Annotated in this window: 53 protein-coding genes and 1 pseudogene (1 of these 54 only partly in view); 22 read left to right on the top strand and 32 right to left on the bottom strand. The window is 62.1% G+C overall.

What is annotated here, in order from left to right:
* Positions 1–725: the 3' portion of a heme o synthase gene (cyoE, locus tag BLS27_RS08110; RefSeq protein WP_090344082.1), read on the top strand. Its footprint begins 175 nt before the window's first position; only the last 725 of its 900 coding nucleotides appear in the window; its start codon lies off the left edge, out of view; its stop codon occupies positions 723–725.
* Positions 722–1354, top strand: coding sequence for an SCO family protein (locus BLS27_RS08105; protein ID WP_070575736.1), 633 nt, complete (start codon positions 722–724; stop codon positions 1352–1354). The genes cyoE and BLS27_RS08105 overlap by 4 nt, the downstream gene beginning before the upstream one ends.
* A gap of 118 nt (positions 1355–1472) precedes the next feature.
* On the opposite strand, the gene BLS27_RS08100 is transcribed toward BLS27_RS08105, so the two are convergent.
* The 3 genes from BLS27_RS08100 to BLS27_RS08090 all read right to left on the bottom strand — a co-directional run bounded on the left by BLS27_RS08100 (position 1473) and on the right by BLS27_RS08090 (position 3986).
* Positions 1473–2243 (bottom strand): MetQ/NlpA family ABC transporter substrate-binding protein, encoded by a 771-nt coding sequence (locus BLS27_RS08100; RefSeq protein WP_043207694.1) that lies wholly within the window; start codon positions 2241–2243, stop codon positions 1473–1475.
* Between the two features lie 64 nt (positions 2244–2307).
* A complete protein-coding gene (locus tag BLS27_RS08095; RefSeq protein WP_043207697.1) occupies positions 2308–2979 on the bottom strand; it encodes a methionine ABC transporter permease in 672 nt (223 codons plus the stop codon).
* Positions 2979–3986, bottom strand: a complete 1008-nt coding sequence (locus BLS27_RS08090; protein ID WP_043207700.1) for a methionine ABC transporter ATP-binding protein — start codon at positions 3984–3986, stop codon at positions 2979–2981. The genes BLS27_RS08095 and BLS27_RS08090 overlap by 1 nt, the downstream gene beginning before the upstream one ends.
* Before the next feature lie 206 nt (positions 3987–4192).
* Here BLS27_RS08090 and katE point away from each other — a divergent pair, with 206 nt between their 5' ends.
* Positions 4193–6352 (top strand): catalase HPII, encoded by a 2160-nt coding sequence (gene katE, locus BLS27_RS08085; RefSeq protein WP_090344080.1) that lies wholly within the window; start codon positions 4193–4195, stop codon positions 6350–6352.
* Between the two features lie 81 nt (positions 6353–6433).
* On the opposite strand, the gene BLS27_RS08080 is transcribed toward katE, so the two are convergent.
* The 4 genes from BLS27_RS08080 to zur all read right to left on the bottom strand — a co-directional run bounded on the left by BLS27_RS08080 (position 6434) and on the right by zur (position 9301).
* Entirely contained in the window at positions 6434–7141 is a 708-nt protein-coding gene (locus BLS27_RS08080; protein ID WP_043207705.1) for a PA5502 family lipoprotein, read from the bottom strand.
* A 129-nt stretch (positions 7142–7270) separates the two neighbouring features.
* Complete coding sequence (znuB, locus tag BLS27_RS08075; protein WP_043207707.1) at positions 7271–8053, bottom strand: zinc ABC transporter permease subunit ZnuB; 783 nt, start codon at positions 8051–8053, stop codon at positions 7271–7273.
* Positions 8046–8819 (bottom strand): zinc ABC transporter ATP-binding protein ZnuC, encoded by a 774-nt coding sequence (znuC, locus tag BLS27_RS08070; protein ID WP_043207710.1) that lies wholly within the window; start codon positions 8817–8819, stop codon positions 8046–8048. Before znuC ends, znuB begins: the two co-directional genes overlap by 8 nt.
* Positions 8816–9301 carry a zinc uptake transcriptional repressor Zur gene (gene zur / locus BLS27_RS08065; protein ID WP_043207713.1) on the bottom strand — a complete coding sequence of 162 codons (486 nt, stop codon included), beginning with the start codon at positions 9299–9301 and terminating at the stop codon, positions 8816–8818. The genes znuC and zur overlap by 4 nt, the downstream gene beginning before the upstream one ends.
* 66 nt (positions 9302–9367) lie before the next feature.
* Between zur and BLS27_RS08060 the strand changes: the two genes are divergently transcribed.
* Entirely contained in the window at positions 9368–10273 is a 906-nt protein-coding gene (locus BLS27_RS08060; protein ID WP_090344078.1) for a zinc ABC transporter substrate-binding protein, read from the top strand.
* Positions 10274–10385: 112 nt separating this feature from the next.
* On the opposite strand, the gene BLS27_RS08055 is transcribed toward BLS27_RS08060, so the two are convergent.
* Positions 10386–11336: a homoserine kinase gene (locus BLS27_RS08055; RefSeq protein WP_043207718.1), complete on the bottom strand. Its 951-nt coding sequence runs from the start codon at positions 11334–11336 to the stop codon at positions 10386–10388.
* Between the two features lie 69 nt (positions 11337–11405).
* Entirely contained in the window at positions 11406–11693 is a 288-nt protein-coding gene (locus BLS27_RS08050; protein WP_043207720.1) for a DUF2782 domain-containing protein, read from the bottom strand.
* A gap of 75 nt (positions 11694–11768) precedes the next feature.
* Between BLS27_RS08050 and polA the strand changes: the two genes are divergently transcribed.
* The gene (gene polA, locus BLS27_RS08045) at positions 11769–14534 is read left to right on the top strand and encodes a DNA polymerase I (protein WP_043207722.1); all 2766 of its coding nucleotides are present in this window, start codon (positions 11769–11771) and stop codon (positions 14532–14534) included.
* A gap of 378 nt (positions 14535–14912) precedes the next feature.
* On the opposite strand, the gene yihA is transcribed toward polA, so the two are convergent.
* Positions 14913–15542: a ribosome biogenesis GTP-binding protein YihA/YsxC gene (gene yihA, locus BLS27_RS08040; RefSeq protein WP_070575832.1), complete on the bottom strand. Its 630-nt coding sequence runs from the start codon at positions 15540–15542 to the stop codon at positions 14913–14915.
* Positions 15543–15750: 208 nt separating this feature from the next.
* Here yihA and BLS27_RS08035 point away from each other — a divergent pair, with 208 nt between their 5' ends.
* The 8 genes from BLS27_RS08035 to BLS27_RS08000 all read left to right on the top strand — a co-directional run bounded on the left by BLS27_RS08035 (position 15751) and on the right by BLS27_RS08000 (position 23440).
* Positions 15751–16053, top strand: a complete 303-nt coding sequence (locus tag BLS27_RS08035) for a c-type cytochrome (protein ID WP_043207724.1) — start codon at positions 15751–15753, stop codon at positions 16051–16053.
* A gap of 31 nt (positions 16054–16084) precedes the next feature.
* Positions 16085–16702, top strand: a complete 618-nt coding sequence (locus tag BLS27_RS08030) for a c-type cytochrome (protein WP_043207726.1) — start codon at positions 16085–16087, stop codon at positions 16700–16702.
* A gap of 186 nt (positions 16703–16888) precedes the next feature.
* Positions 16889–17521: a thiol:disulfide interchange protein DsbA gene (gene dsbA / locus BLS27_RS08025; RefSeq protein ID WP_043207728.1), complete on the top strand. Its 633-nt coding sequence runs from the start codon at positions 16889–16891 to the stop codon at positions 17519–17521.
* 12 nt (positions 17522–17533) lie between these two features.
* Positions 17534–18388, top strand: coding sequence for an endonuclease/exonuclease/phosphatase family protein (locus BLS27_RS08020; RefSeq protein WP_043207730.1), 855 nt, complete (start codon positions 17534–17536; stop codon positions 18386–18388).
* A 28-nt stretch (positions 18389–18416) separates the two neighbouring features.
* Positions 18417–20387, top strand: a complete 1971-nt coding sequence (locus tag BLS27_RS08015; protein ID WP_090344076.1) for a GGDEF domain-containing protein — start codon at positions 18417–18419, stop codon at positions 20385–20387.
* A 96-nt stretch (positions 20388–20483) separates the two neighbouring features.
* On the top strand, positions 20484–20879 hold the full coding sequence (locus BLS27_RS08010; protein ID WP_052352394.1) for a hypothetical protein: 396 nt from the start codon (positions 20484–20486) through the stop codon (positions 20877–20879).
* Between the two features lie 81 nt (positions 20880–20960).
* Complete coding sequence (locus tag BLS27_RS08005; RefSeq protein WP_090344074.1) at positions 20961–21737, top strand: N-acetylmuramoyl-L-alanine amidase; 777 nt, start codon at positions 20961–20963, stop codon at positions 21735–21737.
* 101 nt (positions 21738–21838) lie between these two features.
* Positions 21839–23440, top strand: a complete 1602-nt coding sequence (locus BLS27_RS08000) for an EAL domain-containing protein (RefSeq protein ID WP_043207735.1) — start codon at positions 21839–21841, stop codon at positions 23438–23440.
* A 116-nt stretch (positions 23441–23556) separates the two neighbouring features.
* On the opposite strand, the gene BLS27_RS07995 is transcribed toward BLS27_RS08000, so the two are convergent.
* Positions 23557–25335 (bottom strand): KinB sensor domain-containing domain, encoded by a 1779-nt coding sequence (locus BLS27_RS07995; RefSeq protein WP_043207737.1) that lies wholly within the window; start codon positions 25333–25335, stop codon positions 23557–23559.
* Positions 25332–26678 (bottom strand): sigma-54-dependent response regulator transcription factor AlgB, encoded by a 1347-nt coding sequence (algB, locus tag BLS27_RS07990; RefSeq protein WP_090344072.1) that lies wholly within the window; start codon positions 26676–26678, stop codon positions 25332–25334. Before algB ends, BLS27_RS07995 begins: the two co-directional genes overlap by 4 nt.
* Positions 26679–26891: 213 nt before the next feature.
* Here algB and BLS27_RS07985 point away from each other — a divergent pair, with 213 nt between their 5' ends.
* The 6 genes from BLS27_RS07985 to BLS27_RS07960 all read left to right on the top strand — a co-directional run bounded on the left by BLS27_RS07985 (position 26892) and on the right by BLS27_RS07960 (position 32334).
* The gene (locus BLS27_RS07985; protein ID WP_043207740.1) at positions 26892–27713 is read left to right on the top strand and encodes a BON domain-containing protein; all 822 of its coding nucleotides are present in this window, start codon (positions 26892–26894) and stop codon (positions 27711–27713) included.
* A gap of 173 nt (positions 27714–27886) precedes the next feature.
* Positions 27887–28171: a hypothetical protein gene (locus BLS27_RS07980; RefSeq protein ID WP_043207741.1), complete on the top strand. Its 285-nt coding sequence runs from the start codon at positions 27887–27889 to the stop codon at positions 28169–28171.
* 41 nt (positions 28172–28212) lie between these two features.
* Positions 28213–28374 (top strand): DUF1328 domain-containing protein, encoded by a 162-nt coding sequence (locus BLS27_RS07975; RefSeq protein WP_003252966.1) that lies wholly within the window; start codon positions 28213–28215, stop codon positions 28372–28374.
* Between the two features lie 2 nt (positions 28375–28376).
* Positions 28377–28847 carry an inhibitor of vertebrate lysozyme family protein gene (locus tag BLS27_RS07970; protein ID WP_043207743.1) on the top strand — a complete coding sequence of 157 codons (471 nt, stop codon included), beginning with the start codon at positions 28377–28379 and terminating at the stop codon, positions 28845–28847.
* A 731-nt stretch (positions 28848–29578) separates the two neighbouring features.
* Entirely contained in the window at positions 29579–30931 is a 1353-nt protein-coding gene (gltP, locus tag BLS27_RS07965; RefSeq protein WP_043207745.1) for a glutamate/aspartate:proton symporter GltP, read from the top strand.
* 173 nt (positions 30932–31104) lie between these two features.
* On the top strand, positions 31105–32334 hold the full coding sequence (locus BLS27_RS07960) for a nucleoside recognition domain-containing protein (protein WP_043207747.1): 1230 nt from the start codon (positions 31105–31107) through the stop codon (positions 32332–32334).
* On the opposite strand, the gene BLS27_RS07955 is transcribed toward BLS27_RS07960, so the two are convergent.
* The 9 genes from BLS27_RS07955 to BLS27_RS07915 all read right to left on the bottom strand — a co-directional run bounded on the left by BLS27_RS07955 (position 32316) and on the right by BLS27_RS07915 (position 42577).
* Complete coding sequence (locus BLS27_RS07955) at positions 32316–32939, bottom strand: ABC-type transport auxiliary lipoprotein family protein (protein WP_043207750.1); 624 nt, start codon at positions 32937–32939, stop codon at positions 32316–32318. The genes BLS27_RS07960 and BLS27_RS07955 overlap by 19 nt on opposite strands.
* The gene (locus tag BLS27_RS07950) at positions 32936–33874 is read right to left on the bottom strand and encodes an MlaD family protein (protein ID WP_043207751.1); all 939 of its coding nucleotides are present in this window, start codon (positions 33872–33874) and stop codon (positions 32936–32938) included. Before BLS27_RS07950 ends, BLS27_RS07955 begins: the two co-directional genes overlap by 4 nt.
* Positions 33875–33877: 3 nt before the next feature.
* Positions 33878–34672 carry an ABC transporter ATP-binding protein gene (locus BLS27_RS07945; RefSeq protein WP_090344070.1) on the bottom strand — a complete coding sequence of 265 codons (795 nt, stop codon included), beginning with the start codon at positions 34670–34672 and terminating at the stop codon, positions 33878–33880.
* Positions 34669–35802 (bottom strand): ABC transporter permease, encoded by a 1134-nt coding sequence (locus tag BLS27_RS07940; protein ID WP_043207755.1) that lies wholly within the window; start codon positions 35800–35802, stop codon positions 34669–34671. The genes BLS27_RS07945 and BLS27_RS07940 overlap by 4 nt, the downstream gene beginning before the upstream one ends.
* A gap of 148 nt (positions 35803–35950) precedes the next feature.
* On the bottom strand, positions 35951–36973 hold the full coding sequence (locus BLS27_RS07935) for a DUF5924 family protein (protein WP_043207757.1): 1023 nt from the start codon (positions 36971–36973) through the stop codon (positions 35951–35953).
* A gap of 104 nt (positions 36974–37077) precedes the next feature.
* Positions 37078–38484, bottom strand: coding sequence for a M16 family metallopeptidase (locus tag BLS27_RS07930; protein ID WP_090344068.1), 1407 nt, complete (start codon positions 38482–38484; stop codon positions 37078–37080).
* 33 nt (positions 38485–38517) lie between these two features.
* Positions 38518–40176 carry a Na/Pi cotransporter family protein gene (locus BLS27_RS07925; protein ID WP_043207760.1) on the bottom strand — a complete coding sequence of 553 codons (1659 nt, stop codon included), beginning with the start codon at positions 40174–40176 and terminating at the stop codon, positions 38518–38520.
* A 253-nt stretch (positions 40177–40429) separates the two neighbouring features.
* Complete coding sequence (locus BLS27_RS07920) at positions 40430–41200, bottom strand: TerC family protein (protein WP_043207762.1); 771 nt, start codon at positions 41198–41200, stop codon at positions 40430–40432.
* A 69-nt stretch (positions 41201–41269) separates the two neighbouring features.
* Positions 41270–42577, bottom strand: a complete 1308-nt coding sequence (locus BLS27_RS07915; protein ID WP_043207764.1) for a CitMHS family transporter — start codon at positions 42575–42577, stop codon at positions 41270–41272.
* Positions 42578–42846: 269 nt separating this feature from the next.
* Between BLS27_RS07915 and BLS27_RS07910 the strand changes: the two genes are divergently transcribed.
* Positions 42847–43248, top strand: coding sequence for a GFA family protein (locus BLS27_RS07910; protein ID WP_043207766.1), 402 nt, complete (start codon positions 42847–42849; stop codon positions 43246–43248).
* Positions 43249–43281: 33 nt separating this feature from the next.
* Here BLS27_RS07910 and BLS27_RS07905 read toward each other — a convergent pair whose 3' ends face one another.
* The 10 genes from BLS27_RS07905 to BLS27_RS07860 all read right to left on the bottom strand — a co-directional run bounded on the left by BLS27_RS07905 (position 43282) and on the right by BLS27_RS07860 (position 53180).
* Positions 43282–45240, bottom strand: coding sequence for a DUF7844 domain-containing protein (locus tag BLS27_RS07905; protein WP_090344066.1), 1959 nt, complete (start codon positions 45238–45240; stop codon positions 43282–43284).
* Positions 45237–45557, bottom strand: a complete 321-nt coding sequence (locus tag BLS27_RS07900; RefSeq protein WP_043207767.1) for a DUF2388 domain-containing protein — start codon at positions 45555–45557, stop codon at positions 45237–45239. Before BLS27_RS07900 ends, BLS27_RS07905 begins: the two co-directional genes overlap by 4 nt.
* 36 nt (positions 45558–45593) lie before the next feature.
* Positions 45594–45887, bottom strand: coding sequence for a DUF2388 domain-containing protein (locus BLS27_RS07895; protein WP_090344064.1), 294 nt, complete (start codon positions 45885–45887; stop codon positions 45594–45596).
* A gap of 168 nt (positions 45888–46055) precedes the next feature.
* A complete protein-coding gene (locus tag BLS27_RS07890; RefSeq protein WP_043207771.1) occupies positions 46056–46373 on the bottom strand; it encodes a DUF2388 domain-containing protein in 318 nt (105 codons plus the stop codon).
* Between the two features lie 294 nt (positions 46374–46667).
* A complete protein-coding gene (locus tag BLS27_RS07885; RefSeq protein WP_043207772.1) occupies positions 46668–46883 on the bottom strand; it encodes a DUF1127 domain-containing protein in 216 nt (71 codons plus the stop codon).
* Positions 46884–47258: 375 nt separating this feature from the next.
* The gene (locus BLS27_RS07880) at positions 47259–48752 is read right to left on the bottom strand and encodes an acetyl-CoA hydrolase/transferase family protein (RefSeq protein WP_043207773.1); all 1494 of its coding nucleotides are present in this window, start codon (positions 48750–48752) and stop codon (positions 47259–47261) included.
* A gap of 204 nt (positions 48753–48956) precedes the next feature.
* Complete coding sequence (locus BLS27_RS07875; protein ID WP_043207776.1) at positions 48957–50393, bottom strand: NAD(P)(+) transhydrogenase (Re/Si-specific) subunit beta; 1437 nt, start codon at positions 50391–50393, stop codon at positions 48957–48959.
* Between the two features lie 2 nt (positions 50394–50395).
* The gene (locus tag BLS27_RS07870; protein WP_023631272.1) at positions 50396–50710 is read right to left on the bottom strand and encodes an NAD(P) transhydrogenase subunit alpha part 2; all 315 of its coding nucleotides are present in this window, start codon (positions 50708–50710) and stop codon (positions 50396–50398) included.
* Positions 50711–50721: 11 nt separating this feature from the next.
* A complete protein-coding gene (locus BLS27_RS07865; RefSeq protein WP_043207780.1) occupies positions 50722–51843 on the bottom strand; it encodes a Re/Si-specific NAD(P)(+) transhydrogenase subunit alpha in 1122 nt (373 codons plus the stop codon).
* A gap of 419 nt (positions 51844–52262) precedes the next feature.
* Complete coding sequence (locus BLS27_RS07860) at positions 52263–53180, bottom strand: LysR family transcriptional regulator (protein WP_043207782.1); 918 nt, start codon at positions 53178–53180, stop codon at positions 52263–52265.
* A 162-nt stretch (positions 53181–53342) separates the two neighbouring features.
* Here BLS27_RS07860 and BLS27_RS07855 point away from each other — a divergent pair, with 162 nt between their 5' ends.
* Positions 53343–54524, top strand: coding sequence for an acyl-CoA dehydrogenase (locus tag BLS27_RS07855; protein WP_043207786.1), 1182 nt, complete (start codon positions 53343–53345; stop codon positions 54522–54524).
* 14 nt (positions 54525–54538) lie between these two features.
* Complete coding sequence (locus BLS27_RS07850) at positions 54539–55759, top strand: CaiB/BaiF CoA transferase family protein (protein WP_090344062.1); 1221 nt, start codon at positions 54539–54541, stop codon at positions 55757–55759.
* A 72-nt stretch (positions 55760–55831) separates the two neighbouring features.
* On the opposite strand, the pseudogene BLS27_RS23895 reads toward BLS27_RS07850, so the two are convergent.
* A pseudogene (locus BLS27_RS23895) lies at positions 55832–56196 on the bottom strand (hypothetical protein); the annotation flags it as partial.

Raw genomic sequence — 56196 nt, 5'->3', positions numbered from 1 at the left:
TCTGCGCCGGGGGCGCGGCGGTGGTCAACCATGTGGTGGACCGGCGCATCGATGCACTGATGGCCCGTACCCACAAGCGACCGCTGGCTGACGGCCGGGTCGCGCCCTTGCCGGCGCTGGGCTTCGCACTGGCCTTGTCGCTGGCGGGTATGGCCGTGCTGCTGGTCTTCACCAACGCCCTCACCGCCTGGCTCACCCTCGCCTCGTTGCTGGGCTATGCGGTGATTTATACCGGGTTTCTCAAGCGCGCCACGCCGCAGAATATCGTCATCGGTGGCCTGGCGGGTGCAACGCCGCCGTTGCTGGGCTGGGTGGCGGTCAGTGGGCATGTGAGCGCCGAGCCGTTGCTGCTGGTGCTGATCATTTTCGCCTGGACCCCGCCGCACTTCTGGGCCCTGGCCATCCACCGCAAGCAGGAGTACGCCAAGGCGGACATCCCCATGCTGCCGGTGACCCACGGCGAGCGCTACACCAAGCTGCACATTCTGCTCTATACCCTGGTGCTGCTGGCGGTGAGCCTGCTGCCATACGTCATCCACATGAGCGGCCCGCTCTACTTGATCTGTGCCTTGGCCCTGGGCCTGCGCTTTCTCCACTGGGCCTGGGTGTTGTACCGTGGCACCAGGCCGCACGCTGCGATCAAGACCTTCAAGTACTCTATCGGGTACTTGTTCCTGCTGTTCATCGCACTGCTTTTGGACCACTACCTGTTGCCGAACCTATGACCCGAACCCAGAAAACCGTCTTCATCCTCGTCGCCGTCGTCGCCTTGATCCTCGGCCTGACCGTCAACAAGGTGCTCAATGGTCGCAGCGAGGCGAACCCGGCCGAGCTGATCGACGCCGGCATCATTCTGCTACCCCAGAGCCGCACCGTGCCGGACGTGACCATGACCGACCAGGACGGCCGGCCCGTGGCGCTGGATCAGCTCAAGGGCAAGTGGTCGCTGCTGTTCTTCGGCTACACCTACTGCCCCGACATCTGCCCGACTACCCTGGCCCAGTTGCGTCAGGTCAAGAGCGAGTTGCCCAAGGAGGCGCTGGAGCGCTTGCAAGTGGTGTTGGTAAGCGTGGACCCGAACCGGGACACACCGAACCAGCTCAAGCAGTACCTGGGCTATTTCGACAAGGACTTCGTGGGGTTGACGGGGTCGATCGAAGATACCCAGGCGCTGGCCAATGGGCTGAGCATTCCGTTCATTCCGGCTGATACCAGCAAGCCTGGATATACGGTCGATCACAGCGGCAACCTGGCGGTGGTCGGCCCGGATGGTCGCCAGCGTGGTTTCATCCGTGCGCCGATGAACAACCAGAAGCTGGTGGCGCAGCTGCCAGGGTTGGTCAAGCGGGACTGAACCCGCGGCTGAAAAGCTTCGCGGGTAAACCCGCTCCCCCAGGTTCACCGCGGCGTTTTGGCCTGTGGCGTCTCTGTGGGAGCGGGTTTACCCGCGAAACATTCAGCGCGCAGACGGCTTAGAACGCCGGAATCACCGCACCTTTGTACTTCTCGGTGATGAACTGCTTCACCTCGGGCGAGTGCAGGGCGGCAGCCAGTTTCTTGATGGCGTCGGCGTCCTTGTTGTCCGGACGGGCAACCAGGATGTTCACGTAGGGCGAATCGCTGCCTTCGATGACCAGGGCGTCCTTCTCAGGGTTGAGTTTGGCCTCCAGCGCGTAGTTGGTGTTGATCAGCGCCAGGTCGACCTGGGTCAGCACGCGTGGGATGGTGGCCGCCTCCAGCTCGCGGAACTTCAGGCCCTTGTCGTTGCCGGTGATGTCCTTGACGGTCGAGAGGATGTTCTTGTTGTCCTTGAGCTTGATCACACCGGCCTTGTCCAGCAGCAACAGGGCGCGGCCACCGTTGGTGGCATCGTTGGGGATGACCACAGTGGCGCCGGACGGCAGTTCGTCGAGCTTCTTGAGCTTGCTCGAGTAGGCGCCCAGCGGCTCCAGGTGTACGCCGGCGACGCTGACCAGATTCGTGCCCTTGGCCTTGTTGAACTCATCCAGGTACGGCTGGTGCTGGAAGAAGTTGGCGTCCAGGCGCTTTTCGGCCACTTGCACGTTCGGCTGGATGTAGTCGGTGAATTCCTTCACCTTCAGCTCCACCCCTTCCTTGGCCAGTTGCGGCTTCACGAAGTTGAGGATCTCGGCATGCGGAACCGGGGTGGCCGCGACGGTGAGGGACTCGGCGTTGGCCGAGAAGGCCGCGACAGCGGCGACGACAGCAAGCAGCTTCTTCATTGATCACTCCTTGTGAGGGCCGCGACGGCCCCCGAACGGGTCGGCCAGGCCGACCCCATTGGGGTTACTTACGGGAAAAATGCACGACCAGTTTGTCGCCGACACTTTGCAGAACTTGAACCAGGATCAGCAGCAGGATCACGGTGACCACCATCACGTCGGTCTGGAAACGCTGGTAGCCGAAGCGGATGGCCAGGTCGCCCAGACCGCCGGCACCGACCACGCCGGCCATGGCGGTATAGGACACCAGGGTGATGGCAGTGACGGTGATGGCGGCGAAGATGCCTGGCCGGGCTTCGGGCAGCAGGGCATTGGTGATGATCTGGCGGGTGGTGGCGCCCATCGACTGGGTGGCCTCGATGATGCCGCGGTCTACTTCACGCAGGGCGGTTTCCACCAAGCGTGCGAAGAATGGCGTCGCACCCACCACCAGCGGCGGGATTGCACCGGCGACACCCAGCGAAGTGCCGGTGATCAGCACGGTGATCGGGATCATGACGATGAGCAGGATGATGAACGGCAGCGAGCGCAACACGTTGACCACCAGCGATAGCAGCGCATAAACGCCTTTTTGTTCGAACATCTGCCGCGGTCCGCAGAGGAACAGCAGCACGCCCAGGGGCAAGCCCAGCAGCACGGTGAAGAACAGCGAGCCGAACAACATGATCATGGTGTCGATGCTGGCCAGCCAGATTTCGGCCCAGTCGACGTTGGCGAAGAAATTAAGAGCGTCCATCAACGCAGTACCTCCATATGAACATCAGCAGCCTTGAAGCGGGCGAACGCCGCTTCCATGTCGCCGCCAGTGACGGCGAGCGTGAGCTGTCCATAGGGGACGTCCTTGATACGGTCGATACGTCCGGCCAGGATGCTGTAGTCAACGCCAGTCTCCCGGGCCACGGTGCCCAGAAGCGGTGCGTAGGTGGCATCGCCCTGGAAGGTCAGGCGCACGATACGCCCTGGTACGTGGGCGAAGTCATCGCGCTGCTCGCTTTCGTCCACCTGCTCATCTTCCTGGACGAAGCGCTTGGTGGTCGGGTGCTGCGGATGCAGGAACACATCGGCCACCGCGCCTTGCTCGACGATCTGCCCGGCATCCATCACTGCCACGCGGTCGCAGACCCGGCGGATCACGTCCATTTCGTGGGTGATCAGCACGATGGTCAGCTTCAGCTCACGGTTGATCTCGGCCAGCAACTGCAGCACCTGGGCCGTGGTTTGCGGATCCAGAGCGCTGGTGGCCTCGTCGCACAGGAGGATCTTGGGGTTGGTGGACAAGGCACGGGCGATACCCACGCGCTGCTTCTGGCCACCGGAAAGCTGGGCGGGGTACTTCTTGGCGTGGTCCGACAGCCCGACGCGAGCCAGCAGTTCGGTCACACGCTTGTCGATCTCGCTACGCGACAGCTCGCCAGCCAAGGTCAATGGCAGCGCGACGTTGTCGGCGACGGTCTTGGAGGCCAGCAGGTTGAAGTGCTGGAAGATCATCCCGACCTGCTGGCGGAAGCGGCGCAGCTGGTTGGCGTCGAAGGCGGTGACATCTTCACCGTCGACGATGATCTTGCCGCCGCTTGGGGCCTCCAGGCGGTTGATCAGGCGCAGCAAGGTGCTCTTGCCGGCGCCGGAATGCCCGATCAGGCCGAACACCTGGCCATTTTCAATGGTCAGGCTGGTCGGGTTCAGGGCGGGGATATCCCTACCGGCGACGCGGTAGGTCTTGTGGACATGTTGAAACTCGATCACTGAGCGAACCTTGTGGGGCGCATGGAATTTGGGTCAGCGGTTAGCCGGGGTCGCGCATTTTAGCCTTTTCCCATAGTTGTTCTTAGCATTTATTTCGTCATCAACCAATCCGCTGGGCATAACGCGACAACCGGTAATCCGATTGAACGCTCACGGGGCGCCTCCAGTCACTACAGGAACGAGCCCGAACGGGGCGCCTGAAAGCCATGACGAGGAGAACCGACATGCCAAAGACTCCGGATTCGCCCAGGGACAGCCAGCTGGCCGGAACCCACACGCCTGACCGGGCCAACACCAACGCCAAGGTGCAAAGCCTGGAAAGCGTGCGCAGCGATGCCACCGGCCAGGCCCTGCGCACCAATCAAGGTGTGAAGATTGCCGACAACCAGAACACCCTCAAGGCCGGCGTGCGTGGGCCTTCGCTGCTCGAAGACTTCATCATGCGCGAGAAGATCACTCACTTCGACCATGAGCGGATCCCCGAGCGCATCGTCCATGCCCGTGGCACCGGTGCTCATGGCTACTTCCAGAGCTATGGCTGCCACGAGCAGTTGACCAAGGCAGGCTTCCTGCAGGATCCGCAGAAAATCACGCCTGTGTTCGTGCGGTTTTCCACTGTGCAGGGCCCGCGCGGCTCGGGTGACACCGTGCGCGACGTGCGCGGCTTTGCCGTCAAGTTCTACACCGACGAGGGCAACTTCGACCTGGTGGGGAACAACATGCCGGTGTTCTTCATCCAGGATGCGATCAAGTTCCCGGATTTCGTCCATGCGGTGAAACCCGAACCGCACAACGAAGTTCCCACCGGGGCGTCGGCTCACGACACCTTCTGGGATTTCGTCTCACTGGTACCGGAATCGGCGCACATGGTCATGTGGGCGATGTCCGATCGGGCCATTCCGCGCAGCCTGCGCATGATGGAAGGCTTTGGCGTACACACCTTCCGCCTGATCAATGCCCAGGGCGAGGCCACATTCGTGAAGTTCCACTGGAAGCCGCGCCAGGGCGTGCACTCGGTGCTCTGGGACGAGGCGCAGAAACTTGGCGGCAAGGACCCGGACTTCCATCGCCGCGACCTGTGGGAGGCGATCGAGACCGGTGATTATCCCGAGTGGGAGCTGGGCGTGCAGATCGTGCCGGAGGCAGACGAGCACAATTTTGACTTCGACCTGCTCGACCCGACCAAGATCATTCCCGAAGAACTGGTGCCCGTGACGCCGCTGGGCAAGATGGTGCTCAACCGCAATCCGGACAACTTCTTCGCTGAAGTCGAGCAGATCGCCTTCTGTCCCGGGCATATCGTGCCGGGAATCGACTTCACCAACGACCCGTTGCTGCAGGGGCGTCTGTTCTCCTACACCGATACCCAGCTCAGCCGCCTGGGCGGGCCGAACTTCCATGAAATTCCGATCAACCGGCCGATCGTACCCAACCACAGCAGCCAGCGTGATGCCATGCACCGCATGACCATCGACAAGGGGCGTGCCTCCTATGAGCCCAATTCCATCGATGGCGGTTGGCCCAAGGAAACGCCGCCAGCACCCCATGGCGGTGGCTTCGAGAGTTATCAGGAGCGCATCGACGGGCACAAGATCCGTCAGCGTAGCGACTCTTTCAGCGACCATTTCTCCCAGGCGCGGTTGTTCTTCCAGAGCATGAGCCCGACCGAGCAGCAGCACATCATCAAGGCTTACAGCTTCGAGCTGGGCAAGGTCGAGCGCGAGGCGATCCGGGTGCGGGAGGTGAACGAGATCCTGGCCAACATCGACTTGGACCTCGCCGCAGCCGTGGCGACCAACCTCGGCTTGCCGGCGCCCAAGGCCGCAACGGTGCAGGTCAAGGGATCGACGCCAGCGCAATCACCGGCGCTGAGCCAGATGAACCACCCCGGCAGTGTGGGCATCAAGGGACGCAAGATTGCCTTGTTGGTGGCCGATGGGGTGGAAGGCGCCAGTGTCGATCGGCTGGTGAAGGCTTTCGAGGCCCAAAGCGCACGCGTGCTTGTTCTGGGGCCGACGTCGGCGCCGGTGACGACTGCCGAGGGCAAGGCGTTGGCTGTGGATGCCTCCATGGAGGGGATGCCATCGGTAATGATCGATGGATTGTGGGTGCCGGCCGGCAAGGCGGCGCTGGAGGCGCTGGGGAAAAGTGGTTTGGCCAAGCATTATCTGCTTGAGGCCTACAAGCACCTCAAGCCCATGGGAATGGCCAGCGAGGGCAAGGCATTGCTCAATGCCTTGGGCTTGAACGAGGATGCAGGCTTGCTGCTGGGGGATGATCAGCAGGCGGTAGATGCCTTCGTGAAAGCGCTGGAGCAACATCGGGTGTGGGCGCGGGAGGCGGTGGCCGAGGCAATCCCGGCGTAGGCCAGGCTGTGTTTAGCCAGTTCCCGCGCTGTGCGGGAGCTGGCCATGCCTGCGATTGGGGCGCAGCGCGCCCCGCAATGCTCAGGGCTGACGTGGGACCAGCACTACCTGCGCAGGCAGCGAGCGCTGGATTTCATGGCGCTGGTTCAGCTCGAAACCGCTATCGAGCTTGCGCACGCGCTTGTCGAGCAAGGTCTTGAGCCAGGGTGCATCGTCGGTGCGCGGCACCTGAAACACCACATCGCACTGGTAGTTCACCACATCGGCGGCGATATCATCGAGCTGGCGGCGCATGGCGCGGATGTCGGTGGTCTTGAGCGCCACCACGGTGCTCGGCGCACTGGGGTCGATGACGCGGGCCTTGGGCTTGGCCTCGGCGGCCTTGAGCGCGGCCTCGGCCTTTTCAAGTTCGGCCTTGCGCGCCTGGGCCACGGCGTCGCCCCCCGTGACTGCCGGGGCCTGGGGCATCAGCGCGCGGGCACGGGCCAGCGCGGTCGCGGCAGCATTGACGTCGCCCTTCTGCAGCACGATCTGGCTGCGCTGCAGGTAGGCTTCGGCCAGTTGGCGTTGGTACTGCTCAAGGCGTGCGTCGTCTGGCGATTGTGCCTGCAACGCGGCCAACTGGTCTTCAGCGGTGGCCAGCTCATTGCTGGCAATGCTTTGTTGCAGCGCTTGCCAGGCATCGGTCTGGGCAGGCGCGTTCGACTGTTCAGACGGAGTGCTGGAGCAGGCCGCCAAGAACAGGGAAAAAACGGCAACAAGCAGAAAACGGGAGGCGAACGGCTTCATTCCTGCGACTCTCTATTTGCGCAAAAAGCGAGCAAGTCTACACCCTGGTGCGCACGCTCGAAAATAAGTCTTACAGACCCTTTACCTGACAAAAGGTTGCAGGATGCACCTGCGCGCATCCTTAAATTTTCAGCGCTTGGGCAACGCCAGGCTCAGCAAGAATAGCACCGCGGCGCACACCACGATCGACGGGCCGGCCGGGGTGTCCTTGAACCATGACATCGCCAGCCCGCCACAGACGGCGACCACGCCTAACAGGCTGGCGCCCAGGGCCATCTGCTCCGGTGAGCGGGCGTGACGCTGTGCCGCAGCGGCGGGAATGATCAGCAGCGAGGTGATCAGCAGTACACCGACGATCTTCATGGCCACGGCGATGACCACGGCAATCAACAGCATCAAGGCCAGGCGCAGGCTCGCCACCGGCAAGCCTTCGACCATCGCCAGTTCCTCATGTACGGTCACGGCCAGCAGCGGACGCCACAAGGCCGCGAGCAACAGCAGGACCACGACGCTGCCGCCCAGGATCCAGGCCAAGTCGGTGGGGCTGATGGCCAACAGATCGCCAAACAGGTAGGCCATCAGGTCGATGCGCACGTCGTGCATGAAACTCAATGCCACCAGCCCCAGGGACAACGTACTCGGTGCCAGGATGCCAAGCAGGGTGTCGGAGGCCAGCGGCTGGCGTTGTTGCAGGGTGACCAGCAGGATCGCCAGCAATAGGCAGCCGACGGTCACCGCCAGGGCGGGGCTGACATCCAGCGCCAGGCCCAGGGCGACTCCAAGCAATGCCGCGTGGGACAGGGTATCGCCGAAATAAGCCATGCGCCGCCAGACGACGAACGATCCCAAGGGGCCGGCCACCAGGGCCAGGGACAAGCCTGCGAGCAGGGCGTAGAGAAGAAAATCAGCCATGCTTGCAGTGCTCTCCATGAACGTGGGCGCCAGGGGCGATCACCGAGCCGTGCAGGTCGTGGCGGTGATCGTGATGGTGATGGTAGATGGCCAGGCTCGGGGCGTTCTGGCCGAACAGTTCGACGAACGCCGGATCGCCGCTGACCTGCTCCGGATGCCCGGAACAACACACGTGGCGGTTCAGGCACACCACCTGGTCGGTGGTGCTCATGACCAGGTGCAGGTCGTGGGAGACCATCAGCACGCCGCAACCGTGGCGGTCGCGCAGGCGGGTTATCAAGCTGTACAGCTCGGCCTGGCCGGCCACATCCACGCCTTGCACGGGTTCATCGAGCACCAGCAACTCCGGTTCGCGTAGCAGCGCACGAGCCAGCAGCACACGCTGCATCTCGCCGCCGGAGATGGTCTGGATCGGGCTGTCGATCACCTGTTCGGCGCCGACTTCCTGCAAGGCCGCCAGCGCTGCGGCGCGGTCCACTCCCGGTACCAGGCGCAGGAAGCGCAGCACCGACAGCGGCAGGGTGGGGTCGACCTGGATCTTTTGCGGCATGTAGCCGATACGCAGCCGAGGCTTGCGCCAGACCTTGCCACGGTGCGGTTTGAGCAGGCCGAGCACGGCGCGCACCAGCGTGGTCTTGCCGGCGCCGTTGGGGCCGATGAGGGTGACAATCTGGCGAGGTGCCACCGACAGGTCGATGCTGTCGAGCACCGATTCGCCGGCAAAGGTGACGCCGACCTGTTCGAGGCGGATCAACGCGTCGCTCATGCCTGCCCCCGGCAGCTGCCGCACAGGCCGACCACTTCGACGGTCTGCGTTTCGACGGTGAAGCCTACGCCCTTGGCGCTGGTGATGATGGCCTCGCTGATGCTTTGCTGTTCGAGCTCGATGGCCACATGGCAGGCGCGGCAGATCAGGAACTGGCCCTGATGCACGTGCTCGGGGTGGCTGCAGCCGATGAAGGCATTGAGCGAGGCGATGCGGTGGACCAGGCCGTTTTCCAAAAGAAAATCCAAGGCGCGGTACACGGTCGGCGGCGCAGCGCGGCGGCCGTCCTGTTCGCTCAGCACGGCCAGGATGTCGTAGGCACCCAGCGGCTTGTGGCTCTGCCAGACCAGTTCCAGCACCCGGCGGCGCAAGGCGGTCAGGCGCAGGCCCTGGCGTGTGCACAGGGCGTCGGCCTCGGCCAGTGCACTGTGCACGCAGTGGGAATGATCATGAGGACGGTTGGCCAGCGGCGTGATGGACATGGGCGGCGACGGTTCTGGACAGAGACGTTATTATGTTACCTCTTTCTGGCCCGCCGAGTACTCACCGTGTCCCGATTGCTTGCCCTTTTTGTCGCTTTCATCGCCTTCTCGGCCCACGCCGAGGTGCGCGTGTTGACCAGTATCAAACCATTGCAGCAGATCGCCGCGGCGGTCCAGGACGGCGTTGGCAGCCCGGATGTGTTGTTGCCGCCGGGCGCTTCGCCGCATAACTATGCCTTGCGCCCTTCCGATGTGCGGCGCGTGGCCAATGCTGACCTTTTGTATTGGATCGGCCCGGACATGGAAAGCTTCCTGCCCCGGGTGATCAACGGCCGTACCAAGCCTAGCGTTGCGGTGCAGTCGCTCCAAGGCATGCACCTGCGCCATTTTGGCGAGGACAGCCATGCCCATGAGGATGACGGCGATGACCATGATCATGACCACCGCCCGGGCAGCCTGGATGCGCACTTGTGGCTGTCGTCGGCCAACGCGCGGGTGATCGCGGCGAAGATGGCCAGCGACCTGGCCGCCACCGATCCGACGAATGCCGCTCGTTACCAGGCCAACCTCAAGGCCTTCATCGACCGTCTGGATGCCTTGGACCTGCGCATCAAGGCCCGGGTAGCAGGTGTCGAAAGCAAGCCGTACTTCGTGTTCCATGAGGCTTTCGATTACTTCGAGGCGGCATATGGCCTCAAGCACACCGGTGTGTTCAATGTGGCCGCCGAGGTACAGCCGGGCGCGCAGCATGTCGCGGCCATGCGCAAACGCCTGCAGGAAGTGGGCAAGACCTGTGTGTTCAGTGAGCCGCCACTGCGCCCGCGCTTGGCCGAAACACTGACGGCTGGTCTGCCGGTGCGTCTGGCCGAGCTCGATGCCTTGGGAGGGAACGATCCTGTGGATGCCAAAGGCTATGAGCGGTTGCTGGAGAAGCTGGGCAATGAGCTGACGGGGTGCCTGGAGCAGCTGTGAATCGATGGAGGCGTTTTCGCGGGAAAACCCGCTCCTACAGGGATAGCGCCACCTTTCAAGGCTGGCGCTGATGCTGTTGGGAGCGGGCTAGCCCGCGAAGAAGCAGACGAGGTCAGAGGGCGAACGGCAGGCCCAGTGCCACTTGCTGACGGTGCGCCAGGCGCACCTCGAACTCGCTCGGGTCGTGGATCATCACGTCCATTCCGGCAAACGCCTGGGCCGCGATCAGGCGCGACAGCCAGAACCGCACGCATGCCACGCGCAGCATGACCGGCCACAACTCGGCTTCGGCAGCGGTGAACGGACGCAGTGCAGCATAGGCGGCCAGCAGCGCTTGGGCGCGTGGCACATCGATGCCTCCGGCTTCATCCAGGCACCAGTCGTTCACGGTGATGGCGATGTCATACAGCATCGGCCCCGAACAGGCGTTGTAGAAGTCGATCACGCCGGTCAGGTGTGTGCCTTCGAACATCACATTGTCGCGGAACAGGTCGGCGTGCAGGTTGGCCCGTGGCAAGGCCAGGATCTGCGCTTTGTGCGCGTCGATCTCGTTCAGCGCAGCCTGCAGCATCTGGCCCTGCCCGGTATCCAGGCCTGGCATCAGCTCGGCCCCGGCCTCGAGCATCCAGATCAGGCCGCGGTCGGTGCGACGCTCGATGATGTGCTCGCGGGTGGCCAGGTGGATATGCGCCAGCAACTCGCCGACCTGGGCGCAGTGCTGGTTGTTCGGCGCCTTGATGTGCTTGCCCGACAGCCGTGGCTGCAGCAGCGCGGGCTTGCCGCACAGTTCGCGCAGGGCATTGCCGTCGCGGTCGCGCAGGGCGTAGGGCACTGGCATGTCGGCATCGTGCAGCACATCGAGCAATTCGATGAAGAACGGCATGTCCTCGGCTGGCCCGCGCTCGATCAGCGTCAGGACGAATTCCCCCTGCTCCAGGCTGACGAAGAAATTGCTGTTCTCGGTGCCGGCGGCGATGCCCTGGAAGTCGAGCAAGCGGCCCAGCTCATACGGCGCCAGAAAGGTTTCCAGCTCAGGCCGGGTCACAGGGGTGAAGACTGACATGATGAAAAGAAGCCCATGCGGGCACTTCCACCCGGAAGTGCCTGGTTGATGTGAACGATACGCCTCAGATTACCACTCGAAGATCTTCCAGGACGGAATCAGCATGTCCGGCTGGTCGGATCGAATGAAGTTACCTTCGGAGCCATCGGCGCGTACCAGGAAATAAGGCTTGCCGTGCTTGGGCGTCACCTTGATCGCATACAGGAAACCGTTCTGCCGGTACTCCTGGATGGTTTTGTCGCCTTCCGTGCGAATGGTTACATCGGGATCTGCCGATGGGGCGTCTTCCGCCGCCAGGGTGACGACTGGCATGGTGGCCAACAGACCGAGCAGTAACAGGCGATTGAGTGTACGCATGATAACCTTGTCCCTTTGTCGTCAATTGTTCCCGCTATTCTAGCGCCGGACCTGCCGAAAAGGTTGATTCTCCTCATGAGCCAAGCGCCCCTCGTCCTGGTGGACGGTTCCTCCTACCTCTACCGCGCCTTTCATGCGCTGCCGCCGCTGACCACCTCAAAGGGCATGCCCACGGGTGCGGTCAAGGGTGTGCTGAACATGCTCAAGAGCCTGCGCAAGCAGTATCCGGACAGCCTCTTCGCGGTGGTCTTCGACGCCAAGGGAGGCACGTTCCGCGATGCCATGTTCGCCGAATACAAGGCCAATCGCCCGAGCATGCCTGATGATCTGCGGGTGCAGATCGAGCCGCTGCATGCCAGCGTCAGGGCCTTGGGCTATCCCCTGCTGTGTGTCGAAGGTGTCGAAGCCGACGATGTCATCGGCACCCTGGCGCGCAGCAGCGCGGCCTTGAATCGGCCAGTGATCATCTCGACCGGCGACAAGGACATGGCGCAATTGGTGGACGGGCACATTACGCTGGTCAATACCATGACCGGTAGCGTGCTGGACGTCGCTGGCGTGCACGAGAAATTCGGTGTCGGTCCCGAGCACATCATCGACTTCCTCGCGCTGATGGGCGACAAGGTCGATAACATCCCCGGTGTGCCGGGGGTTGGCGAAAAGACCGCGGTCGGCTTGCTGACGGGTATCGGTGGCGGCCTGAGCGACTTGTACGCCAATCTCGACAAGGTACCGGGGCTGCCGATTCGTGGCGCCAAGGGCCTGCCGGCCAAGCTCGAGGAGCACCGCGAGGCGGCGTTCCTGTCCTACGAGTTGGCGACCATCAAGGTCGATGTGCCGCTGGACATCGAAGTCGAGGCGCTGGTGTGCGGCGAGCCGGACCGTGACGCATTGCTGGCGCTCTATACCGAGATGGAGTTCAAGAGCTGGATCGCCGAGGTTCAGCGCGATGCGGCCCAGGTCGGTGACGTGGTCGCACCGCCCCCTGCGTCGCAGGCCAAGATCGAGCCCAAGTACGAAACCATTCTCGACCAGGCGCGCTTCGACGTCTGGCTCGACAAGCTGCGCCAGGCGCCGTTGTTCGCCTTCGACACCGAGACCACCAGCCTGGACGCACAGCAGGCGAAGCTGGTCGGCCTGTCGTTCGCGGTCGAGCCGCATGAGGCTGCCTATGTGCCGCTGGCCCATGACTACGAGGGCGCTCCGACGCAACTGGACCGCGACAGCGTATTGTTGGCGCTCAAGCCGCTGCTGGAAGACCCGGCCAAGGGCAAGATCGGTCAGAACGCCAAGTACGATATCAATATCCTGGCCAACTGTGCCTTGGGCGGCGACCCGGCGCAGGGCATCCAGATGCGCGGCGTGACCTACGACACCATGCTCGAATCCTACGTGCTGGATTCGACCGCCACCCGCCACGACATGGACAGCCTGGCGCTCAAGTACCTGGATCACAGCACCATCGCGTTCGAGGACATCGCCGGTAAAGGCGCAAAGCAGCTGACCTTCAACCAGATCCCGCTGGAAAAGGCCGGCCCTTACGCGGCCGAGGACGCCGATATCACCCTGCGCCTGCACCACGCCCTGCAGGAGCGTCTGGCCAAGACCCCCAGCGTGCAGCCGGTTTTGATGGACATCGAGATGCCTCTGGTGCCGGTGCTGGCCAAGATCGAACGCCAAGGGGCATTGGTCGATGCCGAGCTGCTCAAGGTGCAGAGCGGTGAGCTGGGCGTGAAGATGGCCGAGCTCGAGCGTGAAGCCTTCGCGCTTGCAGGCGAGGAATTCAACCTGGGCTCGCCCAAGCAGTTGGGTGTGATTCTCTACGACAAGCTGGGCATGCCGGTGCTGAGCAAGACCGCCAAGGGCCAGCCCTCCACGGCCGAAGCGGTGCTGGCTGAACTGGCCGAGCAGGATTACCCACTGCCTACGGTACTGATGGAATACCGTTCCCTGAGCAAGCTCAAGAGCACCTATACCGACAAGCTGCCAGAGCAGATCAACCCGCGCACCGGCCGGATCCACACCTCCTACCAGCAGGCTGTGGCCGCCACCGGGCGCCTGTCGTCCAGCGACCCGAACCTGCAGAACATTCCGGTGCGCACTGCCGAAGGCCGGCGGATTCGTCAGGCGTTCGTCGCCAGCCCCGGCTACAAGCTGCTGGCGGCCGACTATTCACAGATCGAACTGCGCATCATGGCCCATCTGGCCAAGGACGAAGGGCTGCTGCATGCCTTCCGCAACGACCTGGACGTGCACCGGGCTACCGCCGCGGAGGTTTTCGGCGTGCCGCTGGAGCAAGTCACCAACGACCAGCGCCGAAGTGCCAAGGCCATCAACTTTGGCCTGATCTACGGCATGAGCGCTTTTGGCCTGGCCAAGCAGATCGGTGTCGATCGCAAGCAGTCCCAGGACTATATCGACCGCTATTTCGCCCGCTACCCTGGCGTATTGGCTTACATGGAGCGCACTCGCGCCCAGGCCGCCGAGCAGGGCTTCGTCGAAACCTTGTTCGGTCGCCGCCTGTATTTGCCGGACATCAACGCGAAGAACCCGGCGCTGCGCAAGGGGGCCGAGCGCACCGCGATCAACGCGCCGATGCAGGGCACCGCGGCGGACATCATCAAGCGCGCCATGGTGGCTGTGGATAACTGGCTGACCGATAGCGGCCTGGATGCACGTGTGATCCTGCAGGTCCACGATGAACTGGTGCTGGAGGTGCGTGAGGACTTGGTCGAACAGGTACGGGAGCAGATCCGTCCCTACATGAGCAATGCCGCGCAGCTGGATGTGCCGCTGCTGGTGGAAGTGGGCATTGGCTCGAATTGGGACGAAGCTCACTGAATCGAGCAGGGCAAGCAGGATAGGATGTGTGGCGAGAGTCGTGGATCCACTGTCGGTTCAGCGCTGGCGGTTCTGAGGTTTCATGAAACTATCGCAAATAGTTTTCAGGGCCTTGGAACTAAACCGGTGAAGCGGGACTCAGAGTAACTGAATGGCTGGTGAAGCCTTTCGATGCTCCTATGTTGTGTTAAGTGTTGGCAGATACCCGGACCCCGCCCTAGCGGTCCGGACTTGAACCCCGAACTTCCCCCTCCCCATACGAAGTCCGGGGTTTTTTTTGCCTGGAATTTGGCGACCGACTTGCGCCTGGCGCTGTGGGAGCGGCTTTACCCGCCATCGGGTATCAAGCGTACGCTCCCACCGGACACGGCCTTGTCCTCAGGCGGGCTTGTCTTCCAGCTCCATCCACTCGGCCAACACGCCGTAGGCTTCCTCGAGCCCGAGGCGCTTGGGGGCCGAGAACAACTGGATGGTCACCCCATCGCCCCAGCCCTTGCGGATTTCCGACTGCACCTTGAGCAGCGTGTTCTTGGCCGCGCCAAAGGTGAGCTTGTCGGCCTTGGTGAGCAGGATGTGCATTGGCATGGCGCTGGCCTTGGACCAGTCGAGCATCATCTTGTCGAAATCGGTCATCGGGTGACGCACATCCATCAGCAGGATCACTCCGCGCAGGCACTCACGGCTGCCTAGGTAGGCTTCCAAGTGATGCTGCCAGTGCTGCTTGAGTGGGATCGGGACTTTTGCATATCCGTAGCCTGGCAGGTCGACCAAACGCCGTTCATCGTCCAGACTGAAGAAATTCAACAGTTGGGTGCGCCCGGGGGTCTTGGAGGTACGCGCCAGGCTGGCATGGGTCAGGGTATTGAGGGCGCTGGATTTGCCGGCGTTGGAACGACCGGCGAAAGCCACCTCGTAACCCTGGTCTTGAGGGCATTGTTCGACCTTGGCGGCGCTAAGGGCGAATTTGGCTTTCTGGCAGAGGCCGAGGATGGGGTTTTTGACTTGCATGGGATATCCGATATGGGTGTTGCCAAGGCCAGCCATTCAGGCGCCGGGCGCGGCAAGCTGTGTCGTTTCCGTTTGGATGGCGGAAGTATATAATGCCCCAGTTTTTGTGTGCGCATTATCCCGGCGTAGGATGATGTGCATGGGGTGTCGAACAATAGCTCGCGCATTAGAACGCAGCGCGGCCCCCAACCCTGAAAGGTCGTTGCGCATGGCGAAATGGCTGCTTGCTGTCGGTATGTTCCTGCCGTTTTTAAGCGCTCAGGCTACACAGGATCCCGAGGCGTTGTACAACCGCACGTGTGCGGCCTGTCATGCCGGGCAGTTGCCACAGGCCCCCCAGCGGGGTGATCGGGCAGCGTGGAATCCGAGGCTTGCGCAAGGTATGGACGTATTGGTGGCGCATGTTACCCAGGGTTTCAAGGCTATGCCGCCGCGTGGATTGTGCATGGACTGCAGTACCGAGGACTACCGGTCTGTCATCCTCTGGATGAGCGACAGTCCCGATACATAACATTTCACCCCTAGCCGTGTTGGATTAGCTGATGAACAAACTATTCGTGAGTCTGCTGTTGACCATGGGTGTCGCAGGTGCGGCCAATGCTGCGGAACCCATCAAAGGCGATGCTGCTGCCGGTCAGGCCAAGACAGCCGTCTGTGGAGCCTGCCACAACCCTGACGGCAACAGCCTGGCGCCGAACTTCCCCAAACTTGCCGGCCAAGGCCAGCGCTATCTCGAAAAACAGCTGCACGATATCAAGTCCGGCAAGCGTACCGTGCTGGAGATGACCGGCATGCTGACCAACTTCAACGATCAGGACCTGGCCGATATCGCCGCCTACTTCTCAAGCCAGAAGGGCAGTGTCGGTGCGGCTGATCCCAAGCTGGTCGAGCGAGGCCGCGCGCTGTTCAACGGTGGCGACCTGGAGAAAGGCATGCCGGCCTGCACCGGTTGCCATTCGCCCAATGGCGCAGGCATCGCCCTGGCGGGCTTCCCGCACTTGGGGGGCCAGCACGCCCAGTACGTGGCCAAGCAGCTCACCGACTTCCGCGAAGGCAACCGCACCAATGACGGTGATGCCATGACCATGCGTTCGATCGCAGGCAAGCTGAGCAACAAGGACATCGAGGCCTTGGCCAGTTACATCCAGGGCTTGCACTGAACCCTGTAGGCCCTCGCAGGCCCTGCGCATTAACGTTCGGTTAATGCTGCCTGGCAAAGATGAAAGGGCGGCCTGGACCGCCCTTTTTTCTGTCCATAGCCGTTACACTACAGAACCCGAGCCCTTCCCGACCGGTCTTAGCTACCGGTCGCGTCGAGGCGACCAATGACTGCTCAGGAGTAAAGCATGCGTAAACTGATTCTCAGCGCTGCGCTGGTCGCCGCCAGCGTATTCGGAGTGACCGCCGTACAGGCCGCGGAGCCTGTCGAAGGTCAGCAGTATTTCGAGCTGAGCAACCCCGTTCCTGTTTCCGTCCCGGGCAAGATCGAAGTCGTCGAATTGTTCTGGTACGGCTGCCCGCACTGCTACCACTTCGAACCGACCATCAATCCATGGGCTGAGAAACTGCCGGCCGACGTCAATTTCAAGCGCGTGCCCGCCATGTTCGGCGGCCCCTGGGATGCCCACGGTCAGATGTTCCTGACCCTCGAGGCCATGGGCGTCGAGCACAACGTCCATGCCGCGGTCTTCGATGCCATCCAGAACAAGCGCATGCGCCTGACCAAGCCTGAAGAAATGGCCGACTTCCTCGCCACCCAGGGCGTGGATAAAGACAAGTTCCTCGCCACCTTCAACTCGTTCGCCATCAAGGGCCAGGTGCAGCAGGCCAAGGACCTGGCGAAGAAGTACGAAATCACTGGCGTGCCGAGCATGGTCGTCAACGGCAAGTACCGCTTCGACCTGGGTACCGCCGGCGGGCCGGAAGGCGTGCTGGATGTCGCCGACCAGCTGATCGCCAAGGAGCGCGCCGCTAAATAAGCGGCGTTGCCCATGAGCCGCTTTCGCTCCACACGCCTGGTTGGCCTGCGGCAACCGCAGGTCAACGAGCATCACCTGCAGGCATCAGGCTTGCCGGCGGATGGGCGATTGCGCCTGCTCAGCTTCAATATCCAGGTCGGTATCAGCACCGAGCGCTATCGGCACTACCTGACCCGCAGCTGGCAGCACCTGTTGCCGCACAATGGGCGGGCCGGCAACCTGCAGCGGATCGGCGAACTGCTCGGTGACTTCGATCTGGTGGCCTTGCAGGAAGCCGATGGCGGCAGCCTGCGCTCGGGTTACATCAATCAGGTCGAACATCTGGCCCAGCTCGGGGCATTTCCGTACTGGTACCAGCAGCTCAACCGCAACCTCGGGCGTTTCGCCCAGCACAGCAACGGCGTGCTCAGCCGCCTCAAGCCACAGCATCTCGAAGATCACCCCCTGCCTGGCCCAGCCGGTCGAGGTGCGATCCTGGTACGTTTTGGCGAAGGCGAAGACGCCCTGATCGTGGTGATGATGCACCTGGCGCTCGGCGCCAAGACACGGGCCCGGCAATTGGCGTATGTCCGCGAGTTGATCGGCGGCTACCGCCATCAGGTGCTCATGGGCGACATGAACACTCATGCCAATGACCTGCTCGAGCATTCGCCCCTTCGCGATCTGGGCCTCATCGCGCCGCAGGTCGAGGCCACCTTTCCCAGCTGGCGCCCCCAGCGCTGCCTGGATCACATCCTGCTCAGCCCGAGCCTGACCCTGGAACGGGTCGAGGTGCTGGCCCAGCCAATTTCCGACCACCTTCCGGTTGCCGTCGAGATTCGTTTGCCTGATGCACTGACTGTGGATACGCTGCCGGCTTTGGGCTGATTGCTATCACCGGTTTGCGGATCCAGGCATGACAGACGAAGGCGAGCGCTGGAAAGAGAAGTACCTCAAAAGCATCGAACAGCAAGAGAAGCTGGAGCGCCGTTGGGAAGCTCGTCTCGATCTGCTGCGTCGCGGCCTGGTGCGCAGCACCTTGGCGGCCGAGGGCAGCGACAAGACAGTCGACCAGTGCATGAAGGAAATGCGCGAGGTCATTCGCAGCGACAACATGGACGCGGGGCTTGCGGGCCTGTTGCCACGCTTGGAAAAAGCCGTGCTGGACTCCGAGCAGCGCCGCGAGACCCGCATGACGCAGGTCAGCGAAGCCCTGACCTCACTGGTCGAGCAACTGCAGCGCTTGCCCTTGCCCGGTGATATCGCCCGGCCCCTGAAGAAACTTTCAAAGAAACTCGATGGTGGGGTTAGCCAGTCCCGAGAGCTGCCGCCGCTGCTGGGTGAGCTGAGCGGCCTGCAGGGTCGCGCCCTGAGCGTGCTGCAAAGGCCCGATGAAGAACCGCGACCAGGATTCCTCCAGCGGCTGTTCGGCGGCCGCGAGGCGGACCTGGAGCCGGCCACCCAGCTTGCTGAAGCCAGGCCTGCCGAGGTCCTCGAAAAAACGCTGGCCGAACCTGCGGCGCTGGCCGATGTGGATGAACTGCATCCCTTGGCGCAACCGCAGATAGACCCTGGGCAGGCTGCTGAGCGCGATGACGATGCGCTGCCCCCTGAAACGGACGTCGAAGTAGCTGAGCTGAGCGGTACCGACGAGCCTCGCCCGCACGAAGGAGCGCTGGAAACCCTGCCGCTGCCTGAAAGCCCTGAGGCGGTTTCGTCGTCACCCATTGAAATCGAGCCTGCCGACGCGTCTGCCGTCGTCGCGGAGCAAGAGCTTGCTCATGTGCAAAGCACATTGGAAGCAGAAGGCCCGTATGCCCTCCCTGACGCTGTGGAACCCCCCTACAGCACCGTCGCGGCGCATATCGAGCAGACGCTGATCGGCCTGCTCGACGACCTGAGCCTACCGGAGCGCCATAAGGCACAGGCGTTGGCCATGCGCGAGCGGGTATCGCGTGGGTTGAACTGGTACGAGCTGATTCCGGTGCTCGATGACTTGGCCGTGCTTATGCTGGCCATCACCGATAGCGGCCAGCATGAATTCGAAGCCTACCTGCAACAGCTCAACGGGCGCCTGGAAACCTTCCAGAGCCACCTGCAAGAGGCCAGTGCCGGGCATGCCGACAACAGCTGCGCCGCGCGTGAACTGGACAACCAGTTGCGTGAGCAGGTCGATGGCCTGCAAAGCAGTGTGCAGGGCGCCGCGGACGTGGACAGCCTCAAGCTCATCCTGGAGAACCGCCTCGAAGGCTTGCTGAACACCATGGATGAGCACCAGCATGAGCGCGATCGTCGTGAGCAGGAGCTGGCGGACCGCTTGAAGGGCCTGGCCGATCGAGTGGCGAACATGGAGCAGGAAGCCCTCGGTTATCGCGAACACCTGGAGGAACAGCGCCAGAAAGCCCTGCTCGACCCCCTCACGGGGCTGCCCAATCGTGCGGCCTGGTCGGAGCGCGTCGAGCGGGAGGTCCAGCACTGGCAGGCCCACGGCGGGCATCTGCTGATGGCTATTCTCGACCTGGACCACTTCAAGCGGATCAACGACAACTATGGTCACCTGGCTGGCGACAAGGTCCTCAAGATCGTCGCCGACCAGTTGCGCAAGCGTCTGCGAGGGCAGGATTTCATCGCCCGGTTTGGCGGCGAGGAGTTTGTCGTGCTGCTGCCGCAGACCTTGCCTGCTGTCGGCCTCAAGCTGGCCGAGACCTTGCGAGCGGCCGTCGAGGCCTGCCCGTTCCACTTCAAGGGCGAGCGGGTGGTGATCACCACCTCTATCGGCCTGAGCGCTTTCCGCTCTGGCGAGCGAGGCGACCAGGTTCTCAAGCGCGCGGACGACGCGCTGTACCGAGCCAAGGATCAGGGCCGCAATCGCGTGGAGCAGGCATAATTATTTACCGCATTCACTGCGACCCTGGTGCTGACAATGGTCGACCGGAAACCTGATGGACAGGTTTCGGCCCCTTGATCGAACAGGAAATAGCAGATGAAAGCACTCAACGGATTGGCCGTGTTTGCCATGGTGCTGGCCGTGCAGACGACCGCAATGGCCAAAGAACATGTGTTTACCGCTCATGTGGCGGCGGATGGCACGCTGTTGCGGCAGTCCCCGAAATGGATCTCCGACATCACCCATCAGCCCCAGCCCAACTACTTCAGCTTGTACAAGCTGAAGTTGAACAAGCAGGTTGTGCGGCAGGACCCGGGCTTTTGCACAGTCTCTGCCATCGATGCCAGCAGTTACGATCGCCAGCTGCATGGACAAGCCAAGGTAACGGGCAAGCCTTCGGCAGAAAAGGTCGACGTGATGACTCAGCTGGTCGACAAGAAAGGACCCAGTGGCGACAACGACCTGGAGTTTCTTTTGATGTGCACGCGGTGATTGCGTTTCTCGAGCTGTAGTGAGAAGTGCACGTTATACTGTAGCGCTGTTGCCGATTACTTTACTGACGTGCCCTCTCCCATGAAAACGCTTTTTGCCGGGCTGATGTTGTTGATGGTGGCTGGCTGCTCCACCGGCCTGCGGATCGACCGTAACCATCCTTCCGTCAACCACGACAGCCGTATCCAGTTCATCGTCCTGCATTACACCAACGCATCCCTGGAGCGCTCCTTGGCCTTGCTGACCCATGGCGAGGTCAGCAGCCATTACCTGGTCGGCGATGGGCCAGCCACCGTTTATCAACTGGTTGATGAAGACCGCCGGGCCTGGCATGCCGGCGACAGCCAATGGCAAGGGCGTACTTGGCTCAACTCCAGCTCTATCGGCATCGAGATCGTCAACCCAGGCTACACCGACACACCCAACGGGCGCGTCTGGCACCCCTACAGCGAGGCTCAGATCCAGGCCTTGATCGCGTTGCTCAAGGATATCGTCAAGCGCAATCACATCGAGCCACGGCACATCATCGGCCACAGTGATATCGCGCCGCTGCGCAAGCTTGATCCAGGCCCACTGTTCCCGTGGAAACGTCTCGCCGATGCCGGCCTTGGCGTTTGGCCAGACGCAAATGCCGTTGCACGACAACAGGCATATTTCAGCGTCAATCCTCCGACCATCAGCTGGTATCAGCAGCAACTGGCGCGATTCGGTTATGCGATCGAGCAGACCGGCGAGCTGGATGTTGCCACTCGCCATGTGATCGCGGCCTTCCAGATGCGCTTCCGTCCTCAGCGCTTCGACGGCATGCCGGATGCACAGACCGCCGCGATGCTGCAAGTCTTGAATCGCTCGCGCTGAGTAACGGTAACGAAACCTTTCTGATGGTGTCATACGCCAAACGGGCAGGCTGACTTCTCGCAGAGTTGCTATACCTCTTGGTAATCAACCGGATGCCTGTGATGTCAGCCTTCCTTGCGACACTGCGTCAAATTTTCCACCGTCCCTGGATGCTGGCTGGGCTGGCCGCATTTTCCAGCGCAATCGTGCTGCTCGCAGGAAGCTTTGGTGTCGCGCTGCAGCAGATGAAACAAAACGAAAGCGCCCAGATGAACGCCCGGGGCGAGCGTTTCCTGGAGCGCCTTGAACAGATCTTCGGCCAGTTGCGCGAAGGCGTGGACCAATTGCAGGCGCAACCTCTGCGCGGTTGTGATGCGGCGATGGTTGCGGCCTTGCAGCAGATCGGCTTGAGTTCGCGATTCATCTATGAGGCCGCCTATGTGGACGGCGCGGTAGTCTGCTCCAGCCGTGGCGCCGAGAGCACCCTCGAACCCCTTCGTGCTCCGGACATCCAGGGGCCCACCTACAGCTATTGGCTCAACACCAGCACCGAGCCGAACGAGAACCTGGCCGCCTTGATGCTGGGGCGCGGCAAGTTCCTGGTATCTACCTCGCGGGGTCATCTTTCCGATGTGGTCGACTTGCCGCCGGGTGGCAGCGTGCTGGTCGTGCTCGACCATGGTACCCGGGCGATCCCCGTGCTCGGCCCGCCCCAGCGCTGGCCTCCGCCGACAGTGGAATGGCCGCCGCCACCGAACCAGTCGTTGCTGGAGAAGAACGACTGGTTGCTCTATCACATGCCGACCAACTCGCCCGACTACCAGTTGGTGTTGATCGCGCCTCGGGCGGGCCTGCCTCTGAAGATGAACGGGATGCTCTGGCTGCTGTTTCCGGGCAGCCTGGTATTGGCCTGTTGCGTCGGCTGGCTGGTGCTGCAGTTGATTCTGCAACGGCGCTCGATGAGTTCGGAGCTGCAGAACGCCTTGCGTCGGGGCGAGCTGCAGGTGCTTTATCAGCCGATTTTCGAGCTCGACAGTCGCCGTTGCGTCGGTGCTGAGGCCTTGGTGCGCTGGCTCAGACCGGATGGCTCGCTGACCAGTCCCGATCTGTTCATCCCGTTGGCTGAAAACACTGGGCAGATCCGCCAGATCACGGACTTCGTGTTGCAACGGGTGCTGGAGCAGTTGGGCCAATTGTTGCGGGCCAATCCTTCGCTGTACATCTCAGTGAATCTGGCGGCCTGTGACGTGATGGTGCCCCGCATCGGAAGGGTGGCGGCCCGATTGCTGGCGCATCACCGGGTGGCGGCCAGCCAGATCGCCTTCGAGGTGACCGAGCGGGGCCTGATCGATGTGGTGGTGGCGCGTGACAATTTACAGGCCTTGCGCGCGGTGGGGCATCAGGTCCTAATCGACGACTTTGGCACAGGCTATTGCAGCCTGGCTTACCTACAGACACTCCCGGTCGACTGCCTGAAAATCGACAAGGCTTTCATCGATGCGCTGGGGCATGACGCTGCGAGCAGCGGCGTGGCGCCGCACATCATTCGCATGGCCCACTCCCTGCACCTGCGAGTGATTGCCGAAGGGATCGAATGCGAGGACCAGGCGGAGTTACTCAATAGCGAAGGTGTCAATTATGGGCAAGGCTGGCTGTTTGCCCATCCGCTCAGTGCCCGGCAGTTCACCGAACTGGTGACCCGTCAGCGGCGCAAAGGCAAATAGCCGGCGGCGAAGGTTGTGGGTGAACCCACTCTTACAAGTTCAATGGTGCTGTCGAGAACGGCCTGGATCCTCTGGGCGCAGGTTACTCGCGAAGCACACAGCCCGCGGTGGAGGTTCTACACGGGCAAGGTCATGTAGAACTGCGTCCCCTGCCCTGGACGGGAATACACACCCATCCGCCCGCCATGCAGCTGGACGATCTCCTTGCACAACGCCAGGCCCAAACCGGCTCCGCCTTTCTTGCGCCCGACCTGGACGAAGGGCTCGAAGATCCGGGCTTGCTGGCCATAGGCGATGCCTTCGCCGTTGTCCTCCACCCCGATGATCACTCGTTCGGCATGCCGCCGCGCATGCAGCCGGATGCGCCCATCGTTGGCGGTATGACGGAGCGCGTTGTGCAACAGATTGTCCAGCACCCGGTCCAGCTGCGCGGCGTCTGCCGGGATGCGTGGTAGAGGGGGCTCGACGTCTATGAACAGCTCGATATTCTTCTGCGCGGCCTGCTCGGCAAAGCGTGAATGGGCACGCTCGAGTAGCTCTTCGATGCTGCAGGGCGAAAGCTCCAGCTTTTGCAGGCCGCTCTGGTAGCGGGAAAAGTTGAGCAGGTCGTTGATCAGTTGGGTCAGGCGCTGCATCTCCTCGCCGATGGTGTCCAACAGGTCGTTCTCCCGCGCTTGGGGTGGAAACGTCACCCGTTCTCGCAACAGGCCAAACGCCATGTGCATGCCGGTCACCGGCGTACGCAGCTCGTGGGAGGCCCGCAGGACGAATTCACTGCGCACCCGCTCGAACGCTCGCTGCTCGGTGACGTCGTGCAGCACCATTACGGCTCCAAGGATCGGCCCTTGTGGGTGGCTGACCGGCGTCAAGCTGTAGGTCAGCAGACGGGTTTCGTCGTCCACCTCGATGCTCAGGTCGTCCGGCGGTCGGTCCAGGCTACCGCCGCGCAAGACCTGATGCAGTTGTGGCTCGAGCTCCGGGCGCTGTAATGCTTCGGCAAGGCCCGTTCCAACTCGACTGGTGTCCCAACCCAACTGGCGTTGCGCCACAGGGTTCAAATGTTCAAGGCGGCCTTGGCGGTCGATGATCAGCAGACCATCGTCGATGCTGTCGAGCACGGCCTGCAGGCGCTGCTGGCCGGCCAGCAGTTCATCGATGTTGGTGGCCTGGTGTTTGCGCAGGGCATCGGCCATCAACCCGAAGCGCCGGGTGAGCTGGTTGAGCTCGGTAGCCTGGGTGACTGGCAAGGTGACGTCGAAATTGCCTTGGCCGACCTGATCGGCGGCCTTGGCCAGGGCCTCGATGGGTTGGCCGAAACGGCGAGCGATGTTGTGCGCTGTGACGAACCCGAGCACCACTACCAACAGTCCCATCAAGCCGAGCACGCCGCTGATCAGCAGGGCGCGGTCGCGCGCTTGTTCTTCGCTGCGTGTGATGCGCTCCAGGGCCTGCTTGTGGGAATCGATCAGGTCGGTACGGACCTGATTGAAGGCGGCGCCCAAAGGTTGCTCGGTGTCCATGCTGCGCGCGGGCGCCGCGCTTTCGCGGTAGGCCTGGAGAAAGGCTTGGTAATTGCTGCTGGCCTTGCTGAAGGCGGTGCGCTCGCCGCCTTCGGCAAGGCCTTGGTTGAGCAGGGATTGGAAGTCTTCCTGCAGGGTCACCAGATTGCGTGGGTCGGTGTCCGCATCGAGGATGAGCTTCAACTGCTCTCCAAGGTTCTGTCGTAGCTTGAGGGCGATCTCCAGCGTATGGGTGGTGTCCCCCACCAATCGCTGTTGCACTGTAGCCATCTGCATCACACTGACCAGCCCGAGCAGCAGGCCGAGCAAGGCGACCGTGACCAGGGCCGAGATGCTCAGGAAAAGCCGCGTGCGCAGCTTCATGGGCCACTTCATAGGTTGTACTGCTTGCGTTTGCGGTACAGAGTCGAGGCGTCGATCCCCAGCGTCTTGGCCGCTTGGTCCAGGGTATCGCTGGCCGCCAGCACCGCGCCGATGTGGGCGCGCTCTAGCTCGTCCAGGCTCAGGGCGGCGCCGATGCGTGGTGCGTTGCTGGTGGGAGGCTCGGCCATGCCCAGATGGCTGACTTCCACGCGCTCCTGCGGACAGATGATGCTCGCCCTCTCCACTACGTTGCGCAGTTCGCGGATGTTGCCCGGCCAGCGGTAGTTGAGCAGTGCCGTGCGGGCCTCGTCGCTGAACACTCGCGCGGGCCGGGCATATTCCTTGACGAAGCGGGCCAGGAAGCGCTCGGCGAGCATGAGGATGTCTTCGCTGCGTTCACGCAGCGGGGGCAGGTGCAGGGTGATGACGTTGAGGCGGTACAGCAAGTCCTCGCGGAAGCGACTTTCACGAACCATTTCTTCGAGGTTGAGGTTGGTCGCCGCGAGGATACGTACATCGGCGCGGCGGGTGACAGGATCGCCAACCCGCTCGTACTCCTTGTCCTGGATGAACCGCAGCAGCTTGGGCTGCAGGTTCAGAGGGAAGTCGCCGATTTCATCGAGAAACAACGTCCCGCCGTCCGCCTGGCTGACGCGGCCGAGGGTGCTCTCGCTGGCCCCGGTGAAGGCGCCGCGGGTGTGGCCGAACAACTCGCTTTCCATCAATTCGGCATTGAGCGAGGGGCAATTGATGGTCACGCAGGCCTTGCGCATTCGCTTGCTCCAGCCATGGATGGCGCGGGCCAGTTCACCTTTACCGGTACCGGACTCACCCAGGATCAGAATGTTGGCATCGGTGCTTGCCACCTGCCGGGCAGTTTCCAGCACCGCCATCATGGCCGGGCTGTGGGAGTCCAGGCCGTCCTTGGGTTTGCGCACCTCGCCTTCGAGCGCTTCCAGGCGGGCGGACAACTGACGGACCTCCAGCTGCTTGGCGGTGGCCAGGCGCAGTTGGTCAGGGCTGCAGGGTTTGACCAGATAATCGGCAGCGCCGGCCTGGATTGCGTCCACCGCCGTGTCGACCGCTGAATGGGCAGTGACGATGACCACGCGCATCCACGGTGCCTGAATGCGCATCTGCGCCAGGACATCGAGGCCGTTGTCTTCGCCTAGGCGTAGATCGAGAAAGCACAAGTCGAACACCTGGCGTTGCAACAACGCTTCAGCCTGGGCGGCGCTGCTGGCCGTGGCGACGCTGTAGCCTTCATCTTCCAGGCAATAACGGAAGGTTCGCAGGATCGCGGATTCGTCATCCACCAGCAGAATGCGGCCTTGGTTGTCCTGGGCTGATTCCATTTTCCTGCGCTCCTTCGGGATTGATCTCAATTAGTGTCGGAAAAATCGGGCAAGTTGCATGGTCAATTCTGAAGGAATCCGCCCTTTGCATGCTAGCCAATAGCCTTTCTTGCCTCCTGGCCCTGCCAGGGCAGGCGCTCAGAAAGAAGACAGCGGACTGGCATGGGGGTTGCGACGGTTCTCTCTTTATATGTCACCGATGGAGGAGCTGACATGTCTTTTTCCCTGAGAATCCTGGTGCTGACGACGTGCATGCTGACCGCCGTGCCGCCGGTTTTCGCCGATCCCGTCCAGGACGCGCGCCTGCAAGGCGCCCTGCAGACAGCTCTGTCGCTGAACCGGGTGCTCAACCCCTTTCGCATCGAAGTGACAGTCAATGGCGCGAACGCCAGGTTGACCGGCGAGGTGGAAAACGATGTCGAGCGTCAGCTGGCCGAGCATGTCGCGCTTGCCACCCACGGCATCGAGCAAGTCGACAACCAACTGCAGATAAACCCGGCGCTGGTCGAGCGGCCGCTTGAACTGCGTGCCTATGCCCAGCGTCTGGAGGACGCCACCTTGGCAGCGGTGATCCGAGCCCGGCTGCTTTGGAGCCGTATTACCGAAAAGGCAGCTATCGAAGTGGAAAGCCGCGAGGGCGTGGTCACCCTGCGTGGCAAGGTCGACAGCGCCGAGGCCAAGGAGCTGGCAGGCGTGTTGGCGCGGACCACCGATGGGGTGCACCTGGTCAACAACCTGGTCAGCCTGGACAGCGCCGCCATGGCCAAGGCGCGGGAGAAGCCCGTGGATGCACCGGTCGGCCCGCAGCCCAGCGATAACTGGATCGTCGACAAGATCCAGAGCAGTTACCGCTACAGCCGCAATCTCGACGGCCTGAACCTAAAGGTGGCGAGCGAACAAGGCATGGTCCGGCTTTCCGGTGAGGTCGTCAGCAGCGAGCAGAAGACCATTGCCGTGGAGGTGGCACGGCAGATCATCGGCGTGCGAGGCGTGGATGCCGACCTGTTGAAAGTCGCGAGCAAGGTTGAGGGTTGATCGTGCAAAACGCACGACCCCAGATAGGCCATCGTGCAGGATACGTGCTTGATGGTCTTTGGTGAGTTATATAAGCGATTGATTTAAAAGAATTTTAAGAGAAGGCGAAGACTGGCATGCAGGCTGCAACTTCCTGTCTAGGTTCGAATAAAAACACAGCAGGAGGAGCCGGCATGAATCGCCCATTCGTCAACCGCCCGCAGATCGCCGATTCGCCCTGGCGTCAGTGCCTGTTTCTGGGCCTTGCGCTACTGCTGACATTGGCCGCTGGCCAGTTTTACTACAGCTGGCAGACGGCGCGGTTGGCCGAGCAGGTGGCGGCGCAAACCGCGCTGTTGACGCAGATCCAGGCGAGCCGTGCCAACACCTTGGTCAAAGCCACCGCGCCGTTGCCGGCTGCCAAGGCTTCGCCAGCCCATCTGGACACTGTCGTCCATGAAGAACGCTGGGTGTTCTGAATGCCGTACCGGATCGATTTCAAAAAGAAAGGAGAACCATCATGCTGAGTTGGGCTATCACTTTCCTGATCATCGCCATCGTTGCTGCCGTGCTGGGCTTCGGTGGTATCGCCGGCGCCGCCACGGGTATTGCGAAGATTCTGTTCATCGTCTTCCTGGTGCTGTTCGTGGCTTCTTTCTTCTTCGGACGCGGCAGAGGTTGAGCATGAGCCGGATGCTATGCAAAGCCCTGGCTACTGCCCTGTTACTGGGCGGTAGCGCAGCGGCGATGGCGGCCAATGACGGCCAGGTTCGGGTCGATCAGCTGCTCGGTTCGGACCCCGATTACCGCGAAACGTGGCAGGACACGATCAAGGGCGAGGAGCGCCTGCCCGATTGGGTCATCAATTTATCCGGCAGCTCGCAACACCAGATGTCGGCGGTTACCGAGGATGGTGACCGGTACTTGGTGGGCCCTTTATGCGAATCCCCGTCCAACTGCACGTACAAGCGCCTCGTGGTGGCGTTCAGTTGGGACAAGGATCATGCCTACGGGATGCTCGTCGAAGTCCCCGAAGGCCTGCCCGCGGACAAGTCACCCACCCGACATGCGCAGTATCGCTGGCTGGGTGATCCGGACGATGGGATGAAAGCCATGCTGCAGGAGCAGCTCAAGCGGGATCCGAAGTGGTACTGACCAAGGGTCACGCATGTGTAACGTCCTAGAAGCTGAACCTTTTTATCTTTCAGGCTTCTATGGTGCGCCACTCCGAGGAGGGGTGACGCATGACCAAGGGGCTGGGCTGTTCTGATTGTTGCAGGATCGGAGTGGCCTAGGGGTACAGGGAGTACCTCCGCAATGGGCCGGGTCAGGTAGGGCGGTATCGGAAGTTTTGACCGGCGGTGTCAGATTAGGCGCAAAGCCAGGTCAGACTTCCGAGACGCCTATATAAGAAAGACGTCTGGTTGCTTTCAGTATTTTTCCCTCAAGACACATTTTGTCTCGACCGTATATCGAAATTTTTTCGATGGGCGCATCGCGTACCTTTAGTACCTTTGACACCATTCGGATTGTCGAACAAAGGTAGAAAACCCTCGTATGGATGCCGATAAATCGGCCGAAAAATGGCGCTTTGGTCTTGTTCGGGAATCCGAACACCGGAAAACCAACCCCTTCTGATGCGCGAAATTCCTCTCAAGCCTCATGCCGATTCGGCATAGGGTAGTCATTTACGGCATTAGACTGACCCCCGTCCCGTCGCAATAGTTGCCGCCTTTTTTCGCAGGCCGGAGCGTCCGACGCTCGCTTGCGGTGACCTTCGATGGCGTCGCCGCACGGAAGTCCAACGCTACCCAATACGCTGGCAAAGGCTCTGGGATGCGTTTTTCCGCCTGGCACCCATGACCACTAGAAGAAAGGGTAAAGACATGAAGAAGGCAAAACTGAGCCTCGCCTGGCAGATCCTCATCGGACTTGTCCTGGGCGTTGCGATCGGCGCGCTGCTGAACCATTTCAGTGCAGAAAAGGCATGGTGGATCAGTAACGTCCTGCAGCCTGCCGGTGACATCTTCATTCGCCTGATCAAGATGATCGTCGTCCCGATCGTGATTTCGTCGCTGATCGTGGGCATCGCCGGAGTTGGCGACGCGAAGAAACTGGGCAGCATTGGCCTGAAGACCATCATCTACTTCGAGGTAGTGACCACCATCGCCATCGTCGTGGGCCTGGTGCTGGCCAACCTGTTCCACCCAGGTGCCGGTATCGACATGAGCACCCTGGGCACCGTCGACATCTCCAAGTACCAGGCCACTGCGGCCGAGGTGCAGCATGAGCATGCCTTCATCGAAACCCTGCTCAACCTGATCCCGTCGAACATCTTCGCGGCTGTCGCCCGCGGCGAGATGCTGCCGATCATCTTCTTCTCGGTGATGTTCGGCCTGGGCCTGTCGAGCCTGCCGGGCGATCTGCGCGACCCGCTGGTGCGCACCTTCCAGGCTGTGTCGGAGACCATGTTCAAGGTCACCCACATGATCATGAACTACGCGCCGATCGGTGTGTTCGCCCTGATCGCGGTCACTGTCGCCAACTTTGGCTTCGCCTCGTTGCTGCCTTTGGCAAAGCTGGTCCTGCTGGTGTACTTCGCCATCGCCTTCTTCGCCTTCATGGTGCTGGGCCTGGTTGCCCGCCTGTTCGGCTTCTCGGTCATCAAGATCATGCGCATCATGAAAGACGAGCTGATCCTGGCTTACTCCACTTCCAGCTCCGAGACCGTCCTGCCGCGCGTGATCGAGAAGATGGAAGCCTATGGCGCGCCGAAATCGATCTGCAGTTTCGTGGTGCCGACCGGTTACTCCTTCAACCTCGACGGCTCGACCCTGTACCAGAGCATTGCGGCGATCTTCATTGCCCAGCTGTACGGCATCGACCTGTCCTGGAGTCAGCAACTGCTGCTGGTGCTGACCCTGATGGTCACCTCCAAGGGCATCGCCGGTGTGCCGGGTGTTTCCTTCGTGGTCTTGCTGGCGACCTTGGGCAGTGTGGGCATTCCGCTGGAAGGTCTGGCATTCATCGCCGGTGTCGACCGCATCATGGACATGGCCCGCACCGCCCTGAACGTGATCGGCAATGCCTTGGCCGCCCTGGTCATCGCCCGTTGGGAAGGCATGTACGACGCCGCCAAGGGCGAGCGCTACTACAGCTCGCTGCTGGCCGGCCACAAGCATGACGCCGTGGTTGCGACTGCAAGCGAGCCTGCCAAGGCCGTGCAGCAGAACCACTAAGCACACATGCTGAAAAAAAGCCCCGACTCGATCGGGGCTTTTTGTTGCCTGGCAATCTGTCAGGGCTTTGCCGGAGCGGATTGACCCGTGGACCAGGGCAAAGCCCTGGCCCTGGCTCCAGCCCACTGGCGCGATACGCTATCATTCGGGCATTTTTCAGGGGGAACACACGGATGCTCAACGGCCTTTGGCTCGGCTTTTTCCTGGTGGCGGCGGTCAGCGCCCTGGCCCAATGGCTGGTGGGCGGCAACGCCGGCATCTTCGCGGCGATGGTCGAGAGCATCTTCGCCATGGCCAAGCTGTCGGTGGAGGTCATGGTTCTGCTGTTCGGTACCCTCACCCTCTGGCTGGGCTTCCTGAAAATCGCCGAACAGGCCGGTATCGTGGAGTGGCTGGCCAAGGTCCTGGGGCCCTTGTTCGCTCGCCTGATGCCGGAAGTGCCGCCTGGGCACCCTGCCCTAGGCCTGATCACCATGAACTTCGCCGCCAACGGCCTGGGCCTGGACAACGCGGCAACACCCATCGGCCTGAAGGCCATGCGCGCCCTGCAGGAGCTCAACCCCAGCAGCACCACCGCGAGCAATGCGCAGATCCTGTTCCTGGTGCTCAATGCCTCGTCCCTGACCTTGTTGCCGGTGACGATCTTCATGTACCGCGCCCAGCAAGGGGCCATGGACCCGACCTTGGTGTTCCTGCCGATCCTGCTGGCCACCAGTGCTTCGACCCTGGTCGGCCTGCTCTCGGTGGCAGTCATGCAGCGCCTGCGCCTGTGGGACCCGGTGGTGCTCGCCTATCTGGTGCCCGGCGCCTTGTTGCTGGGGGCGTTCATGGCTTTTCTCGGCACCCTCTCGGCAACGGCGCTGGCCAGTCTGTCGTCGATCCTGGGCAACCTGACATTGTTCGGCGTGATCATTCTGTTCCTGGTCATTGGTGCGCTGAGGCGGGTCAAGGTCTACGAGGCCTTCGTCGAGGGCGCCAAGGAAGGTTTCGATGTGGCCAAGGGCTTGCTGCCCTACCTGGTCGCCATGCTGTGCGCGGTCGGTGTGCTGCGTGCGTCCGGCGCCCTCGAGCTGGCGCTGGATGGCATTCGCCACACAGTAGAGTGGATCGGCCTGGACACCCGTTTCGTCGAGGGTCTGCCCACGGCGCTGGTCAAGCCGTTCTCTGGCAGCGCGGCACGCGCCATGCTGATCGAGACCATGCAGACCCACGGCGTCGACAGCTTCCCTGCCCTAGTGGCGGCGACGGTGCAGGGCAGCACCGAGACGACCTTCTATGTGCTGGCGGTGTACTTCGGCGCGGTGGGCATCCAGCGGGTGCGGCACGCCGTGGGGTGCGCCCTGCTCGCCGAGCTGTCCGGGGTGATCGCGGCGATTTTGGTTTGCTACTGGTTCTTCGCCTGAGCCTGGCCGGCCTGGGTGACGGTCCAGTTCACCACTTGCCCTACCAGCTGGTCGCTGGCATTGCCGAACCCCGCCACTACCGCTGACACCTGTTTGTCGGCCAGCGGCTGGCGCACTTCGAAGCGATGGCTGGCAAGGATGCGCTGGCTGCGTCCGTCCACCAGGCGCGCGTCATAGCGCACCACCACCTCCACCGTGTCCTGTGCACGGTACTCGCTCTGGAATGCCTGCAACTCGCCGGCCAGCTCGTAATCGGCCTGCAGGTTGCTGTCATCGGCGCTCAGGCGCTGCACCCGTCCGTCGCGCTGGAAACCGTCGAGCAAGCGGTTGCGTATCAGCAAGGGCGCTGGATCGCTCCAACGTGCGCCCTTGTAGCTGCTGATCACATCGCCCTGGGGGATCACTGCGATACGGGGTGTGGCCAAGACCTCACTGGCCAGGGGCTTGTTCAGACGCAACGACCAGTCCAGCGCGCTGGCGGTTCGGCTGGGTTGGTTCACGGGCAGGCGATAGGTGTCCACCGGCTCGGTCTTGGGCAGGATCGAACAGGCGGTGGCCAGGCTCAAGGTGGCGGCCCAAGCCAGAAGGCGCAGCGTCGGTCTCATGGCTGGAACTCCTTGTTGTTGTCTCGGCCCAGCAGATAGCCGCTCGGGTCGGCCTCCAGACGCCGGGATATGCCCTTGAGCGCGTTGAGGGTTTCGCGCAGTTCTCGGATGGCCGGCGCCAGTTGATTCAGGCCCTGGGCGCCACCGTCGATGGCCTCGCGGTTGTCATTGAGCATCTGGTTGATGGTCTGGGTACTCTCGGCCAGCGACTGCATGGCCTGTTCAGCGCTGTCGATGGCCTGCTTGCCTTCGCTGCCGACCAGGCTGTTGGCGTTGCGCATCAAGGCCTGGGTCTCGGCCAAGGTGGCATTGGCCTGTTTGCCGAGCTGGGCCAATTGATCGATGGCTTGGCTGATACCGCCCTTGTGGCTGGCGAAGGTGCCGGTGGTCTGCTCCAGGTTCGCCAGGGTGTTGCTCAGGCGCTCGATATTGTCTTCGGAGAACATCTGGTTGGCGTTGTGCAGCAGCAGGTTGATGTTGGTCACCAGGTCACTGCTGTCGTTGAGCAGGCGCGAGATGGGCGATGGTGAGGCGACGATCACCGGCAGTTTGCCGTCCTTGCCCTTGAGCTCAGGGCTTTTCGGCGTACCACCGCTGAGCTGGATGAACGAGTTGCCGGTGACGCCAGCCAGCGTCAGCTTGGCCTGGGTGTCTTCCTTGACCGGCGTGTCGGCGCTCAGGCGGATGCGGGCCAGAACCCGGCGCGGATCTTTGGGGTCCAGGCGCAGGGTGCTGACGTCGCCGACCTTGATGCCGTTGTACTGCACCGGGCTGCCCCGGGACAGGCCGGACACCGCTTCGTTGAACACCACTTCGTAGTCTTTGAAGGTGTCATCGACGCTCGACTTGGTCAGCCATAGGCCGAACAGCATGGCGCCGGCCACCACCAGGACGGTGACTAGGCCGATCAAAACATGATGAGCTCGGGTTTCCATTGTTCAGCGCTCCTGCCCGGCGCCAGCGGCGGCCTGTTCTGCCGCCCGCCCGCGCGGGCCGTGAAAGTATTCGTGGATCCAGGGATCGTCGGTCTGCTCGACCTGGGCCAGGGGGCCGGCCACCAGGACCTTTTTCTGTGACAGCACCGCGACCCGGTCGGTGATGGTATAGAGCGTGTCCAGATCGTGAGTGATCAGGAACACCGAAAGGCCCAGGGCATCGCGCAAGGTCAGGATCAATTGATCGAATGCGGCGGCACCGATCGGGTCGAGGCCGGCGGTGGGCTCGTCGAGGAACAGGATGTCCGGATCGAGCGCCAGGGCACGGGCCAGGGCGGCGCGCTTGATCATGCCGCCGGACAGCGAGGACGGATACTTGTCGGCGGCGGAGATCGGCAGGCCGGCCAGGGCCAGCTTGACCCCCGCCAGGTGCTCTGCGTCGGCGCGCGAGAGGCCGGCGTGCTCGATCAAGGGCAAGGCCACGTTCTCGGTGACCGTGAGCGAGGAAAACAGCGCGCCCTTCTGGAACAGCACGCCGAAGCGTCGTTCCACCAGGGAGCGCTGCTCGCTGTTCAGGGTGGCCAGGTCATGGCCGAATACGTTGACCTGCCCTTCGTTGGGCCGGCGCAGCCCGATGATGCTGCGCAGCAACACCGACTTGCCGCTGCCCGAGCCACCGACCACGGCGAGGATTTCGCCGCGGTACAGGTCCAGGTCGAGATTCTCGTGCACGCTCTGGGTGCCGAATCGGTTGCATAGCCCCCGGGCTTCGATCACTGCGTCTGGTACGCCACTCACCAGCCCATCTCCATGAAGAACAGTGCGGCCACCGCATCGAGCACGATCACCACGAAAATCGACTGGACCACGCTGGAGGTGGTGTGCGCCCCCACCGATTCGGCGCTGCCGCTGACCTTGAAGCCTTCCAGGCAGCCAATGGCGGCGATCAGGAAGGCGAAGAACGGTGCTTTGACCAGGCCGACGATGAAATGCTGCACGCCGATGTCGCTCTGCAGCAGCGAAAGGAACATCGCTGGCGAGATATCCAAGGACAGGGCACAGACCACGGCGCCGCCGACGATGCCGCAGATCATCGCGACGAAGGTCAACAGCGGCAGGGAGATCAGCAAGGCGAGCACCCGCGGCACCACCAGCAGTTCGATGGGATTGAGCCCCAGGGTGCGGATGGCATCGATTTCTTCATTGGCTTTCATCGAGCCGATCTGTGCGGTAAAGGCGCTGGCAGTGCGTCCGGCCATGAGAATGGCGGTCAGCAGCACGGCGAACTCCCGCAGGAAGGAAAACGCTACCAGGTCCACGGTGAACACCGTAGCGCCGAAATCCGCCAGTACCGTGGCGCCGAGAAACGCCACCACCGCGCCCACCAGGAAGGTCAGCAGTGCCACGATCGGTGCGGCGTCCAGGCCGGTCTGCTCGATGTGCGCGACCACCGGCGTGACCCGCCAGCGGTGAGGCTGCCAGGCCCTGCGAGCGAGCGTCTCGAGGATCAGGCCGATAAAGCCGAGCAATTGCCGGGTGTCCTCCCAGAGGGTGGCGACGGCGCAGCCGATGCGCTCGAGCAACAGCAGCAAGACGGGGCGCTCGGCTTCCTTGACCGGGATGCAGTAGTCCTGCACCGAGCAGTAGACGTTCTTTAGCAAGGCGCGGCTGGCTTCGGGGAGGTCATGGGTGCAATGCGACAGGCGCTCGGAGCCGAGCAACTCGGCCAGCAGCGAGGCGCCGGCGGTGTCGAGTCGACCCAGCTGGCTCAGGTCGGCGATCGTGTCGTCGCCATACTGTGAGCGCAACCGTTCGCTCTCGCGCTTGAGGCTGGCGTAGTGGGCCAAGGTCCAATCACCGGCGATGCGCAGGCAGGCCGGTTGGCTGCTGGTGTCCAGGGTAGCGCTGGGGGTGGTCATAGGCTCCATGCATCTGACAGGGCGCGAGGCGTCGACTCAGATCATAGCGCACCAGAGCGGCTGGGGCTGCTGGGCTGTCGCTTGCCACCGGCACTGGGGCGCGGGTTCACCCGCGAACATATCGGTGAAGGCAACACGAGACAGTCGCGCCCAAGCATCACTGGGCTGGTGCGTCGTCGAGCACCTTGAAGCGCAGCACGCCAATCACCTGGCCATCCTCGGTCAGTACCCTCACCTGCCACTTGCCCACCGGGTTGGGTGGGAAGTTCTGCTTGTGGGTCCAGGCTCGATAGCCTTCCTTACGCCCGCCGTGGATGTCCAGGGCGATGCGGTCGACTTCTTTGCCGTTCAACTGCCACACATGATAGATGCGCTCGTTCAGGCCGCGCGGGGCGTTGATGGCGGTGTAGGCGTACAGGCCACCGCTACGGATGCGACTGACGGGGACTTCCTCGAGAGAGTCGCCGGGCTGGCGGTTCTGCACTTCAGTACTGACGGCCACTTCAGTCATCCACAGGGTCGCCGGAGGTACCCAGGAGCGCAACAGCCAACCGCCGCCGCCGACCGTCAGCGTCACCAGCACCAACGCCACCGCACGGCGCCAGTTGTTGATCGGGAAACTGCTGGCCAGGCTCGGGAACGACAGCGCCATTGCGGCAATCAATGCCAGCTTGAAGCTTTGCGCGGTCGTCAGGTGCAGGATGATCGGCAACGCGGTCAGCAAGGCGGCGAACAGCGTCAGGGTGTGCAACGCCAGGAACAGCCAGCGTCGGGGCGCCAGCCACTTGTAGTACAGCGGGTCGATGATCGAGATGAGGCCGGCCGCGCCGAGCAAGCCCGTGAACACCAGCTGGCCGCTGTTCCAGGTGGTGGTGATGAAGAAGAACGGTAGGACGAAGAACAGGCTCTCCTGGTGGATCATCTGTGTCGCGTAACGCAGCAATGGCTGTGGGATCTCGCGCTTGAACACCTTAGCGAACAAGCCCGTCAGGGTATTCTCCAGCATCAGCCAGACCCAGCTGACCAGCATGAGCACGGCAACCCAGCTGGCCAGGCTGGCCTGGCGATCGACAAGGATGAAACTGCCGATGCCGGACAAGAAACCGCCCAGCGCGATGACGCCGGGGTAGCGCTTGAGCAGCTCGATCACGCGGATGACGAAATGGGGTATCGGGGGCATGGACGCAACAGACAAGAACGTGAGTGAGGCCAGGCAGGCCCTATCGCGGTAAAAGCTCGCGACAGGATGGAACTGGCAAGATGATGCCGCAGGATACTGCCAAATCAGGGCTTGCGTGTAGCGTCGTCGGGCTCAGCTGCCCGATGGCGTCGCAGACGCAGCAGACCAACGGCCAGGATTACTCCCAGCAGCAAAGCGAGTAGCCCATAGAGTTCGTCGAAGCCCAGCAGCGGCTTTTCGATGCGCAAGTAGCCGGGCTCCTTGAGTAAGGCGCGCAAGGCGGCATCGGCCTGCTTGAGGCTCACCTGGCGCAGCTTGCGCCCCGGGTCACGGAAGCGCCCGTCGTTGTAGTCGTTGAGCGCACCCCAGTAATAGTCCGCCAAGGCGCTGTTGCCCTGGGTGCTCCAGCTTTCCCGGGCGATGGCTGCGTCCTTGATGCGAGCGAAGGTGTCCGGGTCCAGGCCGTTCTTGCGCAGATGATCGAACAACTGCTCCATTACCTTGATCGCCTGGTCGACATCCTGTCGCTCGAGGTCTGCGTTCAAGGCCAGCATGCCGGTATCGCCGAAGCTTTCGCGCCGCACCGATGGTCCGTAGGACAAGCCATGGCGCAGGCGCAACTGGTCGTACAGGGCCCAGTCCAGATAGCGCGAGAGCAGATCGAGGGTGGCGTTCTGGTCGTTGTCGGCCGCAGGTTCGATGAACAGCCAGTGCAGTTTGACGCTGTCCCCCAGCCAGCCGCGGGTCAGGTCGCGGCGTTGTTCGGCCTGTTGAGTGATGGTGTCGAGGTTTCGACGTTCGCCCGGCTCGGTGGCCGGCAGTTCGCCGTAGGTGCGTTCCAGGTAGGCCGGCAGCAGGCGGTCCAGGCCGCCAACCACGATCAGGGTCATGTTGTTTGCGGCATACCAGCGTTCGCGCAAGGTTTTCACCTGCTCGAGGGTCATGTCCTCGAGGTTGGAGCGCTCGGCGCACTTCAGGCCCAGCTCCACGGCCAATTGGTCGCTGCCTGGGTGGCCGATGTCCTGGCGGTCGAGCCAGCGTTGCAGGTGGCCGTAATGGCCGCCGTCCTCGCGTTCGATGATCTTTTTCGCCGTCTCCAAGGACGTGGCGTCGATGCGGGTATCGCGGATCACTGACAGCAGCAGGTCCAGGACCTTGCGTTGGTTGCGCGCGGGCGCTTCGATCACGAAGGTGGTGTCGGCACTGCTGGTGTAGGCATTCCACTCGCCGCCCAGCGATTGCAGGCGCTCTTCCAGGCCCCCTTCGCCGGTGTCGTCGATGCCGCTGAACAGCAGGTGTTCAAGCAGATGCGGCAGTTCCTTCTGGTCGCAGTCGAAGTCATCCAGGCCGACGCCGACCACCAGGCGAATGGCCACGTGATCGCGCTCATAGCCGGACTTGAGGATCACCTGCAGGCCATTGGGCAACAGATAACCCTCCACCCGCGAACGATCGAGGGCAAACGAGGGCAGGCTGCAGATCAGCAGGCAAACGAACATCAGGCAACGCATCGGCGAGCTCGGGTCTCCAGGTGTGTGCGAATTTCAGGACAGGCGGGCCTCGTCCGGCACGCTGTCGAGCAGAAGTCCGCCCGTATCCGCGCCGCCCAGTACGACATAGGCACTGCTGCAGAACAAAGAGTTCAATCGCTTCATGTCGGCGATCAGCTCCAAGTGTAGCGAACTGGTCTCGATACTTTGCACCACTTTACGTTGCAGACGGCTGACATGGGCGTGGGCCAGGCGCCGCTCTTGTGCGCGGAAACGGCGCTTCTCGCGCAGCAGCAAACGCGCACTCTCAGGGTCTGCGCTGAGGAACACCGACAAGCCCAGACGCAGGTTGGCCAACAATTGCTCCTGAAGGCCAGTGAGTTCTTCCAGCCCGACTTGGGAAAACTCTCGGCGCTGCGAGGTCTTTTGCTGTTGGACCTTGCGCAACATGCGCTCGATCAGGTCGCTGGCGAGCTTTAGGTTGATGGCCAGTTCGATGATCTCTGCCCAGCGGCGGTTGTCTTGTTCGCTCAGGTCTTCCCGGGACATTTGTGCCAAGTACAGCTTAATGGCGCTGTACAAGGCTTCGGCATCCTCGCCCAGGGCACGCACTTGCTGAGGCAGTGCGGTCTGGGTGCCGCGCAGCGCGCCGAGCATGGCTTCGAGCAGGTTATCGACGATATCTCCCAGGCGCAGCGTCTCGCGAGCAGCGTTGGCCAGGGCCAGGCTCGGTGTGCCCAAGGCGGTGGCGTCCAGGTGGCGTGCCTTGATCGGTCCATTGCCGTTCTCGCGTTCTGGCAGCAGCCAACTGCATAACCGGCCCATGGGTTTGACTGTGGGCAGCATGACCAGGCAGCGCAACGTGTTGTAGAGCAGGTGGAAGCCGATCACCAGTTCCTGGGGGCTGAAGCTCAGCGAGTCCATCCAGTCCACCAGCGGATGCAGCACGGGAATGATCAGCACCAGGCCGATCAGCTTGTACAGCAGGCTGCCCAGGGCGACCCGGCGGCCGGCGGAGTTCTGCATGCTGGTGGTCAAGAAGGCCAACAGGCCGCTGCCGATGTTGGCGCCCACCACCAGGCCGATCGCCACCGGCAGGCTGATGACTTCGGCGCCCGCGAGGGTGGCGGTGAGCAGTACGGCGGCCAGGCTGGAATAGGACACCAGGGCGAACAGCGCGCCCACCAGGGCATCGAGCATGATGTCGCCGGTCAGCGAGGCGAACAGCACTCGCACACCCTGGGCATGGGTGATTGGCGCGGCGGCCTGCACGATCAATTGCAGGGCCAGGATGATCAGTCCCAGGCCGATACCCACGCGCCCGAGCTGGCCGGCGCGGGTCTGTTTGCGCGAGAGGAAGAAGATCACCCCGAGGAAGATCAGCAGCGGCGACAGCCACGACAGGTCGAAGGTCAGCACCCGCGCCATCAGCGCGGTGCCCACGTCGGCGCCCAGCATGATCGCCAGTGCCGGCGTCATGGCCATCAAGCCCTGCCCCACGAACGAGGTCACCAGCATCGCGGTGGCATTGCTGCTCTGCACCATGGCGGTGACCACGATGCCGGCGATGAAGGCCAATGGGCGCTTGCTCATGTTCTGGCTGAGCACACGACGCAGGTTTGAGCCGTACACGCGCAGGATGCCGGTACGTACGATATGCGTGCCCCACACCAGCAAGGCCACGGCGGACAGCAGGTTGAGCAGGGTCAGCATGTTCTGGGCCCCCTTGTTGCCTTGTGCCCCAGGCTGGGGCCAATAGGTGAAGCTGTGAGCCGGGCCCGGGGGTGGGCTGTTTTTGGGGCTCACTGAAGCTTTAGTTGTTTTGCGGACCTGCCGCCAGCTTCGCATGCTCGCCAGGCATTTGAAACATTTGAGTCATGAAAGGGCTGTCATCAACCCAAGGAAACTTCGCGCCAGAAACGAGAAAGGACCCCGAAGGGCCCTTTCTTTCTTGCGCTTCCTGATCTTATTGACCCGGAATGTCCTTGCGCAGTTTCACCGGCTCATGCTCCTTGCCCTGCTTTCGTGCCAAGGCGGTGCGCATGCGGATGTTGATCGCCTCGACCGCCAGGGAGAACGCCATGGCGAAGTAGACGTAGCCCTTTGGCACATGCACGTCGAAGGATTCGGCAATCAGCACGGTACCGACCACGATCAGGAACGACAGGGCCAGCATCTTCAGCGACGGGTGTTTGTCGATGAACTCGCTGATGGTGCCTGCACAGAGCATCATCACCAGCACGGCAACGATGATCGCGGCGATCATCACCGGTACGTGGGAGACCATGCCCACGGCAGTGATCACCGAGTCCAGCGAGAACACGATATCGATGATGGCGATCTGGATAATGGTGTAGAAGAACTTGCCGCCTGCGCCCTTGGGCTCTTCTGCGTTTTCGTCCTCGCCTTCGAGGCCGTGGTAGATCTCCTGGGAGCTCTTCCAGAGCAGGAACAGGCCACCGAAGAACAGGATCAGGTCACGCCCCGAGATGCCCTGCTCGAAGATGACGAACAGGTCGTCGGTCAGGCGCATCACCCAGGTGATCGACAGCAGCAGCATGATGCGGGTGACCATGGCCAGGGCCAGGCCGAAGATCCGCGTGCGCGGCTGCATGTGCTTGGGCATGCGGCTGACCAGGATCGAGATCATGATGATGTTGTCGATACCGAGAACGATCTCAAGCGCCGTAAGAGTAAAAAAGGCAACCCAGATTTCCGGGCTGGTCAGCCATTCCATGTGTTTTCCTTTGAGCGATAAGGGCGACGCACCCAAGCGGGTGCGTCGCGGTTGAATAGTGCGCGTTTCTTACAGACTGCTGAACAGCGGGAAAATCCCCATGAGCAGCGCGGCGAGCATTATGCACAGGCACACGAGCACTGCCCACTTGAGCGTGAAGCGCTGGTGATCGCCGAATTCGATACCCGCCAGGGCCACCAGCAGGTAGGTAGAGGGTACCAAGGGGCTCAGCAGGTGTACCGGCTGTCCGACGATCGACGCGCGGGCCATTTCCACCGGAGTGATGCCATAGTGGCTGGCCGCTTCGGAGAGTACCGGGAGAACCCCGTAATAGAAGGCGTCGTTGGACATGAAGAAGGTGAACGGCATGCTGACGATCGCCGTGATCACCGCCAGGTACGGCCCGAGTGCATCGGGAATCACCGCCAGCAGACTCTTGGACATGGCCTCGACCATGCCGGTGCCGGAGAGGATGCCGGTGAAGATACCGGCGGCGAAAATCAGCCCGGTCACGGCCAGCACGCTGCCGGCGTGGGCAGCGATGCGGTCTTTTTGCTGTTGCAGGCATGGGTAGTTGACGATCATCGCGATGCTGAAGGCGATCATGAACAGCACCGGCAGCGGCAAGGCGCCGGCGATCAGGGCGACCATCAGCGCAGCGGTCAGGGCGCCGTTGAACCAGATCAGCTTCGGTCGACGGGCTTCCGGAAACTGCGAAACGGTGATTTCGCTGTGGTCGATGTCGTCGGTGGGCAGGTGCAGTTCGCCCAGGCGAGCCCGTTCGCGCTTGCCGTAGAGGTAAGCGATGGCCAGGATCGCCACCACGCCGAACGCCATGGCCGGGATCATCGGCACGAAAATGTCGGACGGGTCGACATGCAGGGCGCTGGCGGCACGCGCGGTGGGGCCGCCCCACGGGGTCATGTTCATCACGCCGCCAGCGAGGATGATCAGGCCGGCCATGATCCGCGGGCTCATCCCCAGGCGGCTGTAGAGCGGCAGCATGGCGGCGCAGCAGATCATGTAGGTGGTGGCGCCGTCGCCGTCGAGCGAGACCACTAGAGCCAGCGCCGCGGTGCCGACCGACACTTTGAGCGGGTCACCTTTGACCAGTTTGAGGATCTTGCGCACGGCCGGGTCGAACAGGCCGGAGTCGATCATCAGGGCGAAGTAGAGAATGGCGAACATCAGCATGACGCCGGTGGGCGCGAGCTTGCTGATGCCTTCGAGCATCATGGGGCCGATGTGGCTGTAGAAGCCGCCGAACAGGGCGAACAGGATCGGTACCAGGATCAGGGCGATCAAGGCCGACAGGCGCTTGGTCATGATCAGGTACATGAACGAAATGACCATGGCGAAGCCGAGGAAGGTCAGCATGGCGGTACTCCAGGCGGTGCGCTGCGAAAGGAAAGTCGATTCGGGCGGGTCAGCGCGTCAGGCGCTGCGTGGGGAGTAGCCGGAGAGGTATAGCGAACAGGCGGGCACAGGAAAACATCGGGTATCACCATTGTTGTTGTTGATTGGGCCGGGCGCGGAAACTTCCGGGTGCCCTGGCTGACCGGTCTGCTGCCGGTGGTGGGGCTATCCTATTGGCGGAAGCTTTCAGCCAGCTTTCGGCTGAAACCAGGCGACAGGAGGTAGTGCCGATGACCGATGTAATGGAAGGTGGCTGCCATTGCGGCGCCCTGCGCTATCGGTTGCAAGGCGATCTTACAGATGTCGCCCATTGCCACTGCTCGATCTGCCGGCGGGTCAGCGGAGGTCTGGTGGTGACCTGGCTGACCTTGCCTCGTGACGATTTCAGATGGTTGACGGGCACGCCGGGCTGTTATGTCGCTCCGGCCAGTTGCAGCCGTTACTTTTGCACCAACTGCGGGGCTCATGTGGCGTTGCTGACGCTACACAGCCCCGCAAGCATCGACGTGACGGTGGCGACCCTGGACCACCCGGAGCGCGTACGTGCCAATCGGCACATCTGGACCAGCAGCCGGTTGCCTTGGTTGCATCTGGATGAGGATTTGCCTGGAGAGGCGCAGGAGAGCCTTTGAAGGCCGGAAACAGCCCCACCAACCTGAGCGGTATCAGGGAAGCTGCAAACCGCCGGCGGCTTTGTGCAATTCCCGCAGATGCACGCCGATCTGCTTCACATTGGCCTCTACCGCCGCGATCTCCTGGGCCCGTGAAGGCTCGAGCAATGCCCTAACTTCTTTGTCCAGGTCGGTGCTCAGGCGCAGCAATTGGGCCTGGCGCTCGCTGCTGATCTTCTCGAGCTGCTTGCGTTCTTCTGGCTGGGGCAAGCCGTAGCCCTTGTTTTCCAGCAACTCCGCCGGGCGGCTGAGGAAGCCGCTGTTTGCGAGCATTTTCTGCAAGGTGTCGTTGGCCTTGGAGATACTGCCGTCCTTGAGGGCGGTGGCGTTCAGGTAGCGCTGTTTGACCTCGTCCTGGGCCAGCAGCAGTTGGCGGCGAAGGCTGGCCTGTTCGAGCAGCAGCAACGCGGCGCTGGTGCGCAGGTCTGCCTGCTGGAACCAGGTACTGCGGTCCTTGGCATCCAGGGCCAGCCAGTCTTCGACTTTGTTCTGCTTGATCGGCAGCTGCTTCTTCAGCACATCGAACATGGCCTGGTAGCGCTCGCGGTAGGAGTCGAAGCGATAGCCCATACGCAGGGCCTCACGTGGGTCATCCAGGACACTGGTATCGGCCAGCCCTCGCCCTTTGAGTACTTCCAGAAGGCCGTTGGGCATGATGCTGTCCAGATCGTTCAGCCGTGGATTGCCAGTGCCACTGCGCAGCAGTTTCAGGGACTCGACCGCACAATTGTTGGACAGGAAGTAATAGTTGCCGTCATAGCTCCAGTGAATCTCCGCAGCCTGGCGCACCAGGCTTTCAACCTCTTGACGGCTGAGCTTGAGCGGGATCGACGCCAGGCTGCGCAGTTCGGTCTTGGTGTACTCGTCGATCACCTGGCTCAGTGGCAGCACGAACAATCGCGAAGGGTAGGCACCGGTCAGGCCGTCCCAGCTGGACAACTGCACGTCATTGACGAACGCCCGGTACGACAGCACCAAGTGTTGGTCCAGATCCAGCCGGCAGTCTGGGCCACGAGGCCTGCCTGGGGCGCAGATTACCAGGCGCAACATGCTGTGGCCCCAACGGCTCACCCAGTTCTGGTTGGCTTCGGCCAGTAGGTAATCGACTTCATAGACCCGCTGCGGGTCGATTTCGCCCAGAGGCTGGCGGGCGAAATCGGTCCCGGCATTGAGAAATGGCAGACCGCTGACGCAAGTGTTCTGCTGTGGGGCCCAGCCGAAGTGGTCGCGCAGGTACTGATTCAGGGCGGGGCGGCGGCAGGCGTAGCTCGGGTCGAGGAGGAAGTACTCCATGTTGACCGCAACGAACTCCTTGGGGCTGCTCAATTCATAGCTGTCAGGGCTGCGGGCCAGCTGGCCATTGTGTTGCTCGCGATCGCCGCGACGGCCGACATATTGCGGCCATCCGGCCAAATCGAGCAGGCGCGGGTCGTCGCTCAGGGTAAAGCGCCTTTCAGCCTGGCCTCGGCACTGCTCAGGCAGGCCGATCTTGCCCAAGGTGTCCTGCTGGCGCTTGCAGCGGGTGATCAGCTGGCGTTCGGCTTCAGGCCACAGGCGGGCGCGGTCGTAAATGTGTGTCAGCTCGTGAAGCACGGTCGCCAGCAGCTCCTGCCGGACCGTGCCGTGAGGACGGTCGGTCTTCTTTTTGGCCGCGCTGCCATCGGTGAGGCTGGGCAGCAGGCGACGGTTGAGCTCAAGCGTCGCGACCGGCGAGGCCTGTCCATAGGCGTCGGTAGGCATACGCTCGCTCCAGCTGACCTGGATGCGTCGATCCAGCTGTTGCTTGAAGCGGGGGGGAAGCTTGCCCATGGCCTCGTCGAGCAGGGCTTGGGAGGCCTGCTGCTGCTGTGGGTCGAGGCCACTGACCTGCAGCTCGAGCTGCAGGCCAGCCAGGGCGGGCGTGCCGAGCAGCGTCAGGACGCAGCCCAGCAGCCAGGCACGCACGTGGTTCACAGAGCGAGGATGGCTTCGGCCAGAACCTGGTCGCTGGCATCGCGTGCTTCTGGGACGCGCTGGCGAAGGGTGTCGAAGGCGGCCTCCAGTTGAGCGCCGCGGATCTCGCCATTGCTGGCGACGAAACTGGCGGCGTCATCGTGGGCTTGTTGCACCACTTTGGAGTCGCGGATGGACGTCGTGGTGTCAGAGGTGAAATCGATCGAACGGCCAAAGGCACGGACGATGATATTGCTGGTGGCCACCAGGGTTTGTGCCTGGGCCAGGTCGGCCAGCAGCAGCATGCCGAGGGCAGCGGCGATCAGCGGTTTACGCATGGAGCATCTCCGGAAGATACAAGGAGTCAGACATGTTTATTGGACGAGAATTGCCTCGGCCAGTTCACGGTCACCGACACAATGGTACGCATGGGCATAACGCAGCGAATCGAGTGCCGCCTGCAGGCGTGCTCCGCGGATCTGGCCGTCGGTGGCCACGAAGGCTGCGGCGTCGTCGCGGGCCTGGATGACCAGCTTGCGGTCGAACGGCGCGGAGGTCACCTTGCTGGTGACGTAACTGCTGGCGACCAGGCTCTGGGTGGTGACATCCATGGCATGGGCGCTTCCCACGCCAATAAGGGCGAACAGTAACGGCAACGAATAACGCATGGAGTTCTGAAGGCGACGGAGGTGAACGGCGAAGGCTACCCCGGATACGTCGGCCAAGGCCAGTGTGTCCGGTTTGAATGGGGCCGATGTGCAGCCCTCTCGCGGGTAAAGCCCCTTACACTGGCACTTGGCAGCTTCTTGGGGCTTACCCGCGCTCGGTAAGCAGTGTCAGAGCGCGAGGATGGCCTGGGCCAGTTGCGCGTCGCTTGCCTGCAGGCTTGGCAGCTGCTGGCGGATATGGATGAACGCGCTTTCAAGCTTGGCGCCGCGGATTGCGCCTTCGCTGCCGACGAAGGTCGCGGCATCGTCGCGGGCAGCCTGGACGATCTTGCTGTCACGGAACGACGAAGAGAGATCGGAGGTAGCGTCGGTGGAGGCGGCTACGCCGCGCACGACCGTGTCGGTGGTGACGACGAAGCTGGTGGCGTTGGCGGTGCCGGCCAGGGCCAGCAACAGGGCGGCGCCGATGAGGTGTTTACGGGACATGGTCGTGGACTCCTGCGTAAGGGTCTGGGTGGTTCTGGTTATCTGCCGCACGTTTGATCGCTCGCGATGCTTTCAACCAAGCGGCTGAACGAAGCGTATCACGCGGCGGCGGTGCAGAGGTTAACTGGACGGGCTTTGTGCGCAACTGTACTGGTCAATTCTCTGCTAATCAAAACTGTGCTGGTTTGCGCTGTGGTACGCGCACTAGAGCCCTGCAAACAAAAAGCCCGTCGCGGTTTCCCACGACGGGCTTTTGAAATTCTAGGGCGCCGGCCGAGGCCAGCGAGCCCGGGCTTAGCGCCAGAACGGCTTGCTCAGCTCTTCGTAACGCTGGGACTCGGTGATACCGGCGTCAGCCAGCAGACGACCGTCCAGGCGAGCCAGCTGACGACGGCTGCTGATACGACGCTGCCACAGCAGCAAGGTCGACAGGGCGCGCAGAGGCAGCGAAGCGTTGGAGGCTTGAGCGTTGTTTTCGAAAACCAGATCGGAACTGAGGGTACGTTCCATGATGTGTCATCCTTCCGCTTATGGCGGCATTAGGTAGTGATTTAACTGCTGCCAATGATCCTCCTTCGTCGTCCAGAACAGTAGATACAGTTCACCAGTATTGCGATCACTCAGTTAACTGTCTAAGCCGACTGTTGCACCTGAAATTGGCGAAACTGTACCGGTGCGCACTTGTTTGGTGCAAAAACAGCGCGCTCCGATTTCGTGTCAACACGAAATCGACGTTTTTACCAGTACAGTAGTACAGTTTTTGTGAGTTAAAGGCGGGCAAGCCAACAGACTGTGTAGGTCCGAATGCAATCGCGGGAGCAGCCCACCCCCACAGAGGTGAGGATGGGGCTGCTCCCGCGACAGGTCCAGGCAGGCTGTGCTGGATCAGCTGGCGAGCATGCGACCGCTTTCTTCTAGGTTTTCGTGCCAGCTCAACGCCTCGCGCAGAATGTGCGGGGTGTGGCCGCCACGTTGGCAGGCGCGGTCGAAGTAGTCGTTCAGCGCGGCGCGGTAGTCCGGGTGCACGCAGTTATCGATGATCGCCCGTGCGCGCTCGCGCGGGGCCAGGCCGCGCAGGTCAGCCAGGCCTTGCTCGGTGACGAGAATGTCCACGTCATGCTCGGTGTGGTCCACATGGCTGACCATCGGCACTACGCTGGAGATCGCGCCGCCTTTGGCGATCGACTTGGTGACGAATACGGCCAGATGGGCGTTGCGGGCGAAATCGCCGGAGCCGCCAATGCCATTCATCATCTTGGTGCCGCAGACGTGGGTGGAGTTTACGTTGCCATAGATGTCGAATTCCAACGCGGTGTTGATACCGATGATGCCCAGGCGACGCACCACTTCGGGGTGGTTGGAAATTTCCTGTGGACGCAGGACGAGCTTGTCCTTGTAGCGCTCCAGGTTGCCGAACACATCGGCGTTGCGGCGGGTCGACAGGGTGATCGAGCTGCCCGAGGCAAAGCGCAGCTTGCCGGCGTCGATCAGATCGAAGGTCGAGTCCTGCAGCACTTCGGAGTACATGGTCAGGTCTTCGAACGGCGACTCGATCAGACCGCACATGACCGCGTTGGCGATGCTGCCGATGCCGGCCTGCAGTGGGCCGAGCTTGTTGGTCATGCGGCCGGCATCCACTTCACGCTTGAAGAAGTCGATCAGGTGGTCGGCGATGGCCTGGGTTTCGTCGTCCGGCGGCAGCACGGTGGACGGCGAGTCGGGTTGGTCGCTGATCACGATGCCAACGATTTTGGCCGGGTCGATCGGGATTGCGGTGCTGCCGATGCGGTCATCGACTTTAACCAGCGGAATAGGGGTGCGAGTCGGGCGGTAGGTCGGGATATAGATGTCGTGCAAGCCTTCGAGGTTGGCGTTGTGCGACAGGTTGATCTCGACGATCACCTGCTTGGCGAAGATCGCGAAGCTGGCCGAGTTACCTACGGACGTGGTTGGAACGATGTGGCCTTGCTCGGTGATCGCCACGGCCTCGATGACCGCGATGTCCGGCAGCTTGAGCTGCTGGTTGCGCAGCTGCTCAACGGTTTCCGACAAGTGCTGGTCGATGAACATCACCTGGCCGTCGTTGATGGCCTTGCGCAGGGTGCTGTCCACTTGGAACGGCATGCGGCGGGCGAGCACGCCGGCCTCGGTCAGCTGCTTGTCCAGGTCGTTGCCCAGGCTGGCGCCAGTCATCAGGCTGATCTTCAGGGGCGACTGCTTGGCACGTTCGGCCAGGGCATGCGGCACGGCCTTGGCTTCGCCGGCGCGGGTGAAGCCGCTCATGCCGACGGTCATGCCGTCCTGGATCAGGCCAGCGGCATCAGCCGCACTCATTACCTTGCTGTGCAGGGAGGACAAGCGGATACGATCACGGTACATGGATTGTTATCTCGGGCTACTGAAGCTACTGGAGCGCAGTCTAGAGATTTCGCCCGTTGCCGTCCCGCGACCATGGTCGTAGGCGAAGGCTGGATTTAGAGCCGTTGATCTGGATCATGCAAACGAAAAACCCCCGGGCATGACACCCAGGGGTTTTAGGGGATTGCCTGCGCTTCTATATATAAGTGCAGGTGAGTCTGGCGATCATTCCACGGCCTTGACCATGTCCTCGATCACCTTCTTGGCATCCCCGAACACCATCATGGTCTTGTCCAGGTAGAACAGCTCGTTGTCCAGGCCTGCGTAGCCGCTGGCCATGGAGCGCTTGTTGACGATGATGGTCTTGGCCTTGAACGCCTCGAGGATCGGCATGCCGGCGATCGGCGACTTGGGGTCGTTCTTCGCTGCCGGGTTGACCACGTCGTTGGCGCCCAGCACCAGCACCACATCGGCCTGGCCGAACTCGGCGTTGATGTCTTCCATCTCGAAGACCTGGTCGTACGGCACCTCGGCTTCGGCCAGCAGCACGTTCATGTGCCCAGGCATGCGCCCCGCCACTGGGTGGATCGCGTACTTAACGGTCACGCCGTTATGGGTCAGCTTCTCGGTCAGTTCCTTGAGCGCGTGCTGGGCGCGGGCCACTGCCAGGCCGTAGCCAGGCACGATGATCACGCTGTCGGCGTTGCTCAGCAGGAAGGTCGCGTCGTCGGCCGATCCGGACTTCACCGGACGCTGCTCCTGGGAGCCTGCGCTGGCGCCGGCATCGGCATCGGCGCCGAAGCCGCCGAGGATGACGTTGAAGAACGAACGGTTCATCGCCTTGCACATGATGTACGAGAGGATCGCACCGCTGGAGCCGACCAGGGAGCCGGCAATGATCAGCATCGAGTTGTTCAACGAGAAGCCGATACCGGCCGCTGCCCAGCCCGAATAGCTGTTGAGCATGGACACCACCACCGGCATGTCGGCACCACCGATCGGAATAATGATCAGCACGCCCATGATGAACGCCAAGGCGAGCATCAGGGTGAAGGCACTGTAATGGCCAGTGAAGGTGAACAGCAGGCCCAAGGCAATGGTGGCCAGGCCCAGGATCAAGTTCAGCTTGTGCTGCCCGGTGAACTGTACCGGTGCGCCTTGGAACAGGCGGAATTTGTACTTGCCTGACAGCTTGCCGAAGGCGATGACTGAGCCGGAGAAGGTGATCGCACCGATGGCCGCACCGAGGAACAGCTCCAGGCGGTTACCGGTGGGGATCGGGTCGCTGATGCTGGCGACGATGCCCAGCGACTGCGGCTCGAGCACCGCGGCTATGGCGATGAACACCGCTGCCAGACCGATCATGCTGTGCATGAAGGCCACCAGCTCCGGCATCTTGGTCATCTCGACGCGCTTGGCCATGATCGAACCGGCGCTGCCGCCGATCAACAAGCCGACGATCACGTAGCCGATGCCGGCAGTCGCCAGCTCTGCACCCAGCTTGTAGATAAGGCCGACCGTGGTGAGGATCGCGATCCCCATGCCGATCATGCCGAACAGGTTACCCCGGCGCGAAGTGGTCGGGTGCGACAGGCCCTTGAGCGCCTGGATGAAGCAGACGGAGGCGACCAGGTAGAGAAGCGTTACCAGATTCATGCTCATGCTTACTTCTGCCCCTCGTTCTTGGTTTTCTTCTTGAACATCTCCAGCATGCGACGGGTGACCAGGAAGCCACCGAACACATTGACCGCCGCCAGGGCCACGGCCAGGGTCCCCATGACCTTGCCTGCCGGGGTCACGGTCAGCGCGGCGGCCAGCATGGCGCCCACGATGACGATCGCGGAGATGGCGTTGGTGACGGCCATCAGCGGGGTGTGCAGCGCTGGGGTGACGTTCCAGACCACGTGGTATCCCACATAGATGGCCAGCACGAAGATGATCAGGTTGTAGATGCCATGGGAAATCAGCATGTCTTCCATTGTCGTGCTCCTTAACCGTTCTTGCGCACGACCTGGCCGTCGCGGCACATCAGGCACGCGGCGACGATGTCGTCTTCGAGGTTGATCACCAGCGCGCCGTCCTTGTCGAACAGCAGCTTCATGAAGTCCAGCAGATTGCGTGCGTAGAGCGCCGAGGCATCGGCAGCGACCTGGGCTGGCAGGTTGGTCGGGCCGACGATGGTAACGCCCTCTGCCATTACCACCTGATCCGCTACGGTCAGCGGGCAGTTACCGCCTTGGGCGGCGGCCAGGTCGATGACCACGGCACCGGGCTTCATCTGCGCGACGGTTTCGGCGCTGAGCAGTGTCGGTGCCTTGCGCCCGGGAATCAGCGCGGTGGTGATGACGATATCGGCCTGCTTGGCGCGTTCGTGCACGGCCTGGGCCTGGCGTTGCATCCAGCTGGCTGGCATGGGACGGGCGTAGCCACCGACACCTTCGGCGCATTCGCGCTCCTCATCGGTCTCGTAGGGCACATCGATGAACTTGGCGCCCAAGGACTCAATCTGCTCCTTCACGGCCGGGCGTACGTCCGACGCCTCGATCACCGCACCGAGACGCTTGGCTGTGGCAATGGCCTGAAGGCCCGCGACGCCGGCGCCAAGAATCAGCACTCGAGCCGCCTTTACCGTACCGGCAGCAGTCATCAGCATCGGCATGAAGCGCGGATAGTAATGGGCCGCCAGCAACACGGCTTTGTACCCGGCAATGTTGGCCTGGGATGACAACACGTCGAGGCTCTGGGCACGGGAAGTGCGTGGCGCAGCCTCGAGGGCGAAGGCGGTGATACCGCGTTCGGCCATCTTGGCGATCATGTCGTTGTTGAACGGGTTGAGCATGCCCACCAGCAGCGTGCCGCTGTTGATCTGCGCAAGCTCTTGATCACTGGGTGCGACTACCTTGAGCACCAATTGCGCGCCGAAGGCATCGGCGGCATTGCCCAGGGAAGCGCCTGCGGCCTCATAGGCACTGTCCGGAATGCTGGCATTGAGCCCTGCCCCCCGTTGGACGGTGACCTGATGACCCTGGCCAACCAGCTTCTTGATGGTTTCCGGGGTGGCGGCGACCCGCGTTTCGCCCGTCTGCGTCTCGAGAGGAACACCAATGTGCACGACTTATTCTCCTGCGGTGACCTTTTGTCTTTGTTGAAGCCAGCGCACTTCGGGTGGTGCGTCTGGTGCGGCCGTTCAGCATGAACCCGCCGGTTCCGGGGCGGGTCGAGCATTTTGCAGACGAACCGAAGGGGCTTCAACCGGTTCTGAAGCGATACGAAGCCAAAACTACAAGTCACCCTGTGACCGTATGTCGCAACAAGCCGAAAGCGGCCCGTCAAACACAGGGTATTCGGAGATTAAGGTAAAAACTGCAATTTTTTGTAGGCGTTTCGCGGATGCGTTCGTGGATGTCGCAAATAAGCTCTGAAAGCCGCGTGGTTGCACGGTTTGAAGGCATTTTTAATGCAACCTGAACAGTTTTCTAATTGGCGACAAATCCTTATATCTGTAGGTGTTTAAAATAATTAACTACAGGGTCAGGTTTTCGTGGCGTCACGATGGGTCGCGGTGTAGTGGTCGGCCTGTTGCACCAGCCAATCGCGGAAAGCGCGCAGCGATGCCGATTCCACCTTGCGGTCTGGAATCATCAGGTAATAGGCCTTGGCACTGGCCAGAGCGTGGCGGTTCGCGATGACCAGCCTGCCCTCCTCCAGCTCACGCTGGATCAGGAACGGCGGAATCAGGGCGATGCCCATCTCGTGCATGGCGGCTTGGGCGAGCATTGAGAATAGCTCATAGCGCGGGCCTGTCATGTCGCGCTCAACATTCATGTCCAGATGCCCAAACCATTGTCGCCAGGCGTAGGGTCGGGTGGTCTGTTGCAGCAGTGGTAACTCGGCGATGCGTCGCGGCTCCAGGCTGCCCTGCCCCTCCAGTAGCGCCGGGCTGCACACCGGCACGGGGTTTTCGCCCATCAGTCGATGGGATTGGGTGCCGGACCAGTCCCCGTCGCCGAAATAAATGGCCGCATCGAAGGCGGTGTCGGCGAACAGGAACGGTCGCGTGCGATTGGTGAGGTTCACCGTGACGTCCGGGTGACGCTCCTGAAAGTCCTTCAGGCGCGGCAGCAGCCATTGCGTGCCGAAAGTCGGCACCACGGCCAGTTCGATCACGTTCGCACCCTGCTGACGCATTACCGACAAGGTATCGCGCTCGACCGCATCGAGCTGCGCTGCGACCTGGCGACTGTAAGACAAGCCTGCCTCGGTCAACTTCACCCCGCGGCGAGAGCGGCGGAACAGTTCCACATTCAGAAAAGCCTCCAAGCCACCGATTTGCCGACAAACGGCACCCTGGGTGAGGGCCAATTCCTGAGCGGCCTTGGTGAAGCTCTCGTGGCGTGCCGCCGCCTCGAAGCAGACCAATGCCGTGGTGCTGGGAATCTTGCGGCGCATGTACGTCAACCTCACTTGTCAGCCGTTGAATCTAGGATTTTTCAGTTTTTCGAAGTGAGAAAATAGCACTAAACGGTGCGCAATCCTCGTTTGTCCAGACGGCTGATCGGGCCTAGGATCAAGGCACAAGAAACTCAGCTTCCAATTTCGAGGTATTCGCTCATGGCCGGTAAAGCAAGCTTCAACTGGATCGACCCGCTGCTGCTGGACCAGCAGCTCACTGAAGAAGAGCGCATGGTCCGTGACAGCGCGTATCAGTTCGCCCAGGACAAGCTGGCGCCCCGTGTGCTGGAGGCCTTCCGCCACGAGCAGACCGATCCTGCGATCTTCCGCGAGATGGGCGAAGTCGGCCTGCTCGGCGCCACTATCCCGGTCGAATACGGCGGCAGCGGCTTGAACTACGTGTGCTATGGCCTGATTGCCCGTGAGGTGGAGCGCATCGACTCTGGCTATCGCTCGATGATGAGTGTTCAGTCGTCGCTGGTGATGGTGCCGATCAACGAGTTCGGCAGTGAGGCACAGAAACAAAAGTACCTGCCCAAGCTCGCCGCCGGTGAGTGGATCGGCTGCTTCGGCCTGACCGAGCCGAACCACGGCTCCGATCCGGGTTCGATGATCACCCGCGCGCGCAAGGTCGATGGCGGCTACCGTCTCACCGGCAGCAAGATGTGGATCACCAACAGCCCGATCGCCGATGTCTTCGTGGTATGGGCCAAGGACGATGCCGGCGACATCCGCGGCTTCATTCTTGAAAAGGGCTGGGAAGGCCTGAGCGCGCCGGCAATTCACGGCAAAGTCGGCCTGCGGGCCTCGATCACCGGCGAGATCGTCATGGACAACGTGTTCGTGCCGGAAGAGAACATGTTCCCTGAAGTGCGCGGTCTGAAAGGCCCGTTCACCTGTCTGAATTCCGCCCGCTATGGCATCTCCTGGGGCGCCCTGGGGGCAGCCGAGGCCTGCTGGCACACCGCTCGCCAATACACGCTGGACCGCAAGCAGTTTGGCCGTCCGTTGGCTGCCAACCAGCTGATCCAGAAGAAGCTGGCCGACATGCAGACCGAGATCACCCTGGCGCTGCAGGGCTGCCTGCGCTTGGGGCGGATGAAGGACGAGGGTACCGCAGCGGTGGAGATCACCTCCATCATGAAGCGCAACTCGTGCGGCAAGGCATTGGACATCGCCCGTATGGCGCGTGACATGCTCGGTGGCAACGGTATTTCCGACGAGTTCGGTGTGGCCCGCCATCTGGTCAACCTCGAGGTGGTCAACACCTATGAAGGTACCCATGATGTGCACGCGCTGATCCTGGGTCGTGCCCAGACTGGAATCCAGGCGTTCTATTGATAAAGGAGCTGGCCATGGGTGCGCTATCACATCTGCGGGTGCTGGATCTTTCGCGCGTGCTGGCGGGCCCTTGGTCCGGTCAGATCCTTGCCGACCTTGGGGCTGATGTGATCAAGGTCGAGCGCCCAGGCACAGGGGACGATACCCGTTCCTGGGGGCCGCCCTTCCTAAAGGACGCCCAGGGTGAGAACACCAGCGAAGCGGCCTATTACCTGTCGGCCAACCGAAACAAGCGGTCGGTTACCATTGACTTCACCCAGCCTGAAGGCCAACGCCTGGTGCGTGAGCTGGCGGCGAAGTCCGACATCGTCATCGAGAACTTCAAGGTGGGCGGCTTGGCGGCCTATGGGCTGGACTATGCGAGCCTGAAGGCGGTCAATCCCAAGCTCATCTATTGCTCGATCACCGGTTTCGGTCAGACTGGTCCTTATGCCAAGCGCGCCGGATATGACTTCATGATCCAAGGGTTGGGCGGGCTGATGAGCCTGACCGGCCGCCCGGAAGGTGAAGAAGGCGCGGGACCGATCAAGGTGGGGGTCGCCTTGACCGACATCCTGACGGGGTTGTATTCGACAGTGGCGATCCTGGCTGCCCTCGCCTATCGCGATCAGACCGGCGTCGGTCAGCACGTGGACATGGCGTTGCTGGATGTTCAAGTGGCCTGCTTGGCCAACCAGGCGATGAACTACCTGACTACGGGCACCCCGCCACGGCGGTTGGGCAATGCACATCCTAATATCGTGCCTTACCAGGATTTCCCGACGGCGGATGGCAACTTCATTCTCACCGTTGGCAACGATGGGCAGTTCCGTAAGTTTGCCGAAGTGGCTGGCCAGCCACAGTGGGCAGACGACCCGAGGTTTGCCACCAACAAACAGCGTGTGGCCCATCGTGCCGAGCTGATTCCGTTGATTCGCCAGGCCACGGTGTTCAAGACCACGGCTGAATGGGTCAGTGAGTTGGAAAAGGCAGGCGTGCCTTGCGGACCGATCAACGACCTGGCGCAGATGTTCCAGGATCCCCAGGTGCTGGCGCGTGGTTTGGCGCTCGATATTGCTCACCCGCTAGCGGGTAGCGTACCGCAGGTGGCCAGTCCCATTCGGTTGTCCGAGACGCCGGTCGAGTATCGTCAGGCGCCGCCATTGCTCGGTGAGCATACTAACGCTGTGTTGGAGGAGGTGTTGGGTATGGATATCGAAGCGGTGCTGCGTTTGAGAAGCGCCGGAGTGATATGAAGTTCTCCCTACCTTCTCTATATAGAGAAGCGGGGAGGCCGTCAGGCCTCCCCGCTTTGCTTTTCAGCCGGATTAAGGGTTTTTGAAAATAAGTGTTGACGGGGTTTCGAATCCCCTTATAATGCGCCCCACTTCCGACGTAGTCGAAACGCAAAACTCCTTGATAATCAACGAGTTGAACGCTTCAGGTAATATCGGAAGGGCTTCGGTCTTCTGATCGGCAGCGGTGAAAAAAGGCAGTTGACAGCAGGTTTTAACGCTGTATGATTCGCCTCCCGCTACGAGAGATCGCAGCGAGTTAAGCGGTTGAAGTTGAACGGGTTTCTCGGAAAAAACTTCAAAATAAACGCTTGACAGACTTAGAGGAAAGCGTAGAATGCGCGGCCTCGGTTGAGCAAAGCGCTTAACCAAATCGCTCTTTAACAATCGAATCAAGC

It is taken from the genome of Pseudomonas guariconensis, assembly GCF_900102675.1.
In the GTDB taxonomy this organism is placed as follows: Bacteria; Pseudomonadota; Gammaproteobacteria; order Pseudomonadales; family Pseudomonadaceae; genus Aquipseudomonas; species Aquipseudomonas guariconensis.
This window is presented reverse-complemented; position numbering and strand designations above follow the sequence as displayed.

What these genes read in the sequence shown, in the direction of transcription:
- BLS27_RS08105 (WP_070575736.1), top strand. Translation starts at nt 722, where the DNA reads ATGACCCGAACCCAGAAAACCGTCTTCATCCTCGTCGCCGTCGTCGCC.
- BLS27_RS08100 (WP_043207694.1), bottom strand. Translation starts at nt 2,243, where the DNA reads ATGAAGAAGCTGCTTGCTGTCGTCGCCGCTGTCGCGGCCTTCTCGGCC.
- BLS27_RS08095 (WP_043207697.1), bottom strand. Translation starts at nt 2,979, where the DNA reads ATGGACGCTCTTAATTTCTTCGCCAACGTCGACTGGGCCGAAATCTGG.
- katE (WP_090344080.1), top strand. Translation starts at nt 4,193, where the DNA reads ATGACGAGGAGAACCGACATGCCAAAGACTCCGGATTCGCCCAGGGAC.
- BLS27_RS08080 (WP_043207705.1), bottom strand. Translation starts at nt 7,141, where the DNA reads ATGAAGCCGTTCGCCTCCCGTTTTCTGCTTGTTGCCGTTTTTTCCCTG.
- znuB (WP_043207707.1), bottom strand. Translation starts at nt 8,053, where the DNA reads ATGGCTGATTTTCTTCTCTACGCCCTGCTCGCAGGCTTGTCCCTGGCC.
- znuC (WP_043207710.1), bottom strand. Translation starts at nt 8,819, where the DNA reads ATGAGCGACGCGTTGATCCGCCTCGAACAGGTCGGCGTCACCTTTGCC.
- zur (WP_043207713.1), bottom strand. Translation starts at nt 9,301, where the DNA reads ATGTCCATCACGCCGCTGGCCAACCGTCCTCATGATCATTCCCACTGC.
- BLS27_RS08055 (WP_043207718.1), bottom strand. Translation starts at nt 11,336, where the DNA reads ATGTCAGTCTTCACCCCTGTGACCCGGCCTGAGCTGGAAACCTTTCTG.
- BLS27_RS08050 (WP_043207720.1), bottom strand. Translation starts at nt 11,693, where the DNA reads ATGCGTACACTCAATCGCCTGTTACTGCTCGGTCTGTTGGCCACCATG.
- polA (WP_043207722.1), top strand. Translation starts at nt 11,769, where the DNA reads ATGAGCCAAGCGCCCCTCGTCCTGGTGGACGGTTCCTCCTACCTCTAC.
- yihA (WP_070575832.1), bottom strand. Translation starts at nt 15,542, where the DNA reads ATGCAAGTCAAAAACCCCATCCTCGGCCTCTGCCAGAAAGCCAAATTC.
- BLS27_RS08035 (WP_043207724.1), top strand. Translation starts at nt 15,751, where the DNA reads ATGGCGAAATGGCTGCTTGCTGTCGGTATGTTCCTGCCGTTTTTAAGC.
- BLS27_RS08030 (WP_043207726.1), top strand. Translation starts at nt 16,085, where the DNA reads ATGAACAAACTATTCGTGAGTCTGCTGTTGACCATGGGTGTCGCAGGT.
- dsbA (WP_043207728.1), top strand. Translation starts at nt 16,889, where the DNA reads ATGCGTAAACTGATTCTCAGCGCTGCGCTGGTCGCCGCCAGCGTATTC.
- BLS27_RS08020 (WP_043207730.1), top strand. Translation starts at nt 17,534, where the DNA reads ATGAGCCGCTTTCGCTCCACACGCCTGGTTGGCCTGCGGCAACCGCAG.
- BLS27_RS08015 (WP_090344076.1), top strand. Translation starts at nt 18,417, where the DNA reads ATGACAGACGAAGGCGAGCGCTGGAAAGAGAAGTACCTCAAAAGCATC.
- BLS27_RS08010 (WP_052352394.1), top strand. Translation starts at nt 20,484, where the DNA reads ATGAAAGCACTCAACGGATTGGCCGTGTTTGCCATGGTGCTGGCCGTG.
- BLS27_RS08005 (WP_090344074.1), top strand. Translation starts at nt 20,961, where the DNA reads ATGAAAACGCTTTTTGCCGGGCTGATGTTGTTGATGGTGGCTGGCTGC.
- BLS27_RS08000 (WP_043207735.1), top strand. Translation starts at nt 21,839, where the DNA reads ATGTCAGCCTTCCTTGCGACACTGCGTCAAATTTTCCACCGTCCCTGG.
- BLS27_RS07995 (WP_043207737.1), bottom strand. Translation starts at nt 25,335, where the DNA reads ATGAAGTGGCCCATGAAGCTGCGCACGCGGCTTTTCCTGAGCATCTCG.
- algB (WP_090344072.1), bottom strand. Translation starts at nt 26,678, where the DNA reads ATGGAATCAGCCCAGGACAACCAAGGCCGCATTCTGCTGGTGGATGAC.
- BLS27_RS07985 (WP_043207740.1), top strand. Translation starts at nt 26,892, where the DNA reads ATGTCTTTTTCCCTGAGAATCCTGGTGCTGACGACGTGCATGCTGACC.
- BLS27_RS07980 (WP_043207741.1), top strand. Translation starts at nt 27,887, where the DNA reads ATGAATCGCCCATTCGTCAACCGCCCGCAGATCGCCGATTCGCCCTGG.
- BLS27_RS07975 (WP_003252966.1), top strand. Translation starts at nt 28,213, where the DNA reads ATGCTGAGTTGGGCTATCACTTTCCTGATCATCGCCATCGTTGCTGCC.
- BLS27_RS07970 (WP_043207743.1), top strand. Translation starts at nt 28,377, where the DNA reads ATGAGCCGGATGCTATGCAAAGCCCTGGCTACTGCCCTGTTACTGGGC.
- gltP (WP_043207745.1), top strand. Translation starts at nt 29,579, where the DNA reads ATGAAGAAGGCAAAACTGAGCCTCGCCTGGCAGATCCTCATCGGACTT.
- BLS27_RS07960 (WP_043207747.1), top strand. Translation starts at nt 31,105, where the DNA reads ATGCTCAACGGCCTTTGGCTCGGCTTTTTCCTGGTGGCGGCGGTCAGC.
- BLS27_RS07955 (WP_043207750.1), bottom strand. Translation starts at nt 32,939, where the DNA reads ATGAGACCGACGCTGCGCCTTCTGGCTTGGGCCGCCACCTTGAGCCTG.
- BLS27_RS07950 (WP_043207751.1), bottom strand. Translation starts at nt 33,874, where the DNA reads ATGGAAACCCGAGCTCATCATGTTTTGATCGGCCTAGTCACCGTCCTG.
- BLS27_RS07940 (WP_043207755.1), bottom strand. Translation starts at nt 35,802, where the DNA reads ATGGAGCCTATGACCACCCCCAGCGCTACCCTGGACACCAGCAGCCAA.
- BLS27_RS07935 (WP_043207757.1), bottom strand. Translation starts at nt 36,973, where the DNA reads ATGCCCCCGATACCCCATTTCGTCATCCGCGTGATCGAGCTGCTCAAG.
- BLS27_RS07930 (WP_090344068.1), bottom strand. Translation starts at nt 38,484, where the DNA reads ATGCGTTGCCTGATGTTCGTTTGCCTGCTGATCTGCAGCCTGCCCTCG.
- BLS27_RS07925 (WP_043207760.1), bottom strand. Translation starts at nt 40,176, where the DNA reads ATGCTGACCCTGCTCAACCTGCTGTCCGCCGTGGCCTTGCTGGTGTGG.
- BLS27_RS07920 (WP_043207762.1), bottom strand. Translation starts at nt 41,200, where the DNA reads ATGGAATGGCTGACCAGCCCGGAAATCTGGGTTGCCTTTTTTACTCTT.
- BLS27_RS07915 (WP_043207764.1), bottom strand. Translation starts at nt 42,577, where the DNA reads ATGCTGACCTTCCTCGGCTTCGCCATGGTCATTTCGTTCATGTACCTG.
- BLS27_RS07910 (WP_043207766.1), top strand. Translation starts at nt 42,847, where the DNA reads ATGACCGATGTAATGGAAGGTGGCTGCCATTGCGGCGCCCTGCGCTAT.
- BLS27_RS07900 (WP_043207767.1), bottom strand. Translation starts at nt 45,557, where the DNA reads ATGCGTAAACCGCTGATCGCCGCTGCCCTCGGCATGCTGCTGCTGGCC.
- BLS27_RS07895 (WP_090344064.1), bottom strand. Translation starts at nt 45,887, where the DNA reads ATGCGTTATTCGTTGCCGTTACTGTTCGCCCTTATTGGCGTGGGAAGC.
- BLS27_RS07890 (WP_043207771.1), bottom strand. Translation starts at nt 46,373, where the DNA reads ATGTCCCGTAAACACCTCATCGGCGCCGCCCTGTTGCTGGCCCTGGCC.
- BLS27_RS07885 (WP_043207772.1), bottom strand. Translation starts at nt 46,883, where the DNA reads ATGGAACGTACCCTCAGTTCCGATCTGGTTTTCGAAAACAACGCTCAA.
- BLS27_RS07880 (WP_043207773.1), bottom strand. Translation starts at nt 48,752, where the DNA reads ATGTACCGTGATCGTATCCGCTTGTCCTCCCTGCACAGCAAGGTAATG.
- BLS27_RS07875 (WP_043207776.1), bottom strand. Translation starts at nt 50,393, where the DNA reads ATGAGCATGAATCTGGTAACGCTTCTCTACCTGGTCGCCTCCGTCTGC.
- BLS27_RS07870 (WP_023631272.1), bottom strand. Translation starts at nt 50,710, where the DNA reads ATGGAAGACATGCTGATTTCCCATGGCATCTACAACCTGATCATCTTC.
- BLS27_RS07860 (WP_043207782.1), bottom strand. Translation starts at nt 53,180, where the DNA reads ATGCGCCGCAAGATTCCCAGCACCACGGCATTGGTCTGCTTCGAGGCG.
- BLS27_RS07855 (WP_043207786.1), top strand. Translation starts at nt 53,343, where the DNA reads ATGGCCGGTAAAGCAAGCTTCAACTGGATCGACCCGCTGCTGCTGGAC.
- BLS27_RS07850 (WP_090344062.1), top strand. Translation starts at nt 54,539, where the DNA reads ATGGGTGCGCTATCACATCTGCGGGTGCTGGATCTTTCGCGCGTGCTG.